This is a genomic window from Lacrimispora sp. 38-1 (genome assembly GCF_049890855.1).
Classification (GTDB): domain Bacteria; phylum Bacillota; class Clostridia; order Lachnospirales; family Lachnospiraceae; genus Lacrimispora.
On the sequence record NZ_JBANEW010000069.1, the window covers coordinates 1 to 57671 of the forward strand.

General features: G+C 41.8%; 55 protein-coding genes, 1 pseudogene and 1 riboswitch. Of the genes and pseudogenes, 16 read left to right on the plus strand and 40 right to left on the minus strand.

All coding sequences use genetic code 11. From position 1 onward, the window contains the following. Window positions 1-182 precede the first annotated feature (182 nt). The gene (locus tag V7D18_RS20515; RefSeq protein ID WP_426157010.1) at window positions 183-842 is read left to right on the plus strand and encodes an O-methyltransferase; all 660 of its coding nucleotides are present in this window, start codon (window positions 183-185) and stop codon (window positions 840-842) included. Between the two features lie 98 nt (window positions 843-940). On the opposite strand, the gene V7D18_RS20520 is transcribed toward V7D18_RS20515, so the two are convergent. From V7D18_RS20520 to V7D18_RS20550, 7 genes are all read right to left on the minus strand, one after another. After that, the gene (locus V7D18_RS20520) at window positions 941-1525 is read right to left on the minus strand and encodes an AAA family ATPase (protein WP_426157012.1); all 585 of its coding nucleotides are present in this window, start codon (window positions 1523-1525) and stop codon (window positions 941-943) included. A gap of 23 nt (window positions 1526-1548) precedes the next feature. Continuing rightward, entirely contained in the window at window positions 1549-2253 is a 705-nt protein-coding gene (locus V7D18_RS20525; RefSeq protein ID WP_426157014.1) for a response regulator, read from the minus strand. Window positions 2254-2256: 3 nt separating this feature from the next. Beyond that, complete coding sequence (locus V7D18_RS20530) at window positions 2257-4950, minus strand: DUF4118 domain-containing protein (RefSeq protein WP_426157016.1); 2694 nt, start codon at window positions 4948-4950, stop codon at window positions 2257-2259. Window positions 4951-4986: 36 nt separating this feature from the next. Beyond that, window positions 4987-5544, minus strand: coding sequence for a K(+)-transporting ATPase subunit C (kdpC, locus tag V7D18_RS20535; protein WP_426157018.1), 558 nt, complete (start codon window positions 5542-5544; stop codon window positions 4987-4989). A 12-nt stretch (window positions 5545-5556) separates the two neighbouring features. Beyond that, window positions 5557-7614, minus strand: coding sequence for a potassium-transporting ATPase subunit KdpB (kdpB, locus tag V7D18_RS20540; protein ID WP_426157020.1), 2058 nt, complete (start codon window positions 7612-7614; stop codon window positions 5557-5559). A gap of 15 nt (window positions 7615-7629) precedes the next feature. After that, window positions 7630-9315, minus strand: a complete 1686-nt coding sequence (kdpA, locus tag V7D18_RS20545) for a potassium-transporting ATPase subunit KdpA (protein WP_426157022.1) — start codon at window positions 9313-9315, stop codon at window positions 7630-7632. Window positions 9316-9600: 285 nt separating this feature from the next. After that, complete coding sequence (locus tag V7D18_RS20550; protein ID WP_426157024.1) at window positions 9601-10815, minus strand: chloride channel protein; 1215 nt, start codon at window positions 10813-10815, stop codon at window positions 9601-9603. A 54-nt stretch (window positions 10816-10869) separates the two neighbouring features. Beyond that, window positions 10870-10943: riboswitch (Fluoride riboswitch) on the minus strand. 194 nt (window positions 10944-11137) lie between these two features. Between V7D18_RS20550 and V7D18_RS20555 the strand changes: the two genes are divergently transcribed. The 7 genes from V7D18_RS20555 to V7D18_RS20585 all read left to right on the plus strand — a co-directional run bounded on the left by V7D18_RS20555 (window position 11138) and on the right by V7D18_RS20585 (window position 16936). Continuing rightward, window positions 11138-11551, plus strand: coding sequence for a GNAT family N-acetyltransferase (locus tag V7D18_RS20555; protein WP_426157026.1), 414 nt, complete (start codon window positions 11138-11140; stop codon window positions 11549-11551). A gap of 17 nt (window positions 11552-11568) precedes the next feature. After that, on the plus strand, window positions 11569-13101 hold the full coding sequence (locus V7D18_RS20560; protein ID WP_426157028.1) for a sensor histidine kinase: 1533 nt from the start codon (window positions 11569-11571) through the stop codon (window positions 13099-13101). Beyond that, window positions 13085-13783: a response regulator gene (locus V7D18_RS20565; RefSeq protein WP_426157030.1), complete on the plus strand. Its 699-nt coding sequence runs from the start codon at window positions 13085-13087 to the stop codon at window positions 13781-13783. Before V7D18_RS20560 ends, V7D18_RS20565 begins: the two co-directional genes overlap by 17 nt. A 160-nt stretch (window positions 13784-13943) precedes the next feature. Then, the gene (locus V7D18_RS20570; protein ID WP_426157032.1) at window positions 13944-14300 is read left to right on the plus strand and encodes a hypothetical protein; all 357 of its coding nucleotides are present in this window, start codon (window positions 13944-13946) and stop codon (window positions 14298-14300) included. A 2-nt stretch (window positions 14301-14302) separates the two neighbouring features. After that, a complete protein-coding gene (locus V7D18_RS20575) occupies window positions 14303-14773 on the plus strand; it encodes a potassium channel family protein (protein WP_426157034.1) in 471 nt (156 codons plus the stop codon). Next, window positions 14770-15435, plus strand: coding sequence for a potassium channel family protein (locus V7D18_RS20580; protein ID WP_426157036.1), 666 nt, complete (start codon window positions 14770-14772; stop codon window positions 15433-15435). Before V7D18_RS20575 ends, V7D18_RS20580 begins: the two co-directional genes overlap by 4 nt. A gap of 4 nt (window positions 15436-15439) precedes the next feature. Beyond that, complete coding sequence (locus tag V7D18_RS20585; protein ID WP_426157038.1) at window positions 15440-16936, plus strand: TrkH family potassium uptake protein; 1497 nt, start codon at window positions 15440-15442, stop codon at window positions 16934-16936. 81 nt (window positions 16937-17017) lie between these two features. Here the strand turns inward: V7D18_RS20585 and V7D18_RS20590 are convergent, their stop codons facing one another. The 7 genes from V7D18_RS20590 to V7D18_RS20620 form a co-directional block, all read right to left on the minus strand. Then, window positions 17018-18646: a PTS transporter subunit EIIC gene (locus tag V7D18_RS20590; RefSeq protein ID WP_426157040.1), complete on the minus strand. Its 1629-nt coding sequence runs from the start codon at window positions 18644-18646 to the stop codon at window positions 17018-17020. Then, on the minus strand, window positions 18643-19719 hold the full coding sequence (locus V7D18_RS20595; protein ID WP_426157042.1) for an aldose epimerase family protein: 1077 nt from the start codon (window positions 19717-19719) through the stop codon (window positions 18643-18645). The genes V7D18_RS20590 and V7D18_RS20595 overlap by 4 nt, the downstream gene beginning before the upstream one ends. Before the next feature lie 12 nt (window positions 19720-19731). After that, a complete protein-coding gene (locus V7D18_RS20600; RefSeq protein ID WP_426157044.1) occupies window positions 19732-21120 on the minus strand; it encodes a 6-phospho-beta-glucosidase in 1389 nt (462 codons plus the stop codon). Window positions 21121-21307: 187 nt separating this feature from the next. Beyond that, window positions 21308-22168, minus strand: coding sequence for a MurR/RpiR family transcriptional regulator (locus V7D18_RS20605; RefSeq protein WP_426157046.1), 861 nt, complete (start codon window positions 22166-22168; stop codon window positions 21308-21310). A gap of 201 nt (window positions 22169-22369) precedes the next feature. Further along, on the minus strand, window positions 22370-23284 hold the full coding sequence (locus tag V7D18_RS20610) for a non-reducing end alpha-L-arabinofuranosidase family hydrolase (RefSeq protein WP_426157048.1): 915 nt from the start codon (window positions 23282-23284) through the stop codon (window positions 22370-22372). Window positions 23285-23432: 148 nt separating this feature from the next. Then, on the minus strand, window positions 23433-24359 hold the full coding sequence (locus V7D18_RS20615) for an acetylxylan esterase (protein WP_426157050.1): 927 nt from the start codon (window positions 24357-24359) through the stop codon (window positions 23433-23435). Then, the gene (locus V7D18_RS20620; RefSeq protein WP_426157052.1) at window positions 24356-24826 is read right to left on the minus strand and encodes a MarR family winged helix-turn-helix transcriptional regulator; all 471 of its coding nucleotides are present in this window, start codon (window positions 24824-24826) and stop codon (window positions 24356-24358) included. Before V7D18_RS20620 ends, V7D18_RS20615 begins: the two co-directional genes overlap by 4 nt. 308 nt (window positions 24827-25134) lie before the next feature. Here V7D18_RS20620 and V7D18_RS20625 point away from each other — a divergent pair, with 308 nt between their 5' ends. Beyond that, complete coding sequence (locus V7D18_RS20625) at window positions 25135-26802, plus strand: DUF2207 domain-containing protein (protein ID WP_426157054.1); 1668 nt, start codon at window positions 25135-25137, stop codon at window positions 26800-26802. Window positions 26803-26870: 68 nt separating this feature from the next. On the opposite strand, the gene V7D18_RS20630 is transcribed toward V7D18_RS20625, so the two are convergent. From V7D18_RS20630 to V7D18_RS20655, 6 genes are all read right to left on the minus strand, one after another. Continuing rightward, entirely contained in the window at window positions 26871-27722 is an 852-nt protein-coding gene (locus V7D18_RS20630; RefSeq protein ID WP_426157056.1) for an AraC family transcriptional regulator, read from the minus strand. Between the two features lie 66 nt (window positions 27723-27788). Continuing rightward, window positions 27789-29831 carry an SPFH domain-containing protein gene (locus V7D18_RS20635; protein WP_426157058.1) on the minus strand — a complete coding sequence of 681 codons (2043 nt, stop codon included), beginning with the start codon at window positions 29829-29831 and terminating at the stop codon, window positions 27789-27791. A gap of 159 nt (window positions 29832-29990) precedes the next feature. Further along, a complete protein-coding gene (locus V7D18_RS20640) occupies window positions 29991-31319 on the minus strand; it encodes an AraC family transcriptional regulator (RefSeq protein ID WP_426157060.1) in 1329 nt (442 codons plus the stop codon). A gap of 104 nt (window positions 31320-31423) precedes the next feature. Further along, on the minus strand, window positions 31424-32299 hold the full coding sequence (locus V7D18_RS20645; RefSeq protein WP_426157062.1) for a MerR family transcriptional regulator: 876 nt from the start codon (window positions 32297-32299) through the stop codon (window positions 31424-31426). A 146-nt stretch (window positions 32300-32445) separates the two neighbouring features. Next, the gene (locus V7D18_RS20650) at window positions 32446-32895 is read right to left on the minus strand and encodes a MarR family winged helix-turn-helix transcriptional regulator (RefSeq protein ID WP_426157064.1); all 450 of its coding nucleotides are present in this window, start codon (window positions 32893-32895) and stop codon (window positions 32446-32448) included. Between the two features lies 1 nt (window position 32896). Continuing rightward, window positions 32897-33532 carry an MBL fold metallo-hydrolase gene (locus V7D18_RS20655; RefSeq protein ID WP_426157066.1) on the minus strand — a complete coding sequence of 212 codons (636 nt, stop codon included), beginning with the start codon at window positions 33530-33532 and terminating at the stop codon, window positions 32897-32899. A 175-nt stretch (window positions 33533-33707) separates the two neighbouring features. Here V7D18_RS20655 and V7D18_RS20660 point away from each other — a divergent pair. Further along, window positions 33708-33878: pseudogene (locus V7D18_RS20660) on the plus strand (DUF1697 domain-containing protein); the annotation flags it as partial. 239 nt (window positions 33879-34117) lie between these two features. Here V7D18_RS20660 and V7D18_RS20665 read toward each other — a convergent pair. From V7D18_RS20665 to hypB, 3 genes are read right to left on the minus strand one after another with little or no spacing between them, the layout of a single operon-like run. Beyond that, on the minus strand, window positions 34118-34459 hold the full coding sequence (locus V7D18_RS20665; protein ID WP_426157067.1) for a hydrogenase maturation nickel metallochaperone HypA: 342 nt from the start codon (window positions 34457-34459) through the stop codon (window positions 34118-34120). Window positions 34460-34479: 20 nt separating this feature from the next. After that, a complete protein-coding gene (locus V7D18_RS20670) occupies window positions 34480-37170 on the minus strand; it encodes an FAD-dependent oxidoreductase (RefSeq protein ID WP_426157068.1) in 2691 nt (896 codons plus the stop codon). 45 nt (window positions 37171-37215) lie between these two features. Further along, window positions 37216-37884 (minus strand): hydrogenase nickel incorporation protein HypB, encoded by a 669-nt coding sequence (gene hypB, locus V7D18_RS20675; RefSeq protein ID WP_426157069.1) that lies wholly within the window; start codon window positions 37882-37884, stop codon window positions 37216-37218. Between the two features lie 205 nt (window positions 37885-38089). On the opposite strand from hypB, the gene V7D18_RS20680 reads away from it, so the two are divergent. Further along, entirely contained in the window at window positions 38090-38791 is a 702-nt protein-coding gene (locus V7D18_RS20680) for a FadR/GntR family transcriptional regulator (RefSeq protein WP_426157071.1), read from the plus strand. Between the two features lie 11 nt (window positions 38792-38802). Here V7D18_RS20680 and V7D18_RS20685 read toward each other — a convergent pair whose 3' ends face one another. From V7D18_RS20685 to V7D18_RS20730, 10 genes are all read right to left on the minus strand, one after another. Continuing rightward, window positions 38803-39156 (minus strand): type II toxin-antitoxin system RelE/ParE family toxin, encoded by a 354-nt coding sequence (locus tag V7D18_RS20685; protein ID WP_426157073.1) that lies wholly within the window; start codon window positions 39154-39156, stop codon window positions 38803-38805. Continuing rightward, entirely contained in the window at window positions 39153-39461 is a 309-nt protein-coding gene (locus V7D18_RS20690) for a type II toxin-antitoxin system RelB/DinJ family antitoxin (protein ID WP_426157075.1), read from the minus strand. The genes V7D18_RS20685 and V7D18_RS20690 overlap by 4 nt, the downstream gene beginning before the upstream one ends. Before the next feature lie 179 nt (window positions 39462-39640). Further along, window positions 39641-39862, minus strand: coding sequence for a hypothetical protein (locus V7D18_RS20695; RefSeq protein ID WP_426157077.1), 222 nt, complete (start codon window positions 39860-39862; stop codon window positions 39641-39643). A gap of 142 nt (window positions 39863-40004) precedes the next feature. Further along, a complete protein-coding gene (locus V7D18_RS20700) occupies window positions 40005-40421 on the minus strand; it encodes an arsenate reductase ArsC (protein ID WP_426157079.1) in 417 nt (138 codons plus the stop codon). 18 nt (window positions 40422-40439) lie between these two features. Beyond that, window positions 40440-42176 (minus strand): arsenical pump-driving ATPase, encoded by a 1737-nt coding sequence (arsA, locus tag V7D18_RS20705; RefSeq protein ID WP_426157081.1) that lies wholly within the window; start codon window positions 42174-42176, stop codon window positions 40440-40442. After that, entirely contained in the window at window positions 42176-42556 is a 381-nt protein-coding gene (gene arsD / locus V7D18_RS20710) for an arsenite efflux transporter metallochaperone ArsD (RefSeq protein ID WP_426157083.1), read from the minus strand. The genes arsA and arsD overlap by 1 nt, the downstream gene beginning before the upstream one ends. Window positions 42557-42589: 33 nt before the next feature. Continuing rightward, complete coding sequence (gene arsB, locus V7D18_RS20715) at window positions 42590-43630, minus strand: ACR3 family arsenite efflux transporter (protein WP_426157085.1); 1041 nt, start codon at window positions 43628-43630, stop codon at window positions 42590-42592. A gap of 11 nt (window positions 43631-43641) precedes the next feature. Then, window positions 43642-43989, minus strand: a complete 348-nt coding sequence (locus V7D18_RS20720) for an ArsR/SmtB family transcription factor (protein ID WP_426157087.1) — start codon at window positions 43987-43989, stop codon at window positions 43642-43644. Window positions 43990-44089: 100 nt separating this feature from the next. After that, a complete protein-coding gene (locus tag V7D18_RS20725) occupies window positions 44090-44413 on the minus strand; it encodes an ArsR/SmtB family transcription factor (protein ID WP_426157088.1) in 324 nt (107 codons plus the stop codon). Window positions 44414-44552: 139 nt separating this feature from the next. Beyond that, window positions 44553-45992, minus strand: coding sequence for a PLP-dependent aminotransferase family protein (locus tag V7D18_RS20730; protein WP_426157090.1), 1440 nt, complete (start codon window positions 45990-45992; stop codon window positions 44553-44555). 109 nt (window positions 45993-46101) lie between these two features. On the opposite strand from V7D18_RS20730, the gene V7D18_RS20735 reads away from it, so the two are divergent. Next, on the plus strand, window positions 46102-46734 hold the full coding sequence (locus tag V7D18_RS20735) for an L-threonylcarbamoyladenylate synthase (protein ID WP_426157092.1): 633 nt from the start codon (window positions 46102-46104) through the stop codon (window positions 46732-46734). 73 nt (window positions 46735-46807) lie between these two features. Here the strand turns inward: V7D18_RS20735 and V7D18_RS20740 are convergent, their stop codons facing one another. Continuing rightward, on the minus strand, window positions 46808-47302 hold the full coding sequence (locus tag V7D18_RS20740; protein ID WP_426157094.1) for a GNAT family N-acetyltransferase: 495 nt from the start codon (window positions 47300-47302) through the stop codon (window positions 46808-46810). 40 nt (window positions 47303-47342) lie between these two features. After that, the gene (locus tag V7D18_RS20745) at window positions 47343-47777 is read right to left on the minus strand and encodes a MarR family winged helix-turn-helix transcriptional regulator (protein ID WP_426157096.1); all 435 of its coding nucleotides are present in this window, start codon (window positions 47775-47777) and stop codon (window positions 47343-47345) included. A gap of 146 nt (window positions 47778-47923) precedes the next feature. On the opposite strand from V7D18_RS20745, the gene V7D18_RS20750 reads away from it, so the two are divergent. The 3 genes from V7D18_RS20750 to V7D18_RS20760 all read left to right on the plus strand — a co-directional run bounded on the left by V7D18_RS20750 (window position 47924) and on the right by V7D18_RS20760 (window position 49741). Then, entirely contained in the window at window positions 47924-48235 is a 312-nt protein-coding gene (locus V7D18_RS20750; protein ID WP_426157097.1) for an ArsR/SmtB family transcription factor, read from the plus strand. A gap of 95 nt (window positions 48236-48330) precedes the next feature. Next, the gene (locus V7D18_RS20755; protein ID WP_426157098.1) at window positions 48331-49344 is read left to right on the plus strand and encodes a permease; all 1014 of its coding nucleotides are present in this window, start codon (window positions 48331-48333) and stop codon (window positions 49342-49344) included. A gap of 25 nt (window positions 49345-49369) precedes the next feature. After that, window positions 49370-49741 (plus strand): MTH895/ArsE family thioredoxin-like protein, encoded by a 372-nt coding sequence (locus V7D18_RS20760; RefSeq protein ID WP_426157100.1) that lies wholly within the window; start codon window positions 49370-49372, stop codon window positions 49739-49741. 103 nt (window positions 49742-49844) lie between these two features. Here the strand turns inward: V7D18_RS20760 and V7D18_RS20765 are convergent, their stop codons facing one another. The 5 genes from V7D18_RS20765 to V7D18_RS20785 form a co-directional block, all read right to left on the minus strand. Then, window positions 49845-50375 (minus strand): PTS sugar transporter subunit IIA, encoded by a 531-nt coding sequence (locus V7D18_RS20765; protein WP_426157102.1) that lies wholly within the window; start codon window positions 50373-50375, stop codon window positions 49845-49847. Window positions 50376-50396: 21 nt separating this feature from the next. Further along, a complete protein-coding gene (gene uidA, locus V7D18_RS20770) occupies window positions 50397-52199 on the minus strand; it encodes a beta-glucuronidase (protein ID WP_426157104.1) in 1803 nt (600 codons plus the stop codon). 48 nt (window positions 52200-52247) lie between these two features. Then, window positions 52248-53624, minus strand: coding sequence for a PTS transporter subunit EIIC (locus tag V7D18_RS20775; RefSeq protein WP_426157106.1), 1377 nt, complete (start codon window positions 53622-53624; stop codon window positions 52248-52250). A gap of 105 nt (window positions 53625-53729) precedes the next feature. Then, window positions 53730-54569 (minus strand): PRD domain-containing protein, encoded by an 840-nt coding sequence (locus V7D18_RS20780; protein ID WP_426157107.1) that lies wholly within the window; start codon window positions 54567-54569, stop codon window positions 53730-53732. A gap of 200 nt (window positions 54570-54769) precedes the next feature. After that, a complete protein-coding gene (locus tag V7D18_RS20785; RefSeq protein ID WP_426157110.1) occupies window positions 54770-56176 on the minus strand; it encodes a glycoside hydrolase family 1 protein in 1407 nt (468 codons plus the stop codon). Between the two features lie 254 nt (window positions 56177-56430). Between V7D18_RS20785 and V7D18_RS20790 the strand changes: the two genes are divergently transcribed. After that, on the plus strand, window positions 56431-57402 hold the full coding sequence (locus V7D18_RS20790) for a helix-turn-helix transcriptional regulator (RefSeq protein WP_426157112.1): 972 nt from the start codon (window positions 56431-56433) through the stop codon (window positions 57400-57402). The last annotated feature ends 269 nt before the right edge of the window (window positions 57403-57671 follow it).

Here is a 57671-nt window from a genome sequence, read left to right on the forward strand (position 1 = left end):
TTTTCAGAGTCTGTTTCTTATTATTTGATGATTGATTTAAATTCTAAACTGATGTATACTGTCAGTACATAAATCTCGTAAGCGTTCACGTAAGCCAACGCACTGTCTGACCTATCTGGTTGGAGGGTGTGTTTTTTGCGTTCTCCTTCAGGCAGAAATATAATTAAAAGGAGATAAAAGCTATGAGAAAAGAATTGGATTTGGAGACTGACACATTGGAAAGATATCAGACTTACATTGAAGACCTGTACAATGTAACAGCTTCTCTGCAAAAAAAAGAGTTTGTAAACAAAACCGGGTGGAAGGATTTTGTACCGGTTGTGGACGACGACGCGGCACGCTTTCTGCAATTAATTTTACAAATCAAGAAGCCAAAGAATATCCTTGAAATTGGTACCAGCATTGGATTTTCGGCAACTTCCATGGCACTGTCTGCCAGAGAGTATGGCGGATCAATTACCACAATCGAGTTTGATCCGGCTGCTGCCAAACAGGCAAAAAATAATTTTATCCGTTCCGGTGTTGACAGTACCATACAAATCCTGGAGGGTGATGCATGCCAGATTGTCCCCGGCTTTTCAGACTCCTCTTTTGATTTTATTTTTCAGGATGTGGATAAACAGCTTTACCCCTGTCTGCTTAAGGATTGTATCCGTATTTTAAAACCCGGCGGTATTTTCGTTGCCGATGATGCCTTATTTCCTGTGATGGATCTGGATTCAAAGTGGGACAATCAGGTGAAACCTGTAGAAAAGTTCAACCACCTTGTGGCCAATTCTACAGAATTAAGCAGCACTCTGCTGCCAATTGGAGACGGAATGATTGTTGCAGTCAAAAAGTAATCTGTTAATTTTAATAACTATCGATCAACTGTGAAACAGGCTGACTTCTTTTTCCCGGAGTCAGCCTGTTTTTGCATAATAACGCTATCCTGTAACAGCTAGCTTTCAATAATATCTAATATTTCTCTCATTGATGTCTGAAATTCAGCATCTGATGAATTTTTAAAAATCAGCAGATCATCGTTACAGCTGGGATCATCTAATTCTTCCGGTATGTCAAAATTAACACCAGCGATATATTCTTCCCAATTATCCAGCTTCCACTGGTCGCGGTCACTGTTTCGTTCAATCATTCTCTGCCTGCATACCTCCACATCCGTCTGAACCCATATTACGGTAAGCTTTGCATTTTTTCTGGCAAGCTTCTCCCGCAGATCATTCATGTACCCGGTATTTCGGATTTCTCTTGTAAAAGGAGCATTAATCAGCACAATATCATCATACTCTAATGCCTCCATGGCAAGATCAATGATTGCCGAATACTCATAATCTCGGATATTTGCTTCAAAAAAATCAGAACTTCTGTTGTATTCCTGACCTGCAACCACAAATATCTGCTTAGATAAAACAATCAGAGTATCCTTATCAAGATAAACAACGTGTTTGAGATTCTTTGCAAGCTGTCTGGAAATATATGTTTTTCCGCTTGCGGGTGGAGATGTTACCAAAATCAGTCGTTTCATATTTACCACTCTCCTGTCATGTCTTAATTTATTTCCTCTGCCATTCGGTATCCTACTCCCATTTCCGTTAAAATATATTTAGGAATACCTGGATTCGATTCAATTTTTCTTCGGATATTCGCCATATTAACACGCAGTGTATGACTGTCATCGGCATATATCCCCCATATCTCCTTTATGATATAATCGTGGGTAAGTACTTTCCCTGCGTTTTTTGACAGTAAAGCCAGGATTTTATACTCTACCGGAGTCAGATGAACCATATTTCCGTCAAGAAGTACCATTCGTTTTCCGAAATCAATTTCAAGATCACCAATGGTGACCTTCTCCGCTCCATTTAATTCCCCTCCCATGCTTTGCGGGCTGTGCCGCAGCGCTGTACGTATACGGGCAAGCAGTTCAGGTGTCCCAAATGGTTTCACGATATAATCGTCCGCACCTAAATCAAGGACTTCTACTTTCTCCCTCTCATGTCCCCGCGCAGAAACTACGACGACCGGAATTTTTGACCACTCCCGTATGCTCTTTAATACTTCCACACCATCGATATCGGGCAGGCCCAGATCAAGCAGAATCACATCAGGATTATAAGACGCAGCAACGGAAAGTCCGCCCTTACCAGTGCTTGATTTTGTAACCCGATACCCGTTGGAGTTTAAAATCGCGGTAATAAAGTTGCAGATGGCATCTTCGTCCTCTATAACCAGGACCATTGGTTTTATATCCATTAATTATTCACTTCCTTCCATCGGTAATGAGAATTGGAAGACTGCCCCTCCCTCTAACCGGTTATTCGCTTCCATAGTACCGTTATGCGCCTTTATAATTGTCATGCAGATAGACAGACCGATCCCCATTCCCCTGGATGAATCGGAACTTTTGTTTCCATTTGGCACATAACTTGTGAAAAGATAAGGATAGTCCTCTTCTGCTATTCCTTTTCCATGGTCAAGCACCTGAAATAAAGCACTCTCACCTTTCTTTATTAAAACAAGTTCAACAGAAGAATCATCCATCGAATGTTTAATGGCATTTTCCAGTAAATTAATGAGTACCTGAGCAATCAGGGTTCCATCCATAGGAACCTCCAGAAGCTCATCCGGCACACTGACAGTGATATTACGCTGGGGGAATCTCTTTTTAATTCGTCCAACTGCTTCAGCGATAACTTCCTCAGCGGCTTCCGGACTTTTTGTTACTTTGGAAGCACTCTCGTTAATACGGGTTACGGACAGAAGATTTTCTACCATACGCAAGAGCCACTGTGCCTCCTCTTGAATATCCGCATTAAGCTTTTCACTGGTTTTATCATCAAGAGTATTCTTATTTTCACGTATGACAGAGCTGGCACCAAGAATTCCTGCAAGGGGTGTACGAAGATCATGAGCAATTGCCCGTAAGAGGTTGCTCCGCATTTTTTCTTTCTCTGCCTCGACAATAATGCTCCGCTGCTCATCAGACAAACGCTGGCGTTCCAGGGACATGGCAACCTGGGAGGCTATCATGCGTAAAAATAACCGGGTATTGTGATCCAATGTACCTTTTAAACAGGAAATACCTAAAACCGCAAGCACCTTTCCCTGGGATATAACGGGCATGTAAAATGCAGCCGCTCCCATGAGCGTATCCGTTCCCGCTCCTGCCCGTTTCTGATTGAGAAAAACCCAATGAGCCACAGCCTTCTCATCTGCTGAGTTAAACAAAGATCCATTTACATCATCCGGTGCCTGCCTGACACTTCCATCGTCTCCCTGTTCAGGATCATCGGCAAAAAAGATAACTGACCTGCCAAACAAATTGACAATGTATTCATTTGTCAGGGCAACGATATTTTCAAGTCCTCTGGTTATAAGCAGCTTTTTGTTGATTTCGTAAAGAACCTCGGTTCGTCGTTCCCTTTGTACCGCGAGACTTGCCTGAGTCTTGATTCGTACTGTCATTGTGCTTGTGATCAGAGCGACCAGCAGCATGATAAGAAATGTAATGGGATATCCTGCCTGTATCGTGTTAAAAGTAAAATAGGGTTCCGTGAAAAAGAAATTAAAGGTCAATACGCTGACAACCGACGCAATCACTCCGTATACACGCCCTGCAGTAACCCTTGAAATGACCAGAACTGAGAGTATATAGGCCATAATTACATTCTGATCACCGATACCCAGGCTGCGCAGTCCAAGACTCAGCACAGTGGCAGCCGTTAACAGACCCAGGGTCTTAGCGAAATCCAGCCAGGAAAAGTTAAACTTTTTAATCGGGATTTTTTTGCGGGGTTTTTTATAATTCCGGCGGATTGTACTGCCGGGTATGATGTATACCTCGATATTTGGCAGGTATGAAATCAGTTTATCCTCAAAGTCCAATTCAAACAGATTCTTAAGCGTTTTTTTATTCCGGCTTTTCCCTACCACTATGTTTGTAATGCCCGACAGCTTTGCATACTCGGAGACCGAATCCGCAATATCATGACCGGAAAGAGTAACAATTTCGGCACCAAGTTTTTCAGCCAGATCCATATTTGTACGGATTGTTTTTTGCTGCTCCTCTGTCAGATCATTGCTCTCAATACTCTCAACATAGAGCGCCACCCAATGTGCATGAAAGGCGTCAGCAGCCCGCGCCGTCCACCTGATACATCTAGCTGAGGAGGGAGACGGTCCGATACAGACTAACATCTTGGTATTAGCCAGTTTTTGAGATAATCGCCGTTCATTCTGATTTTCATTGCTGATTCTGTCTGCTGCTTTTCGCATTGCAATTTCCCGCAGCAGCTTTAAGTTGTCAAGAGAAAAGAAATTGAGCATGGCAGTCTGAGCCTGATCAGGCCTGTAGATCTTTCCCTCCTCAAAGCGCCGGAGCAGCTCCTGCGGCTCTATATCAACAAGTTTTATCATATCGGCACGTTCAAAGATATAGTCAGGAACCGTCTCTTTCACTCTTATTTTTGTTATGTCCTCAATCACATCATTGAGACTTTCCATGTGCTGAACATTAACAGTGGTATAGACATCAATACCTGCATTTAAAAGCTCCTCAATATCCTGAAAACGTTTCCTGTTTCTGACACCTTCCGCATTTGTATGGGCGAGCTCATCCACCAGAATCAGCTCCGGTCTGCGTCTCAAAGCTTCATCCAGATCAAATTCCTGAAGCTCAATATTGCGGTATAGGATCTTTCTGGGCGGCAATGCCGGCAGTCCCTGTAAAAACTGCATGGTGTCCGGACGTGTGTGTGGCTCAACATAACCCACCAGTACGTTTTTACCGCACCGGTACTGCTCCTGCGCATCGTCAAGCATGGCATAGGTCTTGCCGACTCCCGCCGCATAGCCAAAGAAAATCTTTAATTTACCCGAATCCTTTTCCTGTTGCGCCCTGATCTCATCTAAAATAGCATCGGGATCAGGCCGCACTTCCAGTGTTTCCATTATCTCTCACCTCCCTCCTATTATATCACGAATAAATTACAGCAGTCCATCCAGCGCTAAATTTACTTTCAGGACATTAACTGCGGACTCACCCCAGATACCAAGAAACGGTCCCGTAGTGTATTTTTCTATGATTTTTTTTATGTCTTCTTCCCTCATATTTCTTTCTTTGGCAATACGTGCCGCCTGATACTGTGCAGCTTCCGGCGAAATATCAGGATCAACGCCGCTTCCCGAGGCGGTAACCAGATCCATGGGAATTTGCGCCGTGTTTTCCGGATCAATGGAATGCCACCAGTCAATCCGTTCCTGCACCAGCTTTTTTTGTTCACTTCCCACAGACGATAAGTTAGATATTCCCATAGGCCTTCCTATTAAATATTCCGGTTTTGTAAATTCCTGTGCTATAAGTGCAGAGCCGTACTCCTTCTGCGAACCGTCCTTTAATGTAACTGTAATCATGCTTCCGTTTGCCTGTTCCGGAAATATGATCTGTGCAATCCCTGTAACGGCTGCTGTATAAAGTATTCCGCACAATACTGTCATTACACAGAAACAGATAAAAGCGGGTTTCAGTATATTTGTTTTTCCCATTATCATTTCACCTCACACAATACCGCCGGCGGTCAGCAGCATATCAATCAGTTTTATTGCGATAAACGGTGCTGCAATACCGCCCAGACCGTAAATCAGCATGTTTCTTTTAAGCAGCTTCCCTGCAGGCAGTTCACGGTATTTCACACCCTTAAGTGCCAGAGGGATAAGAGCAATAATAATCAGTGCGTTATAAATAATTGCTGAAAGAATGGCAGTCTTTGAACTGGTCAGTCCCATAAAGTTTAAGGCAGCCAGCTGCGGATATATCCCAAAAAATAATACAGGAATTATGGCGAAATATTTGGCAACATCATTTGCTACACTGAACGTTGTCAGGGAGCCCCTTGTCATCAGCAGCTGTTTGCCTATCCGCACGATATCAATAAGCTTGGTAGGGCTGGAATCCAAATCGACCATGTTGCCCGCTTCCTTTGCCGCCTGTGTACCGGAATTCATTGCCACGGCCACGTCTGCCTGGGCCAGCGCCGGAGCATCGTTGGTGCCGTCACCGGTCATGGCTACCAGATGCCCTTTTAACTGATAGTCACGGATGAGGGCCAGCTTGGCTTCCGGTGTTGCCTCTGCCAGGAAATCGTCTACACCTGCTTCTGCGGCGATTGCCGCAGCGGTCATGGGATTATCACCTGTAATCATAATTGTCCTGATGCCCATTTTACGTAAATCTTCAAAACGTTCCTTCACACCATTCTTGACAATATCTTTCAGATAGATTACACCCATCACCTGACTGTTTTTTGCAACAACAAGGGGAGTTCCGCCTGCACCTGCAACACGTTTCACAATCTGATCACATTCCTCAGGATAAATGCCTCCCTTATCTGTTACGAACGCTTTCACAGATTCCGCCGCACCTTTCCGGATCTGTGTTCTCTGATAATCAATGCCGCTCATCCGGGTTTTAGCTGTAAATTCCACAAACTCTGCATTCAGCCTGGAAAGTTCTCTCCCACGTATTCCAAACTTTTCCTTAGCCAGAACCACAATACTTCTTCCTTCCGCAGTTTCATCAGCAAGAGAAGAAAGCTGGGCCGCATCTGCCAGTTCCTGCTCCGTCACACCGCTGACCGGCAGAAATTCACTTGCCTGACGGTTTCCCAAAGTAATCGTTCCGGTCTTATCCAGCAAAAGCACATCCACATCACCGGCAGCTTCAATTGCCCGCCCGCTCATTGCCAGCACATTCGCCTGATTTAAACGGCTCATACCGGCTATGCCGATGGAGGACAAAAGCGCGCCGATGGTAGTTGGTGCAAGACAGACCAGAAGGGCGATCACATTTGTAATGGAAATGGCTGATCCCATACCGGCCTGACGGCTCGCAAATCCTGAAAAAGGCAGCAGAGCCGCTGTAACCACCAGAAATATAATGGTTAAGGTCACCAGCAATATCTGCAGAGCGATCTCATTGGGTGTTTTCTTTCTGGAAGCGCCTTCTACCATGGCAATCATCTTATCAAGAAAACTCTCTCCTGCTTCCGCTGTCACCTCAATCACAAGCCAGTCAGATACCAGTGTGGTTCCTCCTGTAACCGCGCTTCTATCCCCGCCTGATTCGCGGATAACAGGAGCCGATTCACCGGTAATTGCACTTTCGTCCACAGATGCTGCACCGTCGATTACCTCCCCATCCATTGGAATCTGCTCTCCGGCTTTTACGAAAACAATATCTCCTTTTTTCAGTCCGGCAGATAATACTTCTGTATATTCGTCTACATTTCCTGCCGCCTTAAGCTTCCTCGCCCTGACATCCTTACGCGCCTTACGAAGAGTATCGGCCTGCGCCCGCCCCCGCCCTTCGGCAATGGCTTCTGCAAAGTTTGCAAACAGAACGGTAAACCACAAAATGAGTGATATGGCCAGGATATAGCCTCCGTTCTCATCTTTGATTCCCATAAATGACAGGATATAAAGAGCGGTTGTCAGAATCGCACCGATATAGACTACCAGCATAACAGGATTTTTCACTTGTATGCCGGGAGCCAGCTTTACAAAGGATTGTTTCAGCGCGTCCTCAAAAATATTTTTATTTACACTTTTCTTTTCCATTTTGATCACCTCATTCTATCGCATCGTAAAATAATCGGCAATCGGACCAAGGGCCAGCGCCGGTAAAAAGCTCAGCGCTCCGATGATAAAGATTACCCCGATTAAAAGCCCTGCAAACATGGCGTTGCTGGTTGATAATGTCCCCTCGCCGCCAGCCACTGTTTTCTTCCCTGCCATATTTCCGGCAAGGCAAATTGCGGCAGTCATCGGTATGAAACGGGCCAGCAGCATAATGATACCACCGGATACATTGGTAAAAACGGTATTTGCGTTAAAACCGGCAAAAGCACTGCCATTGTTATTTCCCATTGATGAGAAGGCGTATAAAATCTCAGAAAAACCGTGAGCGCCTGAGTTGGTCAGCCATGACGAAGCGGCAGGCATAGAAACCGCAGCAGCGGTACCAATCAGCGTTACTAACGGCGGAACGAGCACAAGCAGGCAAACCATCTTCATATCGTAAGGTTCCACCTTTTTTCCCAGATATTCCGGTGTCCTGCCCACCATCAGTCCTGCAATAAACACGGTAAGAAGGACAAATGCCAGCATTCCGTAAAGACCGCTTCCCACACCGCCAAAGACAATTTCTCCCAGCTGCATCAGGAACATTAAAACCATGCCGCCAAGCGGAGTGAAGCTGTCATGCATGGCGTTTACCGAACCGTTTGAAGCTGCGGTGGTTGCCACCGCCCATAAGGACGACGCTCCTGTTCCATGGATTACCTCTTTTCCTTCCATGCCTGCAGAGGCTGCTGCTCCTGCAAAGACCGGAGCTGCAAACTGCTCACTGGCAGTTACCGCCATAAGAGAAACTGCAAACAAAAACATCATGACGATATAGATGACTCTTCCCTGCCTGCTGTCCTTTACCGCTTTTCCAAAGGACACACACAGCGATGCCGGAATCAGAAGAATGGACAGCACCTGAAGAAGATTTGAAAATGCCGTCGGATTTTCAAGGGGAAAGGCCGAATTGGCTCCAAAAAATCCGCCGCCGTTTGTTCCAAGCTGTTTAATGGCGATCTGGCTTGCCGCAGGTCCCAGGGGAATGGTCTGTGCAGCCCCGTTTTCCAGCATGGCAACATCTTTATATGGTCCAAAGGTCTGCACAACTCCCTGTGAAACCAGCACTATGGCAAGGATAATCGATAATGGAAGAAGTACATAGAGCGTAGATCTGGTCAGATCCACCCAAAAACTGCCGATTGTCTTTTTCTCTCTCACAACAAAACCTCTGGTCAGGGCAAATAAGACCGCTATTCCCGTTGCTGCCGAGACAAAATTCTGAACGGTGAGCCCTAAAAATTGAGTTAAATAAGTCAGACCTGTTTCGCCGGAATACGCCTGCCAGTTGGTATTGGATACAAAGCTTGCGGCCGTGTTAAAGGCCAGATGCCAGCTTGTACCTTTTATTCCTGCTGCATTAAACGGCAGAACGCCCTGCAGCATTTGCACAAGCCAGAGGAAGATAAAACCGATTCCACTGAATATAAGAGCTGAAAGAGCATATCTCTTTGCCCCCATTTCTTCATCGCTTTTTACTCCCATGAGCTTATAGATTCCATTCTCCACAGGCGCAAGCATGCGGGTCAGAAACACTTTCTGACCGGTCATTACCTTATATATATAGATGCCCTGAGGAATGGAAAATCCGATAAGAAGGACAATAAATAAAATGTCCTGAAGGATTATCATTTTCATAAATTCTCACCTCGAAATAAAATATAGAATAAGTAAATCAGCAAAGCCAGGCCGATACAGCCTGATAACACCAGTACGATTCCCATTTCTCTCAACTCCTTTTTTAATTAACCAATACGGCCGAATTGTTTATTGCAATCATAATGATAACAAAAAAGGTGTCAAGAGGGTGTCAATTCGGTATGACAGATGTCAAGAAATCGTCAAGATTTCAAGTAAAAAAGGCTGACTCCGTGAAAGAAGTCAGCCTTTTTTATCTATAAATAAATAAACACAAGTATCATATTACAGCATATCCTGCAAATTCTTCTGTGCAGCATAAATCGACTTGTTATCATTAAATACATAAGCCACGCAGCATACCATGAAAAAATACGGCACATAAGAATATCCAAAAACCTCTGCTCCTATAAAAACCGGAGCTAAAAGAGTATTGGTAGCACTGCCGAAAACTGCCGTATAACCCAATGCGGCAGCAAATTCAACGGGCAAACCAACCAATACGGCTAAAGCAGCTCCCAGACTTGATCCGATCGCAAACAAAGGCGTAACTTCTCCTCCCTGATAACCTGCTGCCAATGTAATAATTGTTAAAACAAATTTTAAAATCCAATCCCACTGATAAATCTTATTTCCATGAAAGCTTGCAGAAATCAAATTTGTTCCCAGGCCGGAATACCGCCCCATTCCTGACAGAATAAACAAAATTACCAGAATTGTTCCTACTATGATTATTTTTCTGACCGGACTCTCAAATATTTTATTCAATCTGTCCTTTACCAGTTTTAATCCGTGTGCAAACATTGCGCCCACTAAACCAAAAATGATCCCTAACATAATCATTTTTATGATAAATACAGGATTCATTTGTATTTGTGTCTGAAGATCATAATGAAATTTCTCCAGCCCCAATCCTCTGGAAACCACATTCGCCACAAAGGCTGCAATGATTGCCGGAAATAAAGCCGTATACTGTAAAGAACCTGCAATTAAAACTTCAAGTGCGAAAAAGCACGCTGCTACAGGTGTCTGAAATAATCCGGAAAATCCGGCTGCCATTCCTGTTACCAGAAATATCTTTGAATCAGACACCATGTTCATTTTTCGCCCTACCCAATGGGAAAACGTTGCGCCAATCTGTACTGCAACGCCTTCACGTCCGGCACTGCCGCCAAAGAGATGGGTCATCCATGTCCCGATTACCGTTAAAGGTATTAATCGCAGCGGAATCACATCTTCCTCACCATGACCGACCTCAAAGATGAGCCCCATTCCTTTTACACATTTTCCACCAACCCGGAAATATGATTTTGCTATTACAACTCCTGCTGCCGGTAAAAATAAGATGAGCGGAAAAAAAAAGTGCTCCCGGACCCCGGTTAAAAAAATTAATATTTCACCAAATCCTGCGTCCAGCGCTCCTACTACAGTTCCAATTACTACTGCACAAATCCCTAAAATAAAAAGCTGCCTTAAATTTTTTAACTTTTCTTTAAACATTGTAAGTTTACTCCTTAACAAAAAAATAACTGATCACTTCCGTATATTTAGCATAAATATACAGAAGCCATCAGCAAAGTGCGGTTTGGATATCAAGATCCAGGGAGAGCCTCATTCCCAGTACAATAATAGTACTAAGTTTACTTTCTTTTTAAATCCTTGTCAAGTTGATTTCACCATCACTTTTCTTTATTCTTGATTGTAACATTAAAGATACTACTGTAAATAACTGTATAAAAACGGTAGAATCCTGTTTCTAAATGTGATATGCTCTCATAAAGAAATAATTTGAAATGCTTAAGCATAAAGGAGAATAAAACCAATGAATTTTGAAATAACAGATACCATTAATGAGGCGGATCAAAAATATATCTTTGAAGGCTTGCTGGAATATAACTTAGAAAGAATTGAAGACAAAAACCCCAGGGATCTGGGTATCTATCTTCAGGACGAAGCAGGCAGAAAGATTGCTGGACTAATCGGCAGCACCCATGGTAACTGGTTATCCGTAAAGTATCTCTGGGTGAGCAAAGAATTGCGGGGACAGCAGATCGGAAGTAAAATTTTAGAACAGGCAGAAAAAACTGCTGTAGAACGGGGTTGTAAGTATTCATTTTTAGATACCTTCAGTTTTCAGGCACCTTTATTTTATAAAAAACATGGATACAGGGAAGTCTTCACATTAGAGAATTATCCGGTAACAGGAAAGCGCTATTACTTTACAAAAAATCTTTAATTACGGAGGCAGTAATTGTGAAATCCCTTAAAAATAAGGATTTTAAAGAAATAATAAAATATATATTAATAACGTCGGTAATTATTGCCGCTGCTACTGGTATCGGCTGGATTTTTTTAATGATTGGCTTTCCTGAAACAAACATCGTTATTGTTTATCTTCTTTCTATTTTAATAACTGCCCGCTATACAAGAGGATATACTTACGGTCTTGTGGCAGCCGTTGTTGCCACCTTCACTTTTAATTATTTTTTTACAGAGCCTTACTATACTTTTTCTGTAAGCGATCCTACTTATTTTATAACATTTGGTATTATGACAATCACAGCAATTATCACAAGCACACTTACTTCAAAAGTAAAACAAAACGCTTTGGAATCAAAGGAAAAAGAAGCGGAAACAAGTGCACTGTTTCATCTTACCAACCGATTAACGGATGCCGCTGATATATCCGATATTGCAAGTATCACCACGGAAACCATCAGCGGTATTATGAATTGCCGCGCTGCCTGTTTGTGCTTTGACGAAAGCGGTCAGCCGGAGCAGAGCTTTATTCAGCAGTTAAGCGGCAATAAACAGGTTCGAAGAAAAGTGGACGATCCTACTGAACTGAAGCACCGTATTGAAGGTCTGAGGAGCGGTTATGCCATAGGAAGCGAGTTTTACGACTGGCCAATTTACGGCAGAGAATCTATACTTGGCATCCTTAGAATACCAAAAGAACATGCAGTTTCCATGGGAGAACCTCAAAAACGTCTGCTTCGTTCCATGATTGAAAGCACAGCACTTGCCATGGATCGTTTTCGCAGCGCCAGGCAGCAGCAGGAATCAAGAGAGGAAACCATCCAGGAGCGATACCGCAGTAATCTCCTGCGGGCCATTTCTCATGATCTGCGCACGCCGCTTTCCGGTATTATGGGCACATCAGAGATGCTTATGGACATGACTGAACCACTGGATCCAAGATATAACCTTGCAGTAGGTATCCATAAAGATGCGGACTGGCTGCATTCTCTGGTTGAAAATATTTTAAGCCTGACCCGGCTGCAGGATGGACGGCTCACTATTACAAAGCAGCTTGAAGCGGCAGAAGAAGTCGTTGGCGGGGCCGTCAGCCATATCTTAAAGCGTTATCCGGAATACGAAATTACGGTAGATGTTCCCGAAGAGGTGCTGCTTGTTCCCATGGACGCTAAATTGATCCAACAGGTGCTGATTAATTTACTTGATAATGCTATTAAGCATACTCCTCCCACCGGCGAGATTATAATTACGGTCAGTCAAAAAAACAATTTCGCGGTATTCTCAGTTGCCGATTCCGGGTGCGGCATAGCGGCATCAGACCTGCCTAATATCTTTCAGATGTTTTATACCACCCGCTCCGGAAAAGCGGATTCTCAGAGAAGTATGGGTCTTGGACTGCCCATATGTGAGGCGGTTATCAAAGCACATGAAGGCACCATAGAAGGGCATAACCGTGCCGGACAAATGGGTGCTGAATTTATATTTACCTTGCCAAAGGAGGAACATAATCATGCAGAACCGGAATGAACAGATCCTGATTGTAGAAGATGATTCACAAATTCGAAATTTTATATCCTATTCACTGAAACAGGAAGGTTTTTCTTATCTAACTGCAGGAACGGCACAGGGTGCACTGTCAACAATTGTTACAGAACAAATTGATCTTATGCTTCTTGATCTTGGTCTTCCTGATTTTGATGGAATGGAAGTAATTAAAAAAGTCCGCGAGTGGTCAGAAATGCCTATTATCGTGGTTTCCGCCAGGGATCAGGACAAGGAAAAAGCATCTGCGCTGGACAACGGAGCTGACGATTATCTGACGAAACCATTTTCGTCCATGGAACTCATGGCCCGAATCAGGGTTGCGCTCCGCCATCTGCATAAAGCGGGCGGTGTCCGGTCCCAGACCAACTTAGCCGTAGGCGGGCTTAGAATTGATTTAGATAAACGTCTGGTGTATCTTGAGGACAGCGAGCTGCACACCACTCCGCTTGAATACAGCCTGCTTTCTTTGTTTTTCAGAAATATAGGGAAAGTGCTGACTACAAAGTATATTATCAAAGAAATCTACGGGGCAGGGTATGGATCTGACACCCAGGCTCTTAGAAAACTAATGGCAGGACTAAGGCGAAAAATCGAAAAAAACCCAGCTAAACCACGATATATCCTGACAGAAATCGGTGTGGGATACCGGCTTTCAGATGTATAAACACAACTTCATTCTTCATAAAAGACTACTTTTGTACCCCAAAAGTGGTCTTTTTTCATCCTCACAGCATCCTCACAGGAATTACTGGTCTCTCACGCCATGCTCACAGCTTTTTTGTTAGGATAAATGTGTAAGAAATCTGCAAGGGAGGTTCAGGTCAATGAAAAATAACGAATTAAATGAAAGTAAAGAAAATCTTACTGCTCTCTGCGCGACAATACGGGATCTGATCAGTATACAGGACTATCAAACGTGTGAAAGCATGATCTGCCAGGCTATAGGAAAATACCCTCATGCGCCGGAGCCCCATAATCTGATTGGAATACTGCTTGAAAAAACGGGGGACCACCCCGCCGCCATGAAGCACTTCAGAGCAGCCTGGGCACTTGATCCCACATATCTGCCTGCACGGCAGAATCTGGAATGCTACGGCACATTTTTCTCAAATGGCAGGTGTGCTTATGATGAAAATGATTGTATAACAAATGGCGATGATCTTGTCCTTAGGAGGAATTGAATATGAAAATTCAAATAAATAAACAAAAAAATGAAAACTACACAATTATCATCGGATGCGGAAGATTAGGTGCGAACCTGGCAAATACACTATCCGACAGCGGTGAAGATGTGCTGATTATCGACAAAAATAAAGATTCTTTTCGAAAACTGTCTCCAGCCTTTGGCGGACTTACCTTAAACGGCGATGCCACAGATCTGGATGTTTTGCAGGAAGCACAGATAAGCAATGCAACTGCAGTGATCGCTGTTACTAATAATGATAACGCGAACATACTGGTAGCTCAGATTGCCCGCGAAATCTTCCACATTGAACGGGTTATCGCACGGTTATATGATCCGGAAAGGGAGTACGTTTATCGTGAATTTGGCATAGATACCATATGCCCGGCTGTCTTATCCGTAAAAGAAATCGATAAAATATTATCCAGACCGGACATACACAAAGAACCATTACAGGAGGCAAAATCATGAAAACAAAGGTATTGCTGGTTGGTGGAAGAAGCAAGGCAAAATCTCTTGCAGCTTCGTTAATCAATAAAGGTTATCAGGTAACTGTAATAAATGATACATTTGAAGACTGTGTGAAGCTGTCTGAAATCGACAGACTTACCGTCATTCATGGTGATGGAACAAGGCCGTTTGTTTTAGAAGATGCGAATGCGGGCGATGCGGATATCGCCATTGCAATGACTGCAAAAGACGAGGATAATCTGGTAATCTGTGAATTATGCAAGAAAAAGTTTCAGGTAAAAAAGACAGTTGCACTTTTAACTGATCCGAAAAAAACCGACTTTTTTTACAAGATGGGAATAGACAGTGTTGTATGTGCCATTACTGCAATTACGGGCATTATAGAGCAACAGGCTTTTGTAGATAAAATAACAACATTAATTCCCATTGGAGAAGGCCGTGTTAACATTGCAGAGGTTCCTATTCCGGATACCTCACCTGCTGTCGGAAAAAAGCTATGGGAAATTGATCTTCCAAAGGAAGTAATTGTAGGCTGTATCCTCCGCGGTGATACGACCATGGTGCCCAGAGGCGACACACGGATTCTGTCCGGGGATATGCTTGTACTGATCTCCTCTGATAAACAGGAAATGGCCGCTATTCAGGAATTGACAGGAAGGTGATGACATGACCCGTAAATTTTATAATCGCAGCAATATAGGAAAACTCATGCTGCTCATCGGTATTCTTGTTGCTGTCCCTCTGGTGATAGTCCCATTTTATCCACAGGACGCCATTTATATTGTTCCATTTATGCTTCCATCACTTGGCTCCATAGTACTTGGAAGTATCATCTGCCTGATGAGAAAAAAGGAGGAATCCACGTTTGAATGGCGGTCTTCCATGCAGCGCAGCAGCCTTACCGTCCTGTTTGCGTGGGGATGGGGTGTTTTTATCGGTGCAGGTCCATTCGTACTGGGCGGGCAGCTCACATTTGTTCAGGCACTTTTTGAGGCAGTCAGCGGTTGGACAACAACCGGCCTTTCCGTCATGGATGTGACCATTACGCCCCATATCTATCTGTTTCACCGGAGCTTTATGCAATTTTGCGGAGGTCTGGGGTTCGTGATGATGATGGTAATGCTTGTGCAGGATAAGCAGTCCATGAATCTGTACAACGCCGAGGGGCATCCGGATAAACTCCTGCCCAACTTAAAAAAGACGGCACAGACGATTTGTCTGATGTATAACGGATTTTTAGTGATCGGAACAGCGGCTTATGTCATTGCCGGTATGAGTCTGTTTGATGCAGTCAATCACACGATGTGCTCCTTATCTACCGGTGGATTCTCAACTAAATTAAACAGCATCGGGGAATATAACAGCTTCCCCATTGAAATTATTACAATTATTCAAATGTTAATAGGCACGACAAACTTTGCTGTACTGCTGTTATTAACAAAGAGAAAATGGAAGCAGGTATTTAAAGTCAGTGAAGTCCGCTTTATGTTTCTTGTACTGCTCATAACTGTTCCTGTTACGGCATTTTCCCTCATAAGCGGCTTAAATATGGGTATTCTTGAAGGACTCCGCCGGGCTTTGTTTGATGTAACATCTGCACTTTCAACTACAGGCTATTCCAGTATGAGTTATACTTCCTGGCCTCCCCTTGCAGTCAGTATGCTGATCTTAACCATGTTAATCGGCGGAGGCATCGGGTCGACGGCCGGCGGCATCAAACTGACCCGGGTTTATTTAATGATCCGCACTGCCCTGCAGAATATACGCAAACGCCTTTCTTCACCAAGAAATGTAGAAACAATCTATTATTTCAGGGCACAGGGAAAAACGGAGATTGATTCCACACTGGCTGCGGATACGACCGGCTTTGTAACCTCTTATCTCTTTCTGTATATTATAGGCACACTGCTGATCACAGTAACTGCAGATTGTTCCCTGACTGAAGCCATGTTTGAATTTGCATCTGCCCTCGGCACTGTAGGATTGTCGATTGGCCTTACCTCTCCTGCTACCGGCAATGCAACGCTGGTGGTGGAAATGCTTGGAATGATACTTGGAAGGCTGGAAATTTTCATTGTATTGATCGGTGTTTATTCCGCTGGCTCTTTGATGAAACAGACACTGGAAAAGTCGAAAAAACTGATTAACAGAACAGTAAAATAACAGAATAACCAGAGCCGCAGGCATTCGCGCCTGCGGCTCTCTGAGTTCGAAAGGATATAGAATTCGTACCGGAAAACACAATCACTGCGTTTTAAGCTTTCCTATACTCTCCACATATTCTTCCAGATCACTTTTTATAATGGATACCTGGGGACCATAAATTACCTGAACTCCATTTCCTTTTTTTATAACACCCCTGGAGCCTGTTTCCTTTAAAATATCTTCGTTGATCAGATCGGCATCTTCAACTGTGAGGCGAAGCCTGGTGGCGCAGCAGTCAATATCAATCACATTCTTTATCCCGCCAAGCCCCTCAAGAATCATCTTGGATTTCTCATTATTTTCGGACTTTAACTTATTTTGAAAATCGCTTTTTGAATAAAGCTTAATCTCCCCTTCACTTTCTTCACGTCCGGGTGTTGGCAGATTAAATTTCAAAATGAAAAACTTAAATACAAAGTAATACAAAGCACCGTAACCGGCAAATACAGGAAGGATCATAAGCCAGTTGGTCTTAGCCTGCCCCTGCAGTACACCATACAGTATGAAGTCAATTAATCCGCAGGAAAACGTGGTTCCGATACAGATGTTTAATACGTGCATGATAACAAACGACAATCCTGCAAATACACAATGAATGGCAAACAGGGCAGGTGCTATAAATAGAAATGTAAATTCAATCGGCTCTGTAATACCGGTTAAAAATGTGGTAAGCGCAGCTGACGCAAGCAGTCCGCCCACTACTTTCCGGTTTTCCGGTCTTGCACAATGGTACATTGCCAGGGCAGCCGCCGGAAGACCTGCCATCATAAAATCATATTTTCCTGTCATAAACCGGCAGGCACTGACGCTGAAACGGGTAACCGTAGGAGATGCCAGCTCTGCGAAAAAGATATTCTGTGCTCCTGCAACCGTTACACCATCGATTACAGCAGTTCCCCCCAGTCCTGTCTGCCAGAACGGAATATAGAATACATGATGAAGGCCAAATGGAATCAATGCCCTCTCCATAAATCCAAAAATAAAAGTTCCAAAGTAGCCCGATCCCATTACCACATTGCCGACGGCAAAGATTCCCTGCTGAATTACAGGCCAGATTTTGAATAAAATCAGTCCGACTCCAATATGTGCAACCACACATACAATGGGTACAAATCGTATTCCTGCAAAAAAAGACAGGGCAGCCGGTAATTTCTGTTTATAAAAGCGGTTATGCAGATATGCGGTAACAAGGCCTACTACGATACCCCCGAATACACCTGTCTGAAGAGTATCGATTCCGCACATATTTGTGAGTGCTCCATTTAATACATGCTCCCCGTAGCTTCCATCAGCCAGGATTTGTCCTGTGAGCTTTAGCATGGCATTAATGGTAGTGTTCATCACGAAAAAAGAGATTGCTGAAGCAAGAACTGCAACCGCTTTTTCGTTTTTCGCCATGCCAAGAGCGACTGCCATTGCAAAAATAATTGGTAAATTACCAAAAATCGTACTTCCCACCTGTGACATAATTACTAAAAGGCCGTGTAATATCGTACCTTGTCCCAGGATGGCCTGTAACTGATACGCTTCTATTGTCTTTGGATTTGTAAAGGATGCCCCTAATCCCAGCAATACTCCCGCAATAGGCAGGATGGATACAGGAAGAAAAAAGGATCTTCCCACTTTTTGTACTACTGCAAACGCTTTACTGTCTTTCCCCTTATTCATGTGTAATCCTCCTCAAACGATTCCCCAAATGGTGAAAACTGATATATTGTGGTTGATTTATATTCTTCACCCTCATTAATGATCGGGACCTCAAATCCCTTTGTGTTGATACTGTTGGGAAAATACTGCGGTTCCATGCAAAAACCGCTCCATTTTGAATAAACCGCTCCGTCTTTTCCCGAAACATCTTTTAAAGAATTCCCCGTGTAAAACTGCATCCCAGGCAGATCGGAGTATACCTCCATCCGTACCCCCGCGGTGCTGTTTACTGCTTCAGCCATTTTTCTTACGCCTGAATGGGGATTTCCTATCACAAAATTATGATCAAAGCCTCCTGCCAGCTTTAACTGCCCATACTCCGCCTTTATCACCTGATCCAGTCTTTGCGGACTGTTAAAATCCATCGGGGTCCCCTGTACCCGGCAGATTTCTCCTGTAGGTATGATATCCATATCGACGGGCGTATACGCATCCGCCAGAATCATGAATTCTGTATCCATGATTCTCCCCGCTCCATGACCCTTTAAGTTAAAATAACTGTGGTTTGTCATATTAAGCAGCGTCCTTTTATCACTGACTGCATGGTATGAAATAATCACTCCATCTCCCTCTGTCAGATGATAGGTAACCGCTACATCAATCGTTCCCGGAAATCCCTGTTCCCCATCTCTGCTTCGATAACTTAATTTTACAGAATTGTTCCCCGTGATTTCATAATCCCACAGCACTTTATGAAATCCGTTTTCCTTGTCGCTGTGAATATTATGACACCCTCTGTTTTTTGCCAGATGATAAACCGTTTCATCCAGAACAAATAACGCATTGGATATCCGGTTGGCATTTCTTCCTACCGTTGCACCAAACATGGGGTAATTCTGAAAATACTCTTCTAAGGAGTTATAACCCAGCACAACATCCTGAAAACTTCCATCCCCTTCCTTTACCAGCAGCGACACTAAAACTGCCCCAAAATTAGTGATACTTGCAGCCATTCCCCTGGAATTACGTAATGTAAATAAATACACCTCCCTCCCGTCCTTCATGAATCCGAATCGTTCCCTGGATACACTCATTGTTCCTCCTCATTAATATCCGTATTTCATAAGGTTTCTGACTACCGGATCAACAGACTCAATTCCTTTTTCCTTTAATAGTGCAATTGATTCCCGGAATTGTGGAAGGTATTTTTCATGTGCAACTAACAGCTCATCAAGCACTCTCTTTGCCTCTGCTCCGCTCTGAATCAGAGGATTTATGGTGAATGCTTCAAGGGCCAGTCCATAATCTCCAGACAGGGCTGCACAAATTGTACACTCTTCCATTGCCTTCATAATCTGGAGCCAGCCCTTTTCTGCCGGACGCATCTCCCCCCATACAATGGGCTCCGCACCTTTTGCGGAAATCAGGGAAGATACTTCTACAATAGAATCACTGTCCAGACACGGGATCGCTCCCTGGTTTTCCGTACTTACAACCATATGCAGCCTCTTATCATTATAAATTGCACTGATGCACTCACATGCCGCATCGCTGTAATATGCCCCTCCCCGCTTTGACAGCTGTTCCGGCTTTGTTTTAAGTTCCGGTTGTTTGTATATCTCAAATAAATCCGCTTCCACTCTCTTCATCTGCTCTGCCCGGGTTCCTTCGTTTTTAAATTCTTCCAGGCTGTGCTCAAGCATTTCTTTCTGCATATAATAATATCTGTGGTATCCGCAGGGAAGCAGATTCATTGTCTTAAGCAGTTCCATGGGAAACTCAGCCTGATAAATATTTGCAGGGGTACCCCCGTTTCTTTCATTGATATGTCCGATGAGCTCTAACGTCAGCTCTTTTCCCTGTTTGTCAAACACCTTATGCCAGTGGAAATGATTGAGCCCGGCAAACCGGTAATTTAATTCCCCCGCCTCTTTATGAAGCACCGCCGGCTCCGCCATCATGGCTATGGTTGGGACATTGCACAAGCCGATACATCTTTTCCAGCCAAAATGTCTGATTACTGTCTCAGTTATAATACCGCTTGGATTTGTAAAATTAATCAGCCATGCCTCCGGACACAATTCTTTCATATCAGATATAATTTCTTTCATTACCGGAATGGTTCGAAAGGCTTTCATAAGCCCGCCGGCACCATTGGTTTCCTGTCCCAGCATTCCATGGAGCAGAGGAATTCTCTCATCTTTAATCCTCGCATCCAACAGTCCCACCCGGAACTGGGTAGTGACAAAATCGGCATTTACCAATGCCTCTCTTCTGTCCAGAGTGGTATATACCTTTACCTGATAAGGCGTCGCATCCCACATTCTTTGCGCCAGTGCACCAACGATCTCAACTTTCTCACGTCCGTCTTCAATATCCACCAGCCAGATCTCCCTGACCGGCAGTTCTTTATAGCGTTTTATAAATCCCTCCATCAGTTCAGGAGTATAACTGCTTCCTCCTCCAATGGTAACTATTTTTATTGAATGTTCCATCTAAATCCTCCTCATGCCTGTCAATTTGAACAGCTGTTCCTGACAGATTTATCATAAACATTGGATATCAGAAAATCAATCTTCCCAATGCATACAGATACTTTTTTCCAAAACCCCTTCATTTATTGATAGCAGTGCTGAAACTTTCTGAATTCCGGACAAAAAAAATGGATGCTCCGGCACCCATTTAATTGTCTATTTCTCTGTCATCCATAAAAGAAATAGCTTGATGAAGATAATCAATATTTTTATTTCTGTCAATATTATAAATACAGCCAAACAATACATCCAGCATATATTGCATCGCAATATGCGAAGCGAACTGGGATATTCTGTCCCGTAAGTTTTCCCGGTCACTGATATAGAGATGATGCTTTATATACTGGGGATATAAATTACTTCCTGCTTTGCCAATTAAAACCACGGGTATCTTTTTCTTATAAAGCATACGGATAATCGGAAGTATGAAAGTAGCTTTTCCCGAATATGACAATACGAGAGCTGCATGGTCACTGGATGCAGCCAAAACCGTCATTCTCTGCTTATAAAACGATTTTGGACAATTAACCATTCTGCCGATTGTAAGCATCTTATCCAGAAAATTTTCCGCCGGATTTAAATTGTGTGCATGAGTATAAATATCAATTACACTGGCTTTATGAAGCAGTTTGGTTATTTTCTCCAATTCCACCGGATCAATAAAATCATAAGTATCCCTGATTGTTGTTTCATATAGTTTTAGCAGCCGGCTCGCAATCATTTTTTGACTGTCCTGCTTCTTAAAGGGATAATTTACATCAATCACTTCCCCCTCTTTCAGCGTTTCTGCCAAATCCTGTGCCAGCTTAACTTTCAGTTCATTAAACCCTTTCAGCCCGATTTTATTGCAGAATCTGTGAATGGCTGATTTGGAAATGTGTATTTCATCAGACATTTGCTGAATCGATAAATTGATGATGTGCTCCTTATTCTTCATAACATAAAGTGCAACGTCATTTTCAACAGGAGTAAATGTGGAACATAGCTTAATCGCATTATCAATTAACATATAAATCTCCTCCCTCCGAACTTATTTTTATCTTACATCAGTTTGGAGATTTATACAATCATTGGAATGCTGATACTTCTGTTTAAGAGACTCACCTAAAAACCGCCAGGAAGTTTGAACTCCTTGGCGGTTTCAGTCTTTTAAAGGCTTGTACCATTTATAATTCTTCTAATATTGACTGCATACTTATATCCGTTTTTCTTATTTGTAATTTTTTATCACTCCCAGATCCCAGGTAATCTGCTGATAAGGTCCTGATAAGTTGTTTGTTCCCTGAATCAGAAAATCAACCCGGTTTATATCATTGATCTCCATCTTCTGATTATAGCCGGCACGGATGAATTCACCATGAGATACATTGGTCGTCCACCTGTCTGCATTGTATTGTAAATTGCCTCTCCATGCCCACTTCTCAGCCACTCTGTTCCAGGGACCTCCGGCACTGCCTGATTGCCACAATTCATAATACCGACCATCTTTCATATCTTCAATCGCAAGATAGTATTTCCCATCTGCTAAAGACTTATAGACATTTGCGCCTTCAAATGTGTCTGATATGGCTACGGAAGGTGCTCCCCAGCCTGACGGGAAATTAGAAAGCGAAGTCCTTCGTACATATAATTTACCAGAGCCGTCACTTGGGGTATTATACATATAAGCATAGGAATTATCACAAATCACAAAGTAATCCCACCCCATATTTCCGGAGATACCAAAGGATTTTGGTCCTGACCATGATCTTGGGTCAGCTATATTCGTTGTTGTTGCGTATGCTGCACCATGTGTTCCGTCCTGGTATACCAGATACCATAACTTTTTCGGTTCAAAATAAAATACCTGAGGTGCGCAGAAATAGCTTTCCCCAATAGAACTCATATAGGTGCGCGCAGCATTTTTAAGGCCTGAGATCGAGGACGCTGACGTATAAAGCATCTGCCAGCCGCCGCTTTGATTGGCGCCGGTATAAAATACATGATACTTTCCTCCATAATAAACGATGGTAGGATCTTTTGCGCCATAATAATCATAAGGTCTCGCTTGTCCATGAAAAATAACTCTCTCGCCTGCATACCATGTGGGATTAGAAACTGCTGTTGCACTTAATAACTTCTTCATAAAATACTCTCTCCCTTTATATCTATTTGCTGCCCTTTCCCATTTGTATTTCGCCCCGGGCCGCCCGATATAAACTTAAGATTCCGTACTTTACCGCCTCCCTTTATATCTTATGCAGCTGATACAGTAAGTGCTCCCCATTCGGCAATCAGGCATACATATGAAACCATGAGGATAAAAGAGTTACAAATTCTCTTGAATATCTATGCTCTAAATTTTCAAAATAATTATAAGAACAAGTACCAGGTAATAATTCTGATAAAGATTTTACAGCTTCAGCAGGACAAATATTGTCTTTCCCACCTGCAGTCAGTAATACAGGGCAGTTTAATCTTTTAACATGAGAAATTGTATCTACAAATCCCAAAGCCCGCCAGCCACCATCAACTTTATCAATGGAGCAGAGCGGTTCGTAGTTATATGTAATTGCTCCCACACTCCTTGCCAAAGGCAGATTCGTGAGGAAAGGTACATCTGCCGCTACACATTTCACCCCTTTATCCTTAAAAATCGAACCTAACAGCAAGGAACACCCTCCGCCCTGACTTGTACCAAAAAATGAAACCCTGTTTTCTATAACTTCCGGCTGCGCCATCGCCCACTGAATTGCCAATATACAGTTCACAAGCCATTGTTTATATCCTTTTTCGGCACAACTTAGTATCGTGTCAGCTAACACCGGCCACGTATCATCCCGCTGTTTGCTATTATCCGGTCCATTTGGCGTAGCATATCCCAGTGGTGAAATATGCAGAACATTATATCCCTGTGATACAAGTTCTGGATGAGTACTGATTTCTGCACCATATCCAGGTGTATGGATCAACAGCGGTGCCGGTCCGGACATCACTGGCTGCCAGTACCCATAAAACTCATCCATTCCTTCCGGTTTGAATTTAACATATCTGAACTCATTTTTCACATGTCTGATCCCAAAACTGAAAGAAAATCCGTTGTCAGGCAAAATTTCAGCATCACATTTTATTGTGTCAGCCATTTTCCATATAGATTCTACCCAGTCATCCACCTCATTAAGGCTCGGATATTTTTTATATTCTTCAATTTCTAAATTCATTTTTTATCCCTCTCTTTGCCATCCATATTTGTTTTTGCCATAACCTCCTGGAAATTAGCGATTGATTTTAAAAACTGTTCCAGTTCTTCATCACTAAGACCTGAAAATTTTTCACTTACATCTGATTTCAATTTCTCTTTGTGATGAAATGTAAACTCTCTGCCATTTTCAGTCAATCCAATATTAATAATTCTGCGGTCTTTTTTATCAGGATATCGTTCAATAAGTCCATGATCAATTAATTTGTCAACAAGAACCGTCATCCTGGACTTAGAGATGAGCAGTATGTTGCCAACAGTTGAAATCGGAACTTCCCCCATATCTTTTAGTGCATGCAGTATCTGGTAATCCTGATATGAATAATTTGGTTCAGATACCTGATCTCCAAGTAATATAAAATACTTTATAACGACGGGAAATACTTTTAAGAAACTTTCAGAAACTGCATCTAATTTTTGGTCGCGCAAAGAATTACCTCCTTTTAGTTCATTATGCAAATAATATATATTATTAATAGTTCATTTATGTAACTATTATTAATTATAACTATTTTGAAATTGAATGTCAACAGGAAAGCAGGAATATATATATGAATTGCCGGTATTTGAATAAACAGTTTCATTTCGGATATACAATGCTTGCTTAAAAATGGTGATATGTCATAGAAAAATGTGGTATACTCAACTGTAAGCGGAGACTCAGACCGCCTGTTCGTTACTTAACAGCTATGTATAGAAACTTATAAACAGATAATTACAAGACGAGGAGAAGATAAATGAATTTCAAGCAAAAAAAATTGCTGGCATTTTTCATATTGCTGGCAGTACTATTCGCAGTGAATGCAGCTTCTGTATTTGCGGCAGAGGATGCAATACCATCTATTAATCTTGATGTCATGCTTCAGAGTGATGGTTCTGCAGTTATAACCGAAATCTGGGATGTACGCGGTGTATCCAGCGGTACAGAGTATTATAAGGCTTTGAATAACATGGATGGAATGGGCGTACATTCTTTTCTTGTTTCGGACGAATCAGGAAAGCAATACAAAACTCTGGATAGCTGGGATACGAAACGTTCCAGAGAGGAAAAGTCCGGCACCTGCGGAATATTAAAGACCTCCCGCGGTTACGAACTCTGCTGGGGCATAGGAAATTATGGTGACCATCAATATACCATACAATATACGATTGAGGGATTAGTCAAAGATTATGGAGATTACGCCGGATTTTATCATCAGTTCATTTCCGAACTTTCAAGTGCTCCGGGATCAGCCTATCTTAAGATCCGGATGCCTGATACACAATTAACAGCAGACAACGCCCGGATCTGGGGTTATGGTTTTAAAGGTGAAGTGGAAATGAAAAGCGATGGCAGCCTTACTGCCTTTTCATCAGAAGCTTTGGGAAAAAGTGATTATGTGAATGTACTCTGCCGCTTTGACAGAAGCTTATTTCCCGCAGCACCAAAAACAGATATGTCTTTTGAAAAATTGCAGAAATCCGCAGATAACGATAACTCAGATACGGCTATGTATATCATCTTTGCCATTTTAGGGGCGGCTATTGTTATGGCCATCATTCCCATTGCTTTCTTTTATACCCGTTACAAGCTGGCAGACGGAACAGTTATGCGGCTTCCTGCAATGAAACAGATAAACGTCAACTGGTCCATCCCTTTTGACGGCAGCATTCCTGCTGTATATTCCGCCATGAAGCTGCTCCGCAAGGGGATTTCCTTAGAAAATCTTATGGGTGCATATCTCATCCGCTGGCAGGAGAAAGGGTATATTCGCATGGAAAAACGCGAAAATACGAATGGCAGAAAACTTAAGGAAGAAGAATCCATTGTATTTACACAGACTCAGCCACAAGGACCCTCAGTGGAGTATACGCTGTACATGATCTTATTCAGTGAATCCGATGAAAATAACATTCTCTGGACCTCTGACATTGGAAAGCGTTCAGAGGAATTTTATAAGAAGCTTACTGCATGGGAAAGCAGAGTGAAACTGGAAGGGGATAATGAATTAATGGACTTAAATGCTGCTGCGGCAGACTTAAAAAACTCTCTTCGATTCACTGCCTCTGGTTTTGAACAGGCTGTCCGGATACTTGGATTTCAAAAATATCTCAGGGATATGGGAGGAGAAAGTAACGACCAGACATCTCAGGGAGCACTCTGGGGAGATTATCTTGTGTTTGCCACCCTGTTCCAGATTGGAGAGCAGGTTCTTCAAAGTATGAAAGCCCTTGATCCGGAACATTTTGACTCCTTCGCAGGCACATACGGCTGCAATTCCTACAATATGTTCTATTTAATGACCATGACACACCATATTTCCAGCGCTGCGTCTCCGGTTTCCAATACAGATGGAACCGGAGGGGGCGTCAGTTCAGGCGGAGGCGGCGGGTTCTCCGGCGGCGGCGGCGGCGGAAGCAGGTAAGAGGAACTATTTAAAAATGATGCCGCCCGGACCTGCTGGTTTTTGGGCGGCATCATCTAAATTAACACTTATTTTACAGGTAGCCATATCTCAAATTTGAAATCAGCTGCTCCTCTGTTCCCCTGATCTGGGAAGCATTCAATATCCACCGCTTCAGCATACTGATACCCCGATGCAGGCAGCCATTCACTGAAAATACGTTTCCAGGCATCTTCCACTGCTATATTCACCGGTCCTTCAATCTGAAAAACAGCCCATGTTGCTTCACTTATGACAAAGCTGTCCATGCCCTCCGGCGGCTCTTCATCAGTAACGCAGGCAATGGTATAATCCACTTTTTCCTCACTGATCACTTCAATAAAACCGTGAACGCCTTTCGGATCACCACTTGACAGAGCCATTAACTCTTCATAAGTTCCATTTTCAAACACTTCCTTCCAGAATTTGTCCACAGCACCCGGATCATCCTCCGGTGCATGAAAATGCCTTTTTAATCCCGCAATTCGAAATGATTCTTTCTTCTCAATCCTGTAATTCATCTCAGCATCTCCTTTAATAGAAATATGAAAGGTAATACGAGGATAAGCTTTTAAAGGTTTCCCGGTATTGCGTGCCACAGAGGGAATTACTCCATGAACATTTTGAAATGCACGGGAAAAAGAATCCGGGGATTCATAGCCATATTTAACAGCAAGATCAATGACTTTCACATTGCTGTTTAGCAATTCAAATGCAGCTAATGTCATCCGTCTGCGCCGAATGTATTCTGACAAGTGTATGTCAGCAATATACGAAAACATTCGTTGAAAACAGCTGATTGAACAACAAGCCAGCTTTGCCACTGTGGAGTAATCAATTTCTCCATCCAAATTGCTTTCAATATAGTCAAGTGCATGATTCATTCCTTTTAAATAGTCCATCCTGCCTCCTTTCTGCGCTAAGTATAACAGGATTGTATTACACCAACCCGATAAAATGCGTTTGTTTTAGTCGGTTTCCGGCTGCTTTTCCGGTGCATCTTCCCCCTGCTCTGACTTAACGGGCTCATTTGACAGTGGGGCAGCAGACGGCTCAGAAATATGCTGCAGGGATACTCCGAGTTTATCCAGTGTAATGAATTTCAGCAGGGTATCCATGACAGTGCCGCTCCCGCCGGAGCTGCTGCCTGAACCGTTATCTCCACTTCCCATCTGTACAACAGTTTTTGGAACGATATCCACGGTAGCATTTTTGACAGCATCGGCCAGTTTATCCGTGACCTCCTGAATGACACGGAATTCGGCACCTCCATAAGCTTTAACCTGTGCCTCAATGGCTTGTGCCTTTGCCAGACCGACGTTAGATTCTTTGGAAGCCTCCGCTTCACCCTCCAGCTTGATTTTGGATGCATTGGCCTTTGCCAGAGCAATGATCTGGTTGGATTCCTGTTCTGCACGGCTTGCAAGGGCCGCACCATTATTACCCTCAATTTCAATCTGTATTTTGGATTTCGTCAGAAAACTCTGCTGTTCCGCAATCGCCTGGGCTTCACGCAGGGATTTCTCACTTTCCGCTGCAGACTGCTGCTTCTGATAGGTGACCTTTTTTTCTTCGGCAATCTGCCGTTCCCGAAGCTGCATCAGAATGTTCTCGATCTGGGTATCGGTTACCGTCGTTTTAGGCGTACCAATTAAAACTTCCTCCAGCTGAAGATTATATTTTTCAAACTTCTCCTTCATTTCAAGAACAGCCCGTTCACGAATGGCACTTCGTTCCTGTATCAGCTCGATGAGCGTCTTTGTCTGGGCCACATCTTTGAAATATGCGCTGACAAGGGGATCAAGAGACTGGTTTACCAGCATTCCGATATCACCAAAGCGCTGAATGACCCATGGTGCCTGCTTGTAGTCTATATGCATGACTACGGACAGCGGAAGGGAAGGCTCAAACGCATCCTTGGTGATAATATCCACTTCCGTAAGGTTCTCATCATACTTATGATCTCCGGTTTCGGTTTTGTTCCATTTTAAGATAATATTGGTTGTGGGAACAAGTACGACCTTGCCCGCATCGGTATTGAAAGCATATTTTCCTGGCATCAGTGGTTTTTCCAGTACGCCCTTGGAACCAACGCTGACAAGTTCTCCATGTTTATAGTTTTCTCCTGAGGTATCCACGCCCTCACTGCCAAAGAAAGAAACCACAACACCTACAAAACCAATAGGCACAACTGTTTTAGGACGGAACTCAACCGTGGCAAAAAGGCGATTGATGTAATAGGTACCATCCGTCAAAATCTGGATCTGCTTGCCCCGTCTTCCTCCAAGCTCCAGAAATTTCTCCGGATCCTGAAAACTGGCATGTTCTTCACCTACATCCGGGGCGATAATCTCGCCCTGCTGAATAGGGGTACCGTCATGCACCGTAACAATACCCATCATGTCACTGGACTCATTTCCCCCTCTGCCCATGATCACCACAGGAGAGAATCCCTCCCGTTCAGCCAGAGTCTTCTGCATGCTGATCAGTTCGTTGCGCTCCTGCTTTAAGTTGCTGGAAATGGATTTGATGGCGCTGGGGGTGATCACGATGAATTGTGCCAGATTGATAGCGTAGGTACCCTCTCTTAAGATTCCCCTCTGCGGACCGCGCTGTCCGCCATTTTTTAAGAATCCGGAAACATCCTGAAAATTGTTTGCTTCAGGCACGATCCGTCCCAGAGTCTGCACCGGAGAAAGGGGAGCACCGTCACGGGCAAATAAATAGGCGATTTGTCCCTGGGGAATCGTAATAAGCGGGTACTTATGTATTTTATACATCAGCACGGATTTAAAATGGATACCGCCCCGCAAAAGTCCGGGCGCATACCCCGCTTCGCCATTCAGGGCGATAATGGAATCCTTAAGTGACCCCTTAAGACTCCACCATTTTTCTACTACAGCCACCTCATTTGAGTTGATGACTCTTAATCCAAGTATCTTGAAGATAAACAGGTAAAGCAATACAATTATTCCTATAGAAAATCCCGCCATCGTCAGCCATTCTTCCATAAATAATCCCTCCGATCTATTATTTTTGATACGATACGTTCCTTCATAAATGCCTTGGGGAACTAAGCTTATATTAACATATAAATCTCTGATCTTAAAGATTACTTTTGTTAATTTTAAAGACTCTGCCTTATTATGACAGAGTCTTTAGAGATTAATCTAAGCAAGAGGAAAAAATATTTTAATTCCCTTTCCAGGACATTCCCAATTATCTAAATTCCATTCTTCTACCCACTGATGTTTTCCACTTTTTATCTTGTTGGAGGCTACATACTGATTTACTTTCTGCCAGCTTGGCATAAGGTGACTGAGGCTTGTGTCATAGGTAAGATATTTTCCGCCTTCAAATACCTTTTCCTTAATCAAATCATCCTGAAATACAAAATCCTTATCAAGCGTAATCATAATCTCAAACCAGAATTTTTTTACTTTGGTGAATCCATGATTGTACAGATACATTTTGCATTTACCGCAATCAAGTCTGTTCTTCTTTGCCCAGGTCAGCATTACATGAAAGACATTATGGGCCGTCTGCTCGGAATCATTTCCATATTCCCGGTAATATGCCACACGAACTGGCTGCAGTATCACTTTGCCATATTCGGTCTGGCTTCTTTTCACTACGGGCATATAGAGATTGATCCTGATGTTTTCCTGGTTGGCAAAATCCCGGTTAAGAAAGCCGCTTTCGACCTCATGTTCTTCCAGGCACTGATGCGCACCCATTTCATACCGGCTGATATCCAGCCAGGATATAAATCTCTGCCACGCCTTTACAATATCGCCGACTGTTGTTTCTGTCACAGCATAAAGACCGCCTTCAAAATGTTTTTTTACTATCCCGTCTCCCATCACTTCAAAATCATCCGGAATAGTTACAACAACCTCATATCCATATGTGCCATCATCTTTTGCTGAGTTTGGAATGTCATATCCATACACACGGTAATCCGGCATAATGTCTCCGATATTGTTTTTATCAAACCATGCTTTCAGACCCATAAAGGCATCATTTTCCGGCGTTTTGCTCTCTGCCCGAAACGCTGCTCCATAAAAGGAATCGGTTTCCTTCAGCACTTTTATATCTGGATATTTCTCTGACAGTTCCAGGTCCTGATCCTCAAAATATTTATCCATAATGTCAACCCTCTCAAAAATGTATTGTCTTTCCTGCTTTCTGAAAATACTTGGAAGAAATCCTGTTGCTTTTTTGAATGCACGCGAGAAGGAATCGGCACTGGTGAAGCCATATTTCACAGCTGTATCAAGGATGCTGCAGTCATTGGATAAAAGATCCTGTGCCGCCAGATGAATCCGCCTTAATCGTATGTATTCTTTCACATTACAACCGACAATGGCGAAAAACAGCCTGTAATAATTGGATAATGACATAAATGCACGATCAGCAGCTTTATTTAAATCAATCTCTTCATACATTTGAGTTTCAATATAATTAATGGATTCTTGCATACATTCATAATAATTCATACTTTCACGTCCTTTCGTCTTAAGACAATGACAGTATATCATATCATTTTAAAAGAAGTCCGACTTTTTTTCCAATCATATTGTATCATTACATTACAGGTTATTCACTCCCCACTATAGACTTTGAGAGCTTCCCCTATAAATTTTGTTGCTCCTTTGCCGTACTTTTTATCATGAACTTTTGTGAACGCGGGGTTTGTTAAATATAAGTCTGCCATCAGTCCCCAGTAATTTTCTCCCATGTCCAACCCGACAATTTCATTTTGCTCTCTTGCCATATCATCCATTTCTTTCACGATCTCCTGGATATGGGGTGAAGAAGGATTTGTACTTAAATCTGATGTTAAGCGTTCCATTAATTCATCCATTTGAGCCATATAAACATCTATATTCTTTTTTAATGTCTGAAATCCTTCCATCACGTCCGGCAGATGATCCAGGTTATTTTTCATGGCTTCTGTGTATCTTTCAATACTGCCAAACTGCTTTATTGCCATTTTTGCGCCTTCAAGCTCTTTGGATTTCATTGTTTCAATGATTTTATTGAATTCCTCCACGCTGCCATAATATTTGACCACTTCACTCTCATGTTCCTGCTTAAATGTATCCAGCATATTAAAATACTCACTCATATCAAATTCTTTAAAACTCATTGTCTCGTCACCTTTCAATTTTTTCTCAATAAGCTCAATCAGTTCGTTCAGTCTGTCTCTTTTCAGCACCAGTAGATCTTTTTGCTTACCAAGAGCCTGTTTTTTGTCGTAATGTGAACTTTTCAAAATTTCTTTCATCTCTTTTAACGGAATATCCAATTCTTTGAAAAAAAGTATCTGCTGCAGAATTTCAAGAGAATCATCTCCGTATAGCCGATAACCAGCATCTGTTGTCTTACTGGGTTTCAGTAAACCGATTTTGTCGTAATAATGCAGCATCCGGATACTGATACCCGTTAGATCTGAGACCTGTTTAATTGTTTTCATACCAATTCTTCACCTCCTGTACTTCTGGTTCTATATTACACTATGACATGATGTCAGGGTCAATATTTCTTATAAATTTTTTATGAGTATAAAACAAGAAGGACTTAACAGGGATGGTTTCCAGTTAAGGCCTTCTTGTTTTTATATTAAATTATACCCGAATCAATCCGCACCTCTATTTCTTCAAGCAGTTTTACGACTTCTTCGTATCCCCTGTCATCCAGTTTATCTAACAGATCATGCCATTTTTTATTTTTTTCCATATGATATTTATGATGTACTTCAAAACAAATTTGTCCTTTATCTGTTAATGTCAGTTCTATTTTCGCTTCTGATTCTTCAGAAACCTTTTTTGTCACCAGCCCTTTACCAACCAGTCTGCGAATCATCTGAGAAACTGCCCCATCGGTCACACCTTTTTTTTGTGCTAGTTTCTTTACTCCAATTCCCGGTTCTTCACCGATTGAAGCAATCATATGGATTTCGGTCCGTGTTAATGACACATCCACTCCGTAATTCTGCTTAATATCTTCTTTCTGGTTATACTTGTGAATCAGCCGCTCCACCTGCTCTAATATCATTTCATAATCACGCATATTATTTTACCCATATACGGTTTTCAGCCGCATTCCCATGTCCGAAATAAATAATTAACCTGCCCATATCTGAAATTCTTTTTGCACTCTTTTGCATTTGTTCCCGATCTTCATACAATAACGATACCCCTGGAGTAAAAAAATTCATCAGTGCATCTCCTGCCAGTAGATATTGGTCTCCAAGCTTTATTCCAATGGATCCCTGTGTATGACCAGGCAGTTCAATCACCTCTCCATCAATTCCATAGTTCAGGAGTCTGTCTCCCTCCTTTAAAATTACGTCTGGCACAAACGTCTGTATTTTTGCGTATTTTGCACTCACAACTGAGAAAAATTTTACTATATTGCCAGGAAATCCATTTGATTTCATTTCACGGCACAGATTATTATGTATCAAAACAATATCCTTTTCATGCATGGCAATGGGAACCTGCAGTTGGTTTGCAAGATATGCTGCATTTTGAATGTGATCGATATGGCCATGGGTAAGGACTATAAGTTTTACGTTTTTTCCTTTGCATGCATTTAATATTTTCCGCTCATTTCCTTTTAAACCTGTATCTACAAGGATTGATGAATCGGCTTCCGAAACAAGATAACAATTAGAGCCTGCTTTAATTTGTACAATATGATACATTTTAATTTTTGCCCCTTTCTATTTAATTGCTAAATTCTTTAGTATATAAAATGTTTAGCATCTATTTTACCACCATGAGATTGATTATGTCAAACCTTTTACGACATTAGTATTTAATAATATAATCGTGATAACAAATTTTTTTTTAATCAGAAAGCCGTGAAAGGATACGCATATGAAAAAATATATAGCATTGTTACGTGGCATTAATGTCGGAGGCAAAAATAAAATATCAATGGCGGAGTTAAAAAAGACCTTTGAAGATAGTGGATATCAGAATGTTATTACCTATATCAATAGCGGAAATGTCATTTTCTCCAGTCAAAATGAAGATAAAGCAGAGATCACACTTCTGGTCTGCACCAATTAAAACATTTTCTAAAACGAGATGGTCAAAAATAGTAGGTAATTCTGCTTATAATAGTGTCACAATAAGAAATGCAAATACTGCTAAAAAGCTATTGCAGCTTTCGGGAATGTAAAAAACAGACATTTCCCAAATGAATTACCTTGACAGGTACATGTTCATATTAGAAAACGTCTGTTTTTTATTTGTGAATTCTGTTTCATTGTCAGAAGAACTTTCTAGCAGCACACGATTTCCTTAATTATCATGTCATCGCCCTCTAAAATTTCCATTTCTCTGCTGCCGCAGTCAGGACAGCTTAAATCACTGTAAACGGCATTAAATACCCTGCCGCACCCTTTGCATTTAACAATACCCGGAATGACAATAAGCTCCAGCTCTGTTTTTTCCATGAAGGTCTTATAGGAGGCGGCCGGCCAGCTCTGCTCCAGGTATCTGGGAACAATGCCGGAAAGCTCGCCAACCTCGATGACAAGCTTGCTGACTTCTGTTATGTTCTGCTCTTTTACGATACGCTCAATGGTATGAACCATAGAGTTTAGTACACCAAGCTCATGCATTGTTACCTCTCCTCTTCTCTTCAGCTTCTTTTGACGACGCTTTCTTTGAGAGTTGTGGCAGCAATCTTTCCGGTACGTACAATTGCATTGGCAGCAATTTTGACAGGAAGCTTTTCATATGTATTTGGAACCGTGTCATAGGTACGTTCCAGGCTGATTGCATCAAATTTACATTTGGTCGTACATAAGCCGCATCCGATACACTTATAACGGTCGATCTCTACCGTACCGCAGCCAAGGCAGCGTTCCGTCTCTCTCTTTAACTGTTCTTCCGTAAAGGTCATTCGCTCATCAAAGAAGGTGCCTTTTTTCTCAGGAGAATGGCCTGGTCTCTGGCGGGGAGTCATATCAAAATCCTGTATACCGATGGCAATGTTGTTCTTATCAAAAGCATGATATTCACGGCGGTCACGGCCATATACAAGAGACTGTCCGGGCTGTACATAACGGTGAATGGAAATTGCAGCTTCTTTTCCGGATGCTATGGCATGGATTGCAAATTTAGGACCGGTAAAGCAGTCGCCGCCCACAAAAACGTCCGGTTGTGAAGTCTGTAAAGTCAGACTGTCCGCTTTGGCTGTACCGCCCCTTCCAAGTTCTACCCTGCTTTCTGAAAGAAGTCCGCCCCATTCAATGGACTGACCGATAGAAAGCAGAACAGAATCGGCTTCCACAATGATTGTATCATTTTCATCGTACATTGGTGCAAAATGGTGGTCTGCATCAAATACGCTGGTGCAGCGCTTAAATTCCACTCCGGTCACCTTTCCATCTTCCGTCAGGATGCGTTTGGGCCCCCAGCCATTATGGAAGGAAACGTGATCTTCCTCTGCCTCTGCAATCTCATCCGGCAATGCCGGCATCTCACCAAGGCTCTCCAGACAGTAAAGATTAATTGCAGCTGCCCCCTGTCTTGCAGCCGTACGGGCAACATCAATGGCTACATTTCCACCACCGATCACTACTACATTTCCGGAAAGCTCTGCCTTTCTTCCAAGGTTCACATTGCGAAGAAAATCTACACCTGAGATAACACCACCCGCTTCTTCTCCCTCAATGCCGGGACGTCTGCCTCCCTGTGCACCAATTGCCAGATAAAAGGCTTCATACCCTTCTTCCCGGAGTTTGTTAAGCGTAATATCTTTTCCAACTTCAATTCCGGTTTTAAAGGTAACGCCCATCTCCCGAAGAACGTCTATTTCTGCATTCAGAACCTCTTTTTCCAGGCGGAAGGAAGGAATGCCAAGAGTGAGCATACCTCCCAGTTTCTCTTCTTTTTCAAAAACAGTTACCTGATAACCATCAATTGCCAGGTAATACGCACAGGAAAGACCGGAAGGACCGGATCCCACCACAGCAATTTTATTTCCAAGATTATAGCGCATAGGAGGAATATACCGGACAGATGCATCCAGCTCTTTATCCGCAATAAATTTTTTGATTTCATCAATGGAAACCGGCTCATCAATGTCTCCGCGGGTGCACTCACTTTCACAGCCGTGAGGGCAGATCCGACCGCAGACCGCAGGGAAAGGATTTTCTTTTTTTATCAATTCCAACGCTTCCCGGTAACGGCCGGAAGCAGCAAGCTTTATGTAACCCTGTACGGATATATGGGCCGGACAGGCCGTTTTACACGGTGATGTGCCTTCTATTGCAACATCTTTCCGGTTTATGCGGTAATCCACATTCCAGTTGCTTTCTTTCCAGATATGGTCGCGGGCGGTAGGCTCTGCCTTTATGGTGACAGGTGTTTTGGAACAGAGCTTTTGTCCAAGTGTTAATGCATTCACCGGGCAGTTCTCCACACACTGTCCGCAGGCCACACAGTTTTCCTTTTTTACTTTGGCTGAATAATTGGACCGTATGGAATCAGGCGTATTGAAAAGGGTTGCAAGGCGGAGGGAAAAACACGAACAGCCACAGCAGTTACAGATTGCCGCTGATTCACCAAGTCCGTCTGTATGGGGCATTTCATGCATCAGTCCGTTATTTTCTGCAAACTTAATAATCTCTTTTGCTTCTTCCCGGGTAATCTGGCGCCCTCTTCCTGTCTTTATATAATATTCGGCACCTTCCCCCATCTGGATGCAGATTTCTTTTTCCAGATGACCGCAGCCTTCATCAATGACACGGCGGGACTGGCGGCAGGAGCAGTCAGATACGGAGAATGTATCATATTTATCCAGATAATAGGAAAGATGTTCCCAGGGTTTCGTACCGGGAATATCCCTGATGGCCTCTTCTACAGGAATTACACGCATCATGGCCATACCCTGCGGGAATTTTGCAGCCATGGGTGCAAGACGCAGTCTGGTATATTCTTCAAATGCTTTTCCGATTTCAGGATGCTCGTTTAACTGTTCCCGGTTATTTACCATCATCTCCAGCATACCGGGAGCAAAGATATTCACAAAAAAACGTTCTTTGTGATCTTCTTTATCTTTCCATACTTTGACTACACCGGTGTAAGCCAGCTGCTCTAAGAGGGCCTTCGTTTCTTTTTTACTTTTTCCGGAGCGTTTTGCCACATATTCAAAGGTACGGGGCCTGCGCAGCCCGATTATCATGGCAATGTCAGCCATATCATCGGTTACGACACAATCCAGTGCATAGTATTCGGGAGAATTTTCATCAATTTTATTCATGACGCCTGCAATACCGCCTACCATTTTTGCCAGCTTTACTATTTTAGGTCTTAATTCACTCATAGTTCCCTTTCCCGCGCCTGTTTCGCGCTTTTAGAATTTATCATATTATTCACGCCAGGACTTTACTGCATTGCCAAGCCAGTCGGTCCATTCCTTTATCCCTTCCTCTTTCAGCGCGCTGATGGGAATAATAACTGCGTTTGGATTACGGAGGCGTATATTTGCTTTGCATCTTTCCAGATCAAAATTAAAATACGGCAATACATCCATCTTGTTGATGAGAACCACATCGCAGATAGAAAACATCAGCGGATATTTCAGGGGCTTGTCGTCTCCTTCCGGTACGGAGAGAATCATGGCATTTTTTACAGCACCGGTGTCAAATTCAGCAGGACATACCAAGTTGCCCACATTTTCCAATATAACAAGGTCAAGGCCCGCCGGATCAAGACCTTCCAGACCCTGACGTGTCATTTCCGCATCCAGATGGCACATACCCCCTGTATGAAGCTGGATGGCTTTTGCACCAGTCTGGGAAATGGTACTGGCATCCACATCAGAATCAATATCTGCCTCCATAACACCGATATGAAGGTCATCCTTTAAGGCATTAATTGTTCGGACCAGAGTGGTTGTCTTACCTGCTCCGGGACTGGACATCAGATTAAGAAGAAATACCTTCCTATCCTTTAATTCTTCCCGAAGCTTTCCAGCCTGTATGTTGTTGTCAGCAAAGACACTTGTTTTTATCTCAAGAACTTTAAAATCTTTCATGCGCCGCGCTCCTTTCTTACCATTTGTTTTTTATAAGTATACTGGTTCAGTCATAACAATATTATTATAAAATATTCTCTGTATACTGGCAATAATGCAAAAAATAACTGTCATTATCCCTTAATTATTTATTGAATTTTAGTAAGAATATATGATAAAATAGTGTCAATCTCTGGTATGACCAGAGCCAGAACAAGGGGGAAACATGGAATTTCAGAAACTTAGCGCTTTAAGCTTAAAAGAAATGTTTATTCGTCAGATTCGTGACATGATTTTATCCGGACAAATGCCGGTGGGAAGCAGATTGCCCTCTGAAAGGGACATTGCCAGACAGATGCAGGTCAGCCGCGCAGTGGTTAACAGCGGGTTTGCTGAACTGGAAAAACAGGGTTTTCTGGAAGTGCATCCGAGGCAGGGGGTATTCGTGGCAGATTACGGCAGGAACGGGAACATTAATACCTTAAATGCAATTATGGAATATCACGGAGATACACTAGGACAGTCCGAAATTTACTCAATTATAGAAGTGCGGCGGGCGTTGGAACACCTGGTAACCGATTCGATTATAAAAAATTCATCAAATGAAGATATTCTGGGATTGGAGGGATTATTAGAGGATGTTGCTGCTGCAAAAACCATAGATGATACAGTCCTTTCCACCTTTTCTTTTCATCACAAACTTTCCGTTATCAGTGGAAACAGTATTATACCGTTGATTTACATATCGTTTAAACCTGTTGTAACACAGCTTTGGAAACGCTTTTGTATCCGCTACGGAAAAGAGGCGTTATACGACAGCGTGCTTTGTTTATATAAATGTATCAAAGAACGTGATGCCGGGGCGGCGAGGAGATGTACCGATAAACAGTTAGATGACGCACTGGAAGGCGGGCATCAGATTTATTAGGAGCCAGGTATTCAGGGGTAACTTGTATTTGTATCCTGCCGTTGAGTATAATTCATTAACTGTTTATCAATATCTTGTCCTCCATACATTACTCGGATGATTGTGACTTTGGCTTTTTCCACATCAGTAACGTATAGGACACAATAATTGTCTACCGGCATAATACGTAATCCATAGTTATTCCTAATTTCACTTACATATTCCCGAAAGCGTTCTGGCATCTGGTCAAGACTCATGATACTTTCTTCCAGTCTGTCAAGTTGTCCACGCGCATTTTCAGAGGAATTTAATTCAAAGGCAATGTACTCGTAGATAATTCTTAAATCCACATCCGCCTGTTCTGATACTTCAATATCAAAAATCATAAATTATAATCCTTGCGAATATCTGCGAATGCTTTATTTACAGGTTTTGTTCGTCCTGCCTTCATGTCTGCGTAACCTTTCTCCAGTTCTGTGTTCATCTGTTCCACAGTTAAAGCACTCATATTCACAGGTTTTGGAGATGGAATTTTTACTTCAAAAGGGAGCCCTCTCTGTAAAATAATTTGCTTGTAGAACATATTGATAGCATTGGAGGCTGGGATACCCAGCGCGGAAAGAATACTCTCTGCCTGTTCTTTGACATCGGGTTCAATTCTTGCATATAAATTTGCTGATTTTACTGCCATCGGTATCGCTCCTTTCAAATTACTTTTATTTTGTCTTACGCTTGTATTATACGCCATTGTGCGCACATAAGCAATACTTTTTAATAGAAATTATATAATTTCTTCTTTAGTAAAAAAAACGCATTTCTATAATACTAAAGGCAGGATCATAATACCTGATTCCTGCCTTTTATCATATTCTAAAGAGTGTTATTATTAAAGCTGTTATTAATTATAATGATAATGTTATCATTGAAGTTATCTCTGAAGTTATCGCTGAAATTGTCGTTTAAGTTACCGTTAAAATCATCATCAGATTCCACTTCATTCGCTTCTCTGAATAAACGTTCGCACCATTCACGGTTTTCATCACGTTCTGAAAAGGAATTATTTCTACAGCAAACACATCTACAGCAACACATAAATATGACTCCCTTCTTAATAGGATACACTATATTTTATGCTGAAGTTAGACAAGTTGTGAAATCCGTTCCTTTTCGTTTTCAACAACAAACTATAGTGGGCAACCTGCTGTCTGAGGCTGCCCGTTTTTTATTCATATATTTACTTTTTCAGCCTGTTTTTTAAATCAATGATTTTATTCTCAATTATCCCTATGGTTTTCTCAAAAGCAGTGTCATCTTTCCCTGTGGGATCATCTAATCCCCAGTCCTCTCTCATTTTACATGGAAGAACAGGGCAATTTACATTACAGCCCATAGTAATTACTACATCCGGTCCCGGTATATCTTCAATTAACTTACTTTTCTGCGTTGCCTCCATATCAATCCCATATATCTTTTTCATTAACCGAACGGCGTCCTGATTGATCTGATCCTTTAACTCAGTTCCTGCCGAATAACTTTCAAATACATCACCGGCGAGATGCTTTCCCAGCGCTTCAGCTATCTGACTCCGGCAGGAATTATGCACACAAACAAAAGCAACTTTCGGTTTATTATCTTTTTTCATTTCATTCATCGCTATCACCTCTTTTATCTACAGCAAATACAGACTCTCATCTTTTATTTCGTCCGGTCTCCAGCTTATCACTGCAAAATTTCCATCTGCATGCTCAGCCACCTTATTAATCCATTCAATTTCATTACTGGCTTTTGCTGACAGCAACTTATTCGTCGTACCGGTACGGTAAAGGGAAGAATTGATTACCCACCACTTTGCAGCAATTCCAGCCCGTTCTAAATCTTCCTCCAGACGTAATGCTTCATAAACCGGAGTGGTTTCTGCAAGAGTTACAATAATAACTTCTGTCTCATCTTTGTTCCTCAATCTTGGAAGCAGCTTTTTAGCTGATTCAGGTACATCACCCTGGGAGCGTTTCATTTCCTGATTATAGCTCTGTGTGGAATCCAGAAGTAATAACGTATGTCCGGTCGGTGCGGTATCAATCACTACTATCTGGTCTTCTGCCTTTTCAACGATATCTGCAAAAGCCCTGAATACAGCAATTTCCTGGGTACAGGGGGATCTTAAATCTTCTTCTATATATGCCAGGTCCTCTTCTGACATAGCTGCCCCCGCTTTTGAAAGTACCTCCTGCTGATACTTCTTTAACTCTTCTTTTTCATTGATATGGCTCATTGTAATCTTATCAGTCTCACTCATAACAAATTTAAGATGAGCGGCCGGATCGGTTGTAGTCAGATGAACCTTTTTTCCTCTCGCTGCCAGACCTGATGCAATAGAAGCTGCTATTGTTGTTTTACCCACACCACCTTTACCCATGGTAAAAATGACTTTCTTATTGGAATTATATAAATCTTCAATTACATCTTTTAAACCTGGAATGATATCTGCCTTAATTTTATCATCACGAATGGTATAACTGTCTTTTTCCAGCAGAGCTCTTACGTTTTCCATACCTGTTATATTATAGGCTCTGAGAGGTATGAAACAGCATTTCATATTCTTAAGTTCTTCCGGCATACAGGCAAGTGCTGACTGCTGTTTTTTATAAAAGCTTTCTGAAATCGTATCATCATAAGATGTTAATATACCGTTTACGATCATCATCTGATTTCTTACTCCTATATCTGTGAGTTCAAGAGAGGCTCTAGCCGCTTCTTTTAACGGTGTTACCTCAGGTCTTGAAACCAGAATTAAAGTTGTAAGATTACCATCCGCTAATGTTTCCACAGCATTTTTATAGATATCTCTTTTGCTTTCCAGCCCGGAGAGCTGCCCCAGGCAGGAAGCACCATGGGTATTTTCGCTGATAAAATTACTCCAGGCCGATGGAAGCTTTAGCATCCTTAATGTGTGCCCTGTGGGTGCAGTATCAAATATAATATAATCAAATTCTTCCTGAACTTTTACATCTGTAATAAATTTGGAAAATTCATTAAATGCAGCAATCTCAACAGTACAGGAACCAGAAAGCTGTTCCTCCATATTTTTTATTACAGCCTCAGGCAGCTGTCCGCGGTAAGGCGCGATTACGCTTTCACGATATTCCCCGGCTGCCTCTATGGGATCTAAGTTTGCCACTACAAGATTCGGTACTTCAGGAATAGGAACACCTTTATTATTCAATTCTGTTTCAAATACATCCTGCAGGTTAGAGGCCGGATCCGTACTGATCAGCAGAACTTTTTTACCTGAATCAGCGAGGGATACTGCTGTAGCACAGGCAGTTGAAGTTTTTCCAACTCCTCCTTTTCCAGTAAAGAACAGATATTTTGTAAATACTGCTTTTTCTATATGAAAGTTTTCCATTAACAACAGCAATCCCCTCCAGAACAGCCACAGCCTTGTGTTTTTTTAGTTTCAGCGTTACCACCAATATAATGTGCCGGAACATCAAGCAATTTCATAAACTCTTCATTTGATGGATATCTTCCGGTTATAATGATTTCTCCATCCACAAGAATAACTGGTAACCCTTCCACGCCTTTTTTACTGACAAAATCATTAACTGTTTTATTCACCACAAATTCCTGAGGTGCATTTGAAAGATTAAACCGGTCAACAGGCACGCCGTTGTTCTTTAGTGTGTTCAGTACCGTGGAAATTCTTAATAATTCCGGATCGACTCCAACTCCGCAAAGTCCTGTTGAGCAGCACATGGCAGGTTCAAATATCTGCATCTTTTTCATTTTATAATTTTTCCTTTCCTGAAATCATTTTATTTAAAACCAATGAGCTGTCTTATTTGCTATTTTAACAAGGATCAGCATAATGGGTACCTCAGTTAAAACACCGACTACAGTAGCAAGTGCTGCCGGAGAATCCATTCCGAACAGGGCAATCGCAACTGCTACTGCAAGTTCAAAGAAATTAGATGCTCCTATCATCCCTGCCGGTGCCGCTATATTATGAGGAAGCTTGAGCGCCTTTGCTGCCAGATATGCAATAAAGAAAATCAAAAATGTCTGTATGGTCAGCGGCACTGCGATCAGTAATATGTGCAGTGGATTATTTAATATAACATCACCCTGGAAGGAAAATAAAAGTACAAGCATCAATAACAATCCGGCAATTGTTGCATGATCAAACTTAGGTAAAAACTGATTTTCAAAATATTCTCTGCCTTTTTTCTTACTGACATACATTCTTGTCAGTACACCAGCCGTTAAAGGTACCACAACAAACAAAACAACTGACAAAACCAGAGTATCCCAGGGAACGGATACCTTACTCACTCCCAGTAAAAATTTAACAATAGGTACAAAGGCAATCAGAATAATTAAGTCATTGGTTGCTACCTGCACGACAGTATAGGCCGGGCTTCCTTTCGTCAGCTGGCTCCATACAAAAACCATCGCAGTACAAGGTGCTGCTCCTAATAAAACGGCACCTGCTAAATATTCTTTTCCCAGATCTGCAGGAATCAATCCTTTAAATACAACATAGAAAAAGAAGGAAGCAATTGCAAACATAGTGAAAGGCTTAATCAGCCAGTTGGTAACCCACGTTACATACAACCCTTTTGGATTTTTGCCCACATGCTTCACACTTTCAAAATCCACCTTCATCATCATTGGGTAAATCATAACCCAGATTAATATTGCCGTAGGAATAGAAACATTAGCATATTCAAACTGACTAAAAAACCCGGGCACCGCCGGCAGAAATTTTCCGATCAATACACCAGTAATCATGCATAATGCTACCCATATGGTTAAGTATCTTTGAAAAAATCCAATTTCTTCTGATTTCTCTTTATTCATTCCGGCTCTCCTTAATGTGTTATTCTTGAATTTGCACAGACATCAACGTTTTTATACTTTTCGCATTGTTGATGATCTGTCTCATAGGTTGGCAATTCAACTATCTTTTGCTGCAGGTACTCCCATAAGTCTTTATGTTCCTTTTTAAAACTATCGCTTATGCCGAAATATGCCCATTGTGCTTTCTTATAACAATATAAAATTCCACAGTTTTTAAGTACAGTCAGATGCCTGGAAGCGTTTGACTGTGTCATATCGAGACAAACTTCTATCTCACAGACACACATTTCTCTTTCCATCAGCAAAGTCAGGATTCGCAGCCTGCTCTCTTCAGACAGTGCTTTAAAAATATCAATCACAATTTCACCTCTTCCTCTTTTATATATTTATATGAGCATATATGCATATTCTATGCGCTGGATAATAATATGTTCCAACAATGCGATGCACCAATTATAATTAATTGCATTGTTTATCTGATTTATGGTATTTGCAGATACAGTTTTCCTGTTCTGTAGTCATGTTACTCCAGTAATTTTTTATAAGCTCAATTAACTGTGTGTTATTACTGTAATACATCCAGGATCCTTCTTTGCGGCTAATCACCAGACCGCATTCTGTCAGTATCTTCATATGGTAAGATAATGTGGGCTGTGTGATCTCAAAACATTCCAGTATATCACATGCGCAAAGTTCACCGCAGGATAACATCTCTATGATTTTTAGTCTGGTAGCATCGCCTAATGCTTTAAATACCGGTGCGTAGTCTGTATGCAGAACCATTCTGTTTTTCTCCATTCTTCCATATACTTCTGTTTATACATAGATATTTATCTATATCTTTATTATAATAGCACATTGATATTTGTCAATATATTTAGTGTAAACTTTGGGCTATTGTTTTGTAAAAAACTTACTGTGTTTATATTACAAACTCAGGTAATTTTGGGGAAGCAGCCAATAATTGTCTTAGAATTGTTAATCCAGCTTTCAGTTCCCGTACATCTTCGATTGCTGATGTTGATATTCGAACCGCAGATGGAATTGGACCATTTCCCACCATAAATCTTTCCGCCGAAAAAACTTGTATACCGGCAGAACGTGCACATAATTCAAATTCTGCTCCCGTCCACTGTTCAGGTAATATTAACCATCTGAAATAGTCTCTTTTATTTCCATAAACCTGATATCCTGACAAAATGTCATCTACAATCTGGTTTCTGTATTCAGCTTCCATCTGCTTTTCTTTAATAATAGCATCGGCTGACCCATTTTCAAGTAATGTAGCTGCAATTTCTGCATTGAAATGTGAAGTCGTCAAGTCAATATTATAAATGCCTTGTTTGATATATTCATGAAATTTTGACGGTGCATATAAGAAAGCTATCCGCAAGCCTACGCTTAATGCCTTTGATGTGCCATTGATATACAGACTATTTTCAGGAGCAAAAGACGATACAGGCGGCAAATCAGTATTTCCGAGAAAAGACATTGTATCATCTTCAATTAAAATCAGACCATATTTCCTCACTATCTCTGCAATCGCTTTTCTTCTTTCAGCCGGTAAAGTGCACGTTGTTGGATTCTGACACTCTGGCATAATATAAAGTCCCTTTATACCGTCAATCTGACAGGCGCGTTCCACCATATCCGGAATCAGACCGTCTTTATCGGTATCAACGGCAACAAGCTGTATTCCTGTCATGCTGGCTATACTTTTAAAACCTGTATATGTTAACCTTGTAGTACCTATTTTATCTCCTGGCTGGAAAAGGGATAATAGTATGACTGCCAATGCGTTTTGTGTACCGGAAGTTATAAATACATCATCTGGATTTACAGTAAAATAAAATCTTTTTATCCAATCAGATCCGACTTCCTGATAAGAAATATGGCGCTTTGGTTCATCATAAGCGAAATAATTAATCACAGACATTCGCTGCGTTACCTGTACGATTGCCTCTGATAAATATTTTCTGTTGTTATTCAGTGAGTGAATTCTTCCTAAATCAATCAGATATGGTTCCGTGTCATCTGTTGTCGACTCTATATTGGCGTCAACGGAAACAAATGTACCTTTTCCGACGATGGCTGAGATCAATCCCTTTTGTTCGCAAATTTTATATGCCCGTGTGATTGTTGTAAAGTTTACTCCCAGAAAATCTGCAAGTTCCCGCTGAGGGGGAAGCTGGTCACCAGCTTTCAATATCCCATATTTAATGTCATTTTCTAAAGCTGATACAATTGCTTTGTAAATTGGTCCTATGCCCTTCTCAAAATGCGGCTGCCACGATGGATTTCCGTACAAAAAAGTCTTATCAGACATGCTATTATTATCCTCATCATTAAAATTGTAATACATACAATTATAACATTGACAGCACAGCATAGTCAACAATATAATTGTATTGTATGCATCATTAAAAATACCTACATACAATAAAGCATATAAATAGAAAGGGGTAAACACTATGAAATGTGAAACAGAAATTAATTGTCCTGAAGCGATGATTGAGGCTGTAAATTATGTGGACCGCGGCGACGTTGTTATCATTCCAACGGAAAATGTCTATGCATTTATTTTTTCCGGAAGATATACAAAAACGATTGACCGGGTATACAGTATAAAAAAGAGGCCTCGGAAAAAGGGCTTTGTTGTCTGCACAACGAAGGAAAGCATTTACGATTATGCGGAACTGCCACCTGAAGCGGAAAATATTGTCAATTCCATCTGGCCCGCGCCGGTAAGTCTTGTGTTGAAAAAAAAACCTGCCATTTCAGACGAAGTTACCAGTGGTCTTGACAGTGCGGCTTTTATGTGTCTGAAAAGCCCGGTTATCAGTTATATTACGGAAAATGCCATTGGGCCTGTCTGTGCAACGACATGTAATATTTCAGGACAGCCGGAAATTCACACGTTTGATGATGCGGTTAAATACTTTGGTGATCTGGTTGACCTAATCATTAAAGACGATTCTTTGGCCGTCTATGGCATTCCAACCACCATCGTGTCCTTTGTGGAGGATAAGCCAACTGTATTAAGAGCAGGTGGTTTTCCACCAGAGAAACTAAAAGAAAATACAATTTCTGATCTTGTTATTTAAAGTTATCAACATGCACAATGCTTTATATGTCTCTGATATTTATTCTGCGGAAAAGTGGTTGGAATCAACGTACTCAGCCAGCCACTTTACTTCTCCGCTCAACCAATACTACATCATGCCACTTTCCGTTATCCATTTTACCTAACCTTTCTCTATAGCCAATTTCCCTGAAACCACATTTTTTATGCAGGTTTAAGCTGGCGGAATTCTCTCTGATAATTCCTGACTGTAAAGTCCAGTATCCATTTTCTTCGGATCGTCTGATTAATTCTTCCAAAAGTGCTGTACCAACTTTCTGGCCTTGAAACTGCTTACTGATATAGATGCTTACCTCTGCTACCCCTGAATAAACGCACCGTCCGGAAACCGGAGATAAAGCAGCCCATCCCAAAATCATATCACCGCTTCTGGCTGTCAGCCGGCAGGTCTTACAGTGACCTTTATCCCAATCTTCCCAGCCTGGTGCCTCACTTTGAAATGTAGCAATTTTAGTCCTTATACCTTCCATATAAATATCTGCAGCCTGCGGCCAGTCTGATGCTTTCATTTCATCGATTCTGTATTCCATAATTTATTCCTCCTTAACAATATGCCTTAACCAATACTGCTCAATTGCTCAATTCCACCGCATCTTTAAGAAGCTGTAAGCTCTCAAGTACCTGATTTCTTTTGTTCTCTGGTATTGCATTAAATATCCCTTTATAATACTCTTCCATACTTTCTTCAATATTCTGAAATATGCTTCTGCCTCTTTCCGTTAATTGAATGATTATATAACGCCTGTTTTCCATATCTGATTCCCGGATAACGTAATCTGATTCCACCAGATTATTGATGGTCCGGCTCATTGTACTTTTATCCAGTCCTAATAAGCCGGACAGATCAACTAATGAAATCTTTTCTTTACGACCGATTTCAACAATCGCATGGCACTGTGTTAAACTAACGCCGCAACAGGAAGCGTCGCTTTTTTCAAGAATTCCTAAATCCCTGACCAGTATCCGGATCAATTCACGTAAGACTTTACTGCCCTGATTTATCATTTTATCACCTCAAAAAATATAATATCATGCAACTGTTGTATTTTGCAACTGTTATTTTTATAATTTTATTTTTATATTGTGTTGACTTTTTTTAATTTAAAGCATATACTATGTTACATCAAATTATTTTGATGTGAGGTAAAAATATGGAACTCAGTCCTGAAAAAAACGCGAAAGTATTCAAAGCCTTTTGTGATGAAAAGCGGCTTATGATTTTAGAACTGCTGCGAAGCGGTGAAAAATGCGCCTGTGTTTTGATTGATCAGATGGAAATTGGTCAGTCCGCCCTGTCCTATCACATGAAGATTCTATGCGATTCCGGAATTGTGGAAAGCAGACAGGAAGGAAAATGGACACATTATAAAATCAGCGAACAAGGAAGCCAGGAGGCCCTGCTGCTTTTAAAAGCAATAACCACTCCCGATTCGGCTGCAGAGGATAACGGACGCAGTAATTGATAAAAGCCATCAGATGAAAGATGGCTCTTATTTAACACGTAACATCAATTTTTTTTGATATGAATGTCTGATTAAGAAAGAGAGGTACGTTTCTAATGAAACTCCTTCAAACAATGTGGCTGTTTTTTCAAAACCAGGTACTTGGTATGAAATGGCTCAATGATTTTATTGGGAGACTGCTTTCGGCCCTTGGCATTGACGTTTCCGGGCAGATTGGCGGCAGTATACAGTTTTTTATTTATGATGTTTTGAAAATCACCGTGCTGCTCTGTGTGCTGATTTTCATCATTTCATACATTCAAAGCTACTTTCCTCCTGAACGCAGCAAGAAAATTATGAGCCGGTTTCATGGTGTATGGGCAAACATTATGGCAGCACTGCTTGGTACTGTTACACCATTCTGTTCCTGTTCTTCCATACCGCTGTTTATTGGCTTCACCAGTGCAGGCTTGCCCCTGGGCGTGACTTTTTCTTTCCTTATATCCTCTCCCATGGTGGATCTTGGTTCCCTTGTACTGCTGATGAGCATCTTCGGAACAAAGGTGGCACTTGTCTACGTGATCATCGGTCTGATCCTTGCCGTACTGGGAGGAACTCTGATTGAAAAACTCCACATGGACAGTTATGTGGAGGATTTTATCCGGTCAGCGGGCAGTGTGGACATTGATTCGCCCAGCCTGACCAGAAAAGAACGTATGATTTACGCCAGGGATCAGGTGGCAGCCACCTTCAAAAAGGTACTGCCTTACATTTTAATCGGTGTAGGTATTGGAGCAATCATTCACAACTGGATTCCTGAAAGCTGGATCGAGATGGTGCTGGGCAGCCGCAACCCGTTTGGTGTAATACTGGCGGCTTTACTGGGCGTTCCCATGTATGCGGATATTTTCGGAACAATACCGGTTGCAGAAGCACTTCTTTACAAGGGGGCACAGCTTGGTACCGTCCTCTCCTTTATGATGGCGGTCACGACCTTAAGCCTTCCCTCCATTATCATGCTGCGTAAAGCTGTCAAGCCAAAACTACTTGGTCTTTTCGTAGCAATCTGTACCATTGGCATCATTATCATTGGATATCTGTTTAATATTTTGCAGAATTTTCTTGTGTAAAAAAAAATTATAGGAGGATAAAATTATGGCACTGTTTGGTTTTGGTAAGAAAAAAGAAGAGGAAAAGGAAATAAACTCCGGATGCTGCTGTAATGGCAGCTGCAGCAGCGACACAATAGCTGAATCTGATGAAACGAAGAGCAGCGGCGCTTCAGTCAAGGTGCTTGGCTCAGGCTGCGCAAAATGCAACCAGCTGGAAGCAGCAACACGGGAAGCTCTAAAAGAGCTGGGTATGGAGAGTACCATTGATCATGTGACAGATTTCACACAGATTGCTGCTTACGGGGTTATGTCCACACCGGCCCTTGTGGTAGACGGCAAGGTGGTTTCCTTTGGTAAAGTACTGAAAAAGGAAGAGGTTGTTAAAATCCTCAAAAATATAAGAGAGACTTCATGATAAATGATAAAATCGCAGGCAGCTTCGATACAGAAAAGCTGCCCGCGATTTTATTATTATTATTATGCATTATCTATATTTGTTATCACTCCCCTGAAAGTGATTACTGAAAATTAAATAACCGGTCCAGAGGTTCAACCGGACCTGTATGAGGCTGACTCATCGTGCCTAATATGGATGCATTGGGTACCAGTACCATAGTGGTTGTCTGATAGCCCTTTTCTTTAATCTTAGCACAATCAAATTCTACCAGCAGCTCCCCTGCTTTCACATGATCTCCCTGCTTTACTAACGCGTGAAAACCATCACCTTCCAGCTGTACGGTATCTATACCAATATGAAGTAAAATTTCCATTCCATCTCCGGTTGTCATTCCAATTGCATGTCCGGTAGGAAATACAGATGCAATCTCTCCATCGGCCGGAGCATATAACTTTCCTTCTTCAGGATTAATTCCCACACCCGGTCCCATAACTTCTTCTGCAAACACCGGATCACTTACTTCTGAAAGAGGTATTACAGATCCCTTTAAGGGGCTGTAGATAGTTTTCGGCTCACAGGTTATGCGTTTTACAGCAGAAGTGTCTGATTCATTTTTCTCTTTATTACCAAACAAATTATCTAAAAATCCCATACTATTCAGTCCTTTATATGCTTAGTCCATTGATTCCCACCGGGTCTTTAATACGAAAGCAGCACTTTTAGGCTGCCTGACCCGATTGAAAATCCCCTTTTTGTTTCCATTAACACGCATGATTCCCTCTGTAGTCTGGAAATCAGCAAAATTCCAAACCAGCTCACCCTGTATAAAATCAAACTGGTCAAATATTTCAAAATTCATATCCAGATATTCGTCCTGATACTCCTGGCTCCACATAATACTCGGTAGTTTATGCTCTGCTGCCAGGGTATCCGTTCCAAACTCAGTAAATACAAACGGAATATTCAAATTTTTATCTTTCCACTTATTCATCTCAATCAGGAAGGCTTCCCTTGCATCAACAAGCTCCGGTCCTCCTTTGATATACCACCCGTAATACCGGTTTAAACAGATAAAATCACAAAGCTGGTAGCACTGGCAGATTTCCGGCTGACTATTCTTCTCAAATGCTCCTGTCATCGGACGTTTCTGCGGATCCAAAGCTCTTGCAGCATCAAAAATCGTTGTGAAATAATCTTTCGACTGTTCGCTGGTGGTTTCCGGTTCATTAAACAGACTCCATGCAATTACACTTGGATGGTTTTTATCCCTTACAATCATCTCTTCCACTGCCTGAAGATGGGCCTTTAACAAATTAGGTATGGTAGGTGTTTCAAAGAATCTTGTAAACTTACCTGTACCTGCATCTGCAAAGTTTCTGGTGGATCTCATCATTCCCACCGCAGGAACCTCATCAATGATCAAAAAGCCTTCTTCATCTGCAAACTGATACCACTCTTCTGCATAAGGATAATGGCTGGTCCTGAAGCAATTGGCACCGATCCATTTCATGCATTCAAAGTCTCTCTTTAATACCCCCCAGTTAAAGCCTCTTCCAATCACTTCGAAATCTTCATGTTTTCCGAATCCTTTCAGATAAACAGCTTTGCCGTTGATCTGAATTTCTTTTCCTTCTATCTTTACCGTCCGGATACCGATTTTGGAAGAATACTCGTCAATCAGCGTTTCCCCATCCCAGATACGCATGACCGCCTGATAAAGATAGGCTTTTCCTACGTTCCATAAATGGGCGTTAGGAACCATGACGCTTCCCTGCATACCTGTGCTTTTAGCCACCTGCTGTTTTTCTTCATCAAATAATTCAAAGGAAACCTCATGAGTACCATTTGTCATGATCTGATAATGAATAACTGCATCTTCTCCGTTTAACTCATATTCCACGCTGAAATCTTCGATGGATTCTTCAGGCTTTGAAACCAGCCATACACTTCTCTGAATTCCGGAGTAATTGAAAAAATCAAAATAAGGCCTGGCCAGTTTTCTTCCGTCACTGAGCACCGCGGTGGCTCCGCAGGGAAGACTCTCTTCATTTAATTCGTTATTAGCCTTTACAATAAATGTATTTATCTCACCAAATCTTACATGATCCGTCACTCTTGCAGCTACCGGCAAAAATCCGCCCTCATGGGTTGCTGTCAGACTTCCGTTGCAATAAATACTGGCACGGTGGGTAATGCTTCCGAAGCGGATTTCCACCTCCTGTTTCTCCCATTCCCGTGGTACAAATACTTCTGTCTCATACCAGAAATCCCCGCAGAAATCCCTTTCCTCCTTTGTTGTAAAAAAATCCGAAAAACTGGCAGGGACCGGCATGGAGATGGGGTCTGGCAGCTTATGCTGCCATCCCTCCTGCAGTCCTTTTTCTTCCGGATCAAAACGGAATTTCCACATACCATCCAGCAAGTGGGCCATTCTGGCCTGGTTGCTTAATGGATACAATTCTGAAAAATTCAGCATCTTTCACTCTCCTGTTGTCTGTTTATGTTGTCATATTTCAGCTTTCTCTTATTGTACCTCATCTTTATAAATAAAGAAATAAGTTATCAAAAATACTATCACAAAAGAAAACGTTATTGATGCAACGATAGCCGGGCCCGCCATAGCAAAAAGGGCTGGAATCGTTAAAAGGTTGACTGGAACCTGTGCTGTACGGATGCAGCCTGCTACCGCTGCAATAACACCACTGATTCCATTAACGATACACATTCCAATGAATATTTTACGGTTTTTCATTAAAACACCGTAGATACCTGGTTCTGTTACACCACCAATCAGGGCTGAGACGGAAGCAGAACCGGATACTAACTTCATATCTTTATTTCTTGTCTTTAAGAATACTGCCAGACATGCTGCTGCAATACCAAAGTTAGCACCAAATGTAGTCGGTGAGATGTAATCATATCCTAATACGGAATAGTTGTTCATAATGATAGGCAAAAATCCCCAGTGTAAACCAAACACGATAAACAGCGGCCATAAAGCACCCAGAGCAAATCCTGCAATTGCTGGAGAAAAGGCAAATACTGCCTGAATTCCTCCGGCAATACCTTTACTCACGATATCAGTAACCGGTCCGATCACAATGAGAGCGACGGGGAAAACAATTGCAAAATCCACCACAGGAATAACAATACTCTGAATAATCTTAGGAATTACTTTCATCAATCCTTTTTCCAGTTTGGACTGGGCATAAACGGTTAAGAGAATCGGCAGTACAGAGCTTGGATAGCTGATCAGCTTCACTGGAATTGAGAAAAATGTAACAGCAACCTCCTTATTGCCAAACAGAGCTGTCATGGAAGGATAACACATGGCGCAGGCAATTGCCATTGAAATAAACGGCTTAGCACCAAATTTCTGTGCTGCACAATATGCCAGAAATACAGGCAGAAAATAAAAAATACCGTCTGATGCAGCATAAAGTATGGTATAAGTGGTAGAAGTTTTATCAAGCAGGGAGAGGGTCGTGAAAAATACTAAAAAGCCCTTTAGAAGTCCTGCACCGGCAAATGCTCCCATAAAGGGCATAAATATACCGGAAATAAGATCTGTCATCTTCTCCAGAAAGCTGTTCTTTTTGTTTCCTGATGCTAAATTGTCTGCTTCTTTGGATTCACTCTGATTCTTGTCCCCAATTGAAGTACTAAGCAGAATCTGGTCATAAACATCTTCAACATCACTTCCGATTACAACCTGATACTGGCCGCCTGCCTGCATCACCTTGATGACACCCTGCATATTTTTCAGTGTTTCCGTATCTGCCTTGCTTTCGTCCTTTAATTTAAAACGAAGCCGTGTGATACAATGGGTCAGGGAATTTATATTTTCTTCCCCACCAACATGCTCTACAATATCTTTGGCTAATTTTGAATAATCTGCCATAATGATACCTCCCTAATAAATTTTTTATCAAAAAAGCCTGGTTATCCCTTATAACGAAAGAGAATAACCAGGCTTTGCTGAACTGAATCATAACACTGCCAAAATCTAACTGTTTTTTAATTGTGACAAATGAACTGCCAGATATATTAATTCATCGTGCCCCGCTTTGTAATGATATTTATCTTCAATGTATTTGCAAACCTTCTGGCTGCAGCGGTATTCATCGGGGTAGTTTCGCAGCAGTTCCTCTAACATGCGTGCCCCGCCATGTTCTTTATAATAATATTTTTTCATGACACGCTGCGCAAAAAATTTCAAATGGGTCATATACCGATAATAGGGAAGCGAATCTTCCTCAACATGAAAATTCAATTCTGACATAATCAGGTCATTTAATTCTCTGACCATAACAATCATTTTTTTTGCATTTCCGCTTATTTGATTATGCCGGGCTGTTACAAAATGCATGGCCACAAATCCTGCTTCATCATTGGATAACCGGTACCCGAATCTGGACTCAATTAAATCAAGCATCTTTTGTCCAACCTTATATTCATCCGGATAAAACCGTATGATATCATGAAGAATGGAATTCGGTACAACAAGCCCCTGCTGATAATTTTCTACTGCATGATAAATATGATCTACCAGGGAAATGTGAATGGTTTCATTGAGAGTCATATCAAAAACCTGGACCGCATAATCAATCACGTCCTCTGCCACCATGATATATTCCTGAGGCACCGTATCTAATATTTCCCGAAACTGACTTTTATGATTTTTATCTTTCAGGATAAATTGTTTTTCAACCCGCTCCTGGTCGATGGCATCACCCATACGGCTTTTAAATCCAAGGCCGCTTCCAAGCAGCAGGACATCCTGTCCATTTTCATCGTTCGATATCACAGCATTTGTATTTAATATCTGCTTAATAACCATTTTCATAAAAGTACCCTCAATCTCAATGTTAAATAATGTTACAGATATATTTAAAAACAAAAAAACAAGTATGCACCAAATAAAACAGATGCAGACTTGCCTAATTTAATAGTAACACTCCTGTAAACTGACTAAATCGTATCACAGGAGTGTTATAAAAACAACCGGTATTTTAACTAATATTTTTCAGTATATTTTGTACACTTTTACAGATTTTCTCCATTGGATGCTATCACATTTTTATACCATTCAAATGATTTTTTCTTATATCTGTTTAACGTACCTGTTCCATCATCGTTCCGGTCAACGTAGATAAAACCATACCTTTTCTTTAATTCTGCTGTTGAAGCACTGACCAGATCAATGCACCCCCAGCTGGTATAGCCCATAATCGGAACTCCGTCTTCAATCGCTTCTCTCACCTGCAGCAAATGATCTCTTAAATAATTAATACGGTAATCATCGTGTACCGTCCATGTCCCATCCGGCTCGGTTACAAGCTCATCAATGGCTCCAAGTCCGTTTTCCACAATAAACAGGGGCTTCTGCCACCGGTCATAGAACTGATTCAGTACATAGCGAAGTCCCTGAGGGTCAATCGCCCAGCCCCATTCACTTTTCTTTAAATAGGGATTTGTCACTCCGCCCATGAGATTGCCTTCTCCTGTTTGTGCCTTGGAATGGTCTGCAGTTTCACAAATACTCATGTAATAGCTGAATGATACGAAATCCACCGTGTGATTCTTCAATAGCTCTTCGTCACCATCAGCAATTTTAATCTGAATATCATTCTCCTTAAAATACCGCTTCATATATCCAGGGTACTGACCTCTGACATGCATGTCACCAAAAAATGAATTCATATGATCTGATTTCATGGCTGCAATCACATCATCCGGGTTAGAAGTCAGGGCGTACATTGGCATGCTTAAGATCATACAGCCGATTTTGCAGCCAGGCATCATCTCATGACCGATTTTCGTAGCCAAAGCACTGGCTACCAGTTCATGATGAATGGCCTGATAAAGATCCTGTTTCTTTAACCGGCTCTTATCCGTATAGATTCCGCCGCTTAAAAACGGTTCATGAAGCACAGAGTTAATCTCGTTAAAAGTCAGCCAGTATTTCACCTTTCCGCCATAGCGCTTAAAAATAGTTCTGACATACCGCTCATAGAAGCTTATCATCTCCCTGTTAATCCAGCCATCGTATTTGACTGACAAGTTTAACGGTGTCTCATAATGGGAAATGGTCACGAGAGGCTCAATTCCATATTTCAGCAGCTCGTCAAATAAATCATCGTAAAACTGAAGCCCCTTTTCATTTGGTTCTTTTTCATCCCCATTTGGAAATATCCGGCTCCAGGCTATTGAAGTCCGAAAAACTTTAAATCCCATTTCCGCAAAAAGCTTAATATCGTCCTTATATCGATGATAAAAATCAATTCCGATCAGCTTCATATTATCTGGTGTCGGTTCTTTTGTTACAGGACCTTTAATACCGTGAGGGGTCACATCCTGAGTGCTTAACCCCTTTCCATCTTCATTATACGCTCCTTCACACTGGTTCGCAGCCACTGCCCCTCCCCAAAGAAATCCGTCTGGAAATTTCATATAATCGTTAATCCTCCTTTTATTATAACTGAGATGTTGATTATAATATCAGATTTTTATTAAATAAACAACCTGATCAAATATTGTATCACTGTCTTTCCTGTGATAAGCTTACCATATGTGCCGTCTTCACCCGGATCAGACTGATATAATTCCTGGCGAAAAAAGCATTGATTTCAGCAAGTAAAATCAAGAATTGAAATTTTCTTTCCGCTATAATTCTCATAGAGCGATTGAAACGAGGTGAACAGAAAATGTACGAATGGCACAGGCAGATTCAGCTAATTGTTGATGAAATTGATGAATCGATCAGACAGCATCACGATGAATCACTGACGCTGCGCTTTCTTTCCCGCAAACTTGGTTATTCTGAATTTCATACTACCAGAAAATTCAAGGAAATATCGGGTATGCAGTTTCGGGAATATTTGCGGCTTAGAAGGTTGGCTTATGCGTTAAAAGAGGTTCGCGACAGTGACAACAGTTTTCTGGATATTGCTTTTGATTATGGTTTTTCATCCCACGAAGCTTTTACCAGAGCATTTAAGAATTCCTATGGTGTAACTCCAAGTGAGTATCGGAAAAAGCCCAAACCTGTTATTCTTCGTACAAAAATAACTCCTTTTGACCGCTACTTTTTAGGATTAGGAGAGATTGGCATGATGAAATCGGAAAATGATGTAAAGATTTATTTTGTTACTATTCCAGCACACAAATTTCTGCACATTAAAAACTATGAAAGTAATGGATATTGGGATTTTTGGCAGAAACAAAGTCTGATTCCAGGACAGGACTGCGACACCATCTGCGGCTTACTGGACAGCATCAAGGGCAAATTGGATGACGAAGGCGGGACTGAGTCAAACAGCGGCAACGGTCAGATTATGGCATATATGAATGACCCTGACGGACGGCTCTGCGATTGGGGCTTTCCCCGCACAGAGTGTTATGGCGTACGTCTTCCTTCTGACTACAAAGGCGAAGTGCCGCCTCAAATGCTTCTGATTGATGTTCCGGAAGCAGAGTATATTGCTTTTGAACACGGCCCCTTTGATTATGAACAGGAAAACCGAAGTGTGGAAGAAAAAATTGAAAAGGCAATGGCAGACTTTGATTTTACAGATACCCGTTACTGCTTTGATCCAACTCCCGGCAGAATTCTTTATTTTTATCATAATCCGGAGCGGTTCTGGAAATATATAAGACCGGTGAAAAAGCAGTCCTAAGGAAATGTTATACCGCTTAACTGAATAATGTTAGCCTTTTGGGGCTGTGCACTGATATTTTGTGCACAGCCCTGATTGATATCCGAATATTTTCCCAGATAATAGTCTTATCTACTGAACATCTCTCCAATTCGTTATGTTCTTTTCCCAGATATAGCTGTAGTTCTTAGCAAGCTCTTTTGCTGTTAAGGGTTTCTGTCCTGTTAACAGTTCTACGTCATTGGACGGAACATAGAACTATGTTATCTCTAATAAATATTATTTATTAC

What these genes read in the sequence shown, in the direction of transcription:
- V7D18_RS20750 (WP_426157097.1), top strand. Translation starts at nt 47,924, where the DNA reads ATGGAACTCAGTCCTGAAAAAAACGCGAAAGTATTCAAAGCCTTTTGT.
- V7D18_RS20740 (WP_426157094.1), bottom strand. Translation starts at nt 47,302, where the DNA reads ATGGAATACAGAATCGATGAAATGAAAGCATCAGACTGGCCGCAGGCT.
- V7D18_RS20600 (WP_426157044.1), bottom strand. Translation starts at nt 21,120, where the DNA reads ATGGAACATTCAATAAAAATAGTTACCATTGGAGGAGGAAGCAGTTAT.
- V7D18_RS20680 (WP_426157071.1), top strand. Translation starts at nt 38,090, where the DNA reads ATGGAATTTCAGAAACTTAGCGCTTTAAGCTTAAAAGAAATGTTTATT.
- V7D18_RS20655 (WP_426157066.1), bottom strand. Translation starts at nt 33,532, where the DNA reads ATGTATCATATTGTACAAATTAAAGCAGGCTCTAATTGTTATCTTGTT.
- V7D18_RS20570 (WP_426157032.1), top strand. Translation starts at nt 13,944, where the DNA reads ATGAAAAATAACGAATTAAATGAAAGTAAAGAAAATCTTACTGCTCTC.
- V7D18_RS20775 (WP_426157106.1), bottom strand. Translation starts at nt 53,624, where the DNA reads ATGGCAGATTATTCAAAATTAGCCAAAGATATTGTAGAGCATGTTGGT.
- V7D18_RS20790 (WP_426157112.1), top strand. Translation starts at nt 56,431, where the DNA reads ATGTACGAATGGCACAGGCAGATTCAGCTAATTGTTGATGAAATTGAT.
- V7D18_RS20515 (WP_426157010.1), top strand. Translation starts at nt 183, where the DNA reads ATGAGAAAAGAATTGGATTTGGAGACTGACACATTGGAAAGATATCAG.
- V7D18_RS20700 (WP_426157079.1), bottom strand. Translation starts at nt 40,421, where the DNA reads ATGAATGAAATGAAAAAAGATAATAAACCGAAAGTTGCTTTTGTTTGT.
- V7D18_RS20695 (WP_426157077.1), bottom strand. Translation starts at nt 39,862, where the DNA reads ATGTGTTGCTGTAGATGTGTTTGCTGTAGAAATAATTCCTTTTCAGAA.
- V7D18_RS20780 (WP_426157107.1), bottom strand. Translation starts at nt 54,569, where the DNA reads ATGAAAATGGTTATTAAGCAGATATTAAATACAAATGCTGTGATATCG.
- V7D18_RS20665 (WP_426157067.1), bottom strand. Translation starts at nt 34,459, where the DNA reads ATGCATGAGCTTGGTGTACTAAACTCTATGGTTCATACCATTGAGCGT.
- kdpA (WP_426157022.1), bottom strand. Translation starts at nt 9,315, where the DNA reads ATGAAAATGATAATCCTTCAGGACATTTTATTTATTGTCCTTCTTATC.
- V7D18_RS20635 (WP_426157058.1), bottom strand. Translation starts at nt 29,831, where the DNA reads ATGGAAGAATGGCTGACGATGGCGGGATTTTCTATAGGAATAATTGTA.
- hypB (WP_426157069.1), bottom strand. Translation starts at nt 37,884, where the DNA reads ATGAAAGATTTTAAAGTTCTTGAGATAAAAACAAGTGTCTTTGCTGAC.
- V7D18_RS20550 (WP_426157024.1), bottom strand. Translation starts at nt 10,815, where the DNA reads ATGTTTAAAGAAAAGTTAAAAAATTTAAGGCAGCTTTTTATTTTAGGG.
- arsA (WP_426157081.1), bottom strand. Translation starts at nt 42,176, where the DNA reads ATGGAAAACTTTCATATAGAAAAAGCAGTATTTACAAAATATCTGTTC.
- V7D18_RS20765 (WP_426157102.1), bottom strand. Translation starts at nt 50,375, where the DNA reads ATGGGATTTTTAGATAATTTGTTTGGTAATAAAGAGAAAAATGAATCA.
- V7D18_RS20645 (WP_426157062.1), bottom strand. Translation starts at nt 32,299, where the DNA reads ATGAAAACAATTAAACAGGTCTCAGATCTAACGGGTATCAGTATCCGG.
- V7D18_RS20555 (WP_426157026.1), top strand. Translation starts at nt 11,138, where the DNA reads ATGAATTTTGAAATAACAGATACCATTAATGAGGCGGATCAAAAATAT.
- V7D18_RS20615 (WP_426157050.1), bottom strand. Translation starts at nt 24,359, where the DNA reads ATGAATTTAGAAATTGAAGAATATAAAAAATATCCGAGCCTTAATGAG.
- V7D18_RS20690 (WP_426157075.1), bottom strand. Translation starts at nt 39,461, where the DNA reads ATGGCAGTAAAATCAGCAAATTTATATGCAAGAATTGAACCCGATGTC.
- V7D18_RS20745 (WP_426157096.1), bottom strand. Translation starts at nt 47,777, where the DNA reads ATGATAAATCAGGGCAGTAAAGTCTTACGTGAATTGATCCGGATACTG.
- V7D18_RS20590 (WP_426157040.1), bottom strand. Translation starts at nt 18,646, where the DNA reads ATGAATAAGGGGAAAGACAGTAAAGCGTTTGCAGTAGTACAAAAAGTG.
- V7D18_RS20575 (WP_426157034.1), top strand. Translation starts at nt 14,303, where the DNA reads ATGAAAATTCAAATAAATAAACAAAAAAATGAAAACTACACAATTATC.
- V7D18_RS20630 (WP_426157056.1), bottom strand. Translation starts at nt 27,722, where the DNA reads ATGGACTATTTAAAAGGAATGAATCATGCACTTGACTATATTGAAAGC.
- V7D18_RS20640 (WP_426157060.1), bottom strand. Translation starts at nt 31,319, where the DNA reads ATGAATTATTATGAATGTATGCAAGAATCCATTAATTATATTGAAACT.
- V7D18_RS20605 (WP_426157046.1), bottom strand. Translation starts at nt 22,168, where the DNA reads ATGTTAATTGATAATGCGATTAAGCTATGTTCCACATTTACTCCTGTT.
- uidA (WP_426157104.1), bottom strand. Translation starts at nt 52,199, where the DNA reads ATGCTGAATTTTTCAGAATTGTATCCATTAAGCAACCAGGCCAGAATG.
- arsB (WP_426157085.1), bottom strand. Translation starts at nt 43,630, where the DNA reads ATGAATAAAGAGAAATCAGAAGAAATTGGATTTTTTCAAAGATACTTA.
- V7D18_RS20525 (WP_426157014.1), bottom strand. Translation starts at nt 2,253, where the DNA reads ATGGATATAAAACCAATGGTCCTGGTTATAGAGGACGAAGATGCCATC.
- V7D18_RS20650 (WP_426157064.1), bottom strand. Translation starts at nt 32,895, where the DNA reads ATGCGTGATTATGAAATGATATTAGAGCAGGTGGAGCGGCTGATTCAC.
- V7D18_RS20530 (WP_426157016.1), bottom strand. Translation starts at nt 4,950, where the DNA reads ATGGAAACACTGGAAGTGCGGCCTGATCCCGATGCTATTTTAGATGAG.
- arsD (WP_426157083.1), bottom strand. Translation starts at nt 42,556, where the DNA reads ATGAAAAAGATGCAGATATTTGAACCTGCCATGTGCTGCTCAACAGGA.
- V7D18_RS20610 (WP_426157048.1), bottom strand. Translation starts at nt 23,284, where the DNA reads ATGAAGAAGTTATTAAGTGCAACAGCAGTTTCTAATCCCACATGGTAT.
- V7D18_RS20585 (WP_426157038.1), top strand. Translation starts at nt 15,440, where the DNA reads ATGACCCGTAAATTTTATAATCGCAGCAATATAGGAAAACTCATGCTG.
- V7D18_RS20565 (WP_426157030.1), top strand. Translation starts at nt 13,085, where the DNA reads ATGCAGAACCGGAATGAACAGATCCTGATTGTAGAAGATGATTCACAA.
- V7D18_RS20755 (WP_426157098.1), top strand. Translation starts at nt 48,331, where the DNA reads ATGAAACTCCTTCAAACAATGTGGCTGTTTTTTCAAAACCAGGTACTT.
- V7D18_RS20685 (WP_426157073.1), bottom strand. Translation starts at nt 39,156, where the DNA reads ATGATTTTTGATATTGAAGTATCAGAACAGGCGGATGTGGATTTAAGA.
- V7D18_RS20595 (WP_426157042.1), bottom strand. Translation starts at nt 19,719, where the DNA reads ATGAGTGTATCCAGGGAACGATTCGGATTCATGAAGGACGGGAGGGAG.
- V7D18_RS20580 (WP_426157036.1), top strand. Translation starts at nt 14,770, where the DNA reads ATGAAAACAAAGGTATTGCTGGTTGGTGGAAGAAGCAAGGCAAAATCT.
- V7D18_RS20520 (WP_426157012.1), bottom strand. Translation starts at nt 1,525, where the DNA reads ATGAAACGACTGATTTTGGTAACATCTCCACCCGCAAGCGGAAAAACA.
- kdpC (WP_426157018.1), bottom strand. Translation starts at nt 5,544, where the DNA reads ATGGGAAAAACAAATATACTGAAACCCGCTTTTATCTGTTTCTGTGTA.
- V7D18_RS20670 (WP_426157068.1), bottom strand. Translation starts at nt 37,170, where the DNA reads ATGAGTGAATTAAGACCTAAAATAGTAAAGCTGGCAAAAATGGTAGGC.
- V7D18_RS20725 (WP_426157088.1), bottom strand. Translation starts at nt 44,413, where the DNA reads ATGGTTCTGCATACAGACTACGCACCGGTATTTAAAGCATTAGGCGAT.
- V7D18_RS20760 (WP_426157100.1), top strand. Translation starts at nt 49,370, where the DNA reads ATGGCACTGTTTGGTTTTGGTAAGAAAAAAGAAGAGGAAAAGGAAATA.
- V7D18_RS20730 (WP_426157090.1), bottom strand. Translation starts at nt 45,992, where the DNA reads ATGTATTACAATTTTAATGATGAGGATAATAATAGCATGTCTGATAAG.
- V7D18_RS20735 (WP_426157092.1), top strand. Translation starts at nt 46,102, where the DNA reads ATGAAATGTGAAACAGAAATTAATTGTCCTGAAGCGATGATTGAGGCT.
- V7D18_RS20785 (WP_426157110.1), bottom strand. Translation starts at nt 56,176, where the DNA reads ATGAAATTTCCAGACGGATTTCTTTGGGGAGGGGCAGTGGCTGCGAAC.
- V7D18_RS20625 (WP_426157054.1), top strand. Translation starts at nt 25,135, where the DNA reads ATGAATTTCAAGCAAAAAAAATTGCTGGCATTTTTCATATTGCTGGCA.
- kdpB (WP_426157020.1), bottom strand. Translation starts at nt 7,614, where the DNA reads ATGGAAAAGAAAAGTGTAAATAAAAATATTTTTGAGGACGCGCTGAAA.